Raw genomic sequence first — 49,270 nt, 5'->3', positions numbered from 1 at the left:
AATTGATTGAAGTACTGGGGTAAAAGACCTTTGTATTTTTATATTTGTAGTACAACAAGAGCAATTATTGGTAAATCAATTTTATAACTGTAAATTAAGGATGAGTTTTTACACGGTCTGTCCATGGCGCTAACAGCCGCGCTCCGCATCCATGCTCCGCTTGACGCTGGAACTTGTGGCACCCAGACCTAATATAGGGTATTCAGGCTTGAATGAAATTATTTGAGCAATGGGTTTAAGAATGTTGTACCGACTGTTTACTTCCCTCAGTAATTGTTATAGAATTTATTCGAATAAATAGGCATATTCATAGATTACCTGCCGAAAAAATGGAGGAAAAGATGTTCCAAGTAAAAGTACCAGCAACTTCAGCAAATCTCGGACCAGGTTTTGACTGTATGGGACTGGCTTTAAGGCTATATAACTATATCCAGGCTGAAGAAAGTGAAAAACTGGAGATTATCCTTAAAGGCACCTATACGAGTAACATTCCTGCAAATGAAAAAAACCTTTTATGGAAAACCGCCTGCAAGCTGTGGCAGAAAATTGATTTTCAGCCGAGACCCTTAAAAATCACCCTGGAAAGCCATGTTCCGCCTGCCCGTGGACTCGGAAGCAGCTCCACTGCCGTCGTCGGCGGACTAATTATCGCCAACGCGGTAGCCGGGAACCCTTTAAACCGGCTTCAATTGCTTGAAGTCGCTTCTGAAATCGAAGGCCATCCGGATAATGTCTCGCCTGCTCTTTGCGGCGGCATCACCCTGACAGTCATGGATGAAAACAAGCTTATTCCGAGGACGCTGGCGAAGTTTCCAAAATTCAAAGCTGTCGTCGTGATCCCGGATATTCTCGTTGAAACTGAAAAAGCGCGTGGGATACTGCCCGCTTCTGTTTCCAGAACTGATGTGATCTTTAACGCTTCCCGCGTTGGCCTTTTAGTTGATGCGTTTATTAAAGAGGAATACGATTTATTGGCGATTGCCACTCAGGACAGGATCCATCAAAATCAGCGGGCTTCTCTGATCCCCGGTATGCCCGAAGCCTTAAAATCTGCCGTGCTCGCCGGCGCGTACGGCGCAGCGCTAAGCGGTTCCGGACCGACCTTGATTGCTTTTTGCCCTCACGGCAAAGAAGATCAGATAGCCCTGACGATGAAGGGCGTACTCCAAGAAAATGGTTTACCTTCTGAAGCCCTGACCCTGGATATTGATTCTGAGGGAGCTGTGCTAACCGAATTTTGATTTTTTAGGGTAACCCCTAAGAAAAACCTTCTCCTACATCAGTACTATGAAATTGCGGCTCTCCCGGATCCTGTCCGTATGAAAAAAGGTGAACTGCGCATTGGTTTCTCTTCCTTCATCATCCAAGATCAGGAACTATATTATACACAGGGCCCTGCCTTTTGTTGTATTTGAAGTGAATGAAAGCAATATGACCTCGGCTTTTTGGGACTCTCTCCACAGTGTTGCAGTCAAACAAAAAAGCAAAAACGACAGACAGCTTACAATTACTAAATTAAAAGCATTTATTCTCGCCCTCCAGAATGCTGAGTAGCATAAAGGGCCAAATATTTTTCATAACTTCTGTAAACTTTCTCGACATATTCCCTGGTCTCTGTAATTGGAATTTCCTCAATACGGTACGCATTCGGGTCCTTCGGCCAATCATCCAGCCAGCTTTGTACCCTGCCGATCCCGGCGTTATAAGCTGCCAGGGTAAGAACCGTATTGCCGGAAAACTCCTTATTCAAAGAAGCAAGGTACCAGGTGCCGTAACGAATATTGGTTTCCGGATCAAGTAAGTCAACCTTTGCGTAATCTTCATTGAGCCAGACAGCTATCTCTTCCGCTGTCCCCGGCATCAGCTGCATCAATCCGACTGCCCCTTTGGATGATTTCGATTTGGTGATGAACCTGCTCTCTTCCCTGATTACGGCAATCACTAGCAAAGGATCTGTTCCATACTTGGCGGCATATTTTTCAACCGTCTGCTTGTATGGAAAAGGATACATCATTCTGCCGATAAAATTTGACTGGTATACAGCCAAAATTATAAACAATAAAAAAATAATTGCTATGGTCTTAACAATTTTCCTCTTTGCGATAAACAAAACGCACCCATCCTATTTCATATATTCTAATATCTTGTTAACCCTTAAATGATAACATCATTTTTTTATTATCTTTTGATTATCCGTATGTTCATCTAAGCGGAGATATGATTTAATTCTGAAACATTATATACGACAAAGCTACTTCAAGGCAAGCTGAGACCTTGCCTGAAAAATCTATGGAGTGGATATCTCAGGAAAACAGTTCTTTCCAAATCATCTCAAGTTGTTTTTCAGTCTCTCTCCAGTCCCCGGAATTATCAATGACCCGGTGGGCTTTCTTTTTTTTGTCCTCAAGCGGCACTTGCGCAGCAAGCCGCCGCTCGGCCTCTTCCCTAGTCAAGCCACTTCGTTCCATCAGCCTGGTGATTTGTATTTCAGCAGGGACATAAACGACCCAAACCTCGTCGACAAATTTTCCCCATCCCGTCTCCAGAAGCAGCGGAATATCCAGGATAATCAGCTTTTCACTTTGGATTTCTGCCTTCAGGCATTGATCCTGCATCTGCTGCCGGATCAAAGGATGAACAAGTTCCTCAAGCCTTTGCCTGGCCTCAGGATCGGCAAATATGATTTTTCCCAGCTCCGCCCGGTCAATCTTCCCATCTCGGACGCATTCAGATCCAAACTCTTTGCCGATCAAAGGGATCAACGGCCCGTCATACAACCTATGAACTGCGTCATCCGCGTCAAAAACCGGGATGCCCTTCTGCGCAAACCAACTGGCAACACGCGTCTTGCCGCTTGCTATTCCTCCTGTAAGTCCAATTTTGATCATGTTTAACCTCAAATTATTTTTAATGACCCGATGAGTATCAGGACGATCCCCGGCAGATACCTGACTCTCGCCAGCACGCTCGCCGGAAGTCTGCCTGTCAATACCTGACCGGTAAAGATCATCAGAATCTGCATCAATGTCACCATCCCGATGACATACCAGAGAATTCCTGTCAGCGCAGCGGCTACGCCCGAAGCAAACGCATCCAGAGACAATGCCACGCCGAGAAGCAGACTTTCATTCAGTGTAATGACGCCGGAGCCGTCAATGTCTGCCGCATCCGGTGTCTTTAAAACCTGAATGACCAGGCCGAAGAAATTTAAATTAATGCAGAACAAAGTACGATATGGATTGTCATCTATCTGTCCGGCTGCAGTTGTCATCACCGGTACAGCTTCGGGAAGTTCCGCTCTGCCTTTCAAAGTCTGAATCAATTGATACGAGCCGATTGCAATAAGAACGACTGCCCCCAAGATACCGGGATGGATCACCGTAAGTTGAGACGTGATCAGATGGCCGCAGTACATGGAAACCGTCATGGCGAGTGTCGTACAAAAACCAATGATCATCATGGAACTGAGCGGTATCCGAATCCTCTTCAGACCGTAGGCCATCCCTACCCCTAAACCGTCAAGACTCAAAGCCAAAGCAAGGATCATTGCCATTCCCATATTCTTTTACCCCTTAAGTATTTCCTTCGGGATAATATATGGCTGTAACCTCGTTTTGGTGTACCGCGCTGGCTCATCTGTATCGTCGGTCTGTCAGTTTTTTCGTACTAATCCTGGTAAGCCAGCCACTCCTCCATCAGATGATCGAGCTCTATCTGCACTTTCTCATACGACTGGTGAAGTGACAATGTCAGTTCATAATCACTGGCTGCGGCATCGAGCTTATCCTCAATTTCTTGAAGCAATAATTCTGTTTCCGCAATTTTTTCCTCGATTTGCTTGATCTTTTTTTCTATCCGTTTGGTATTCTTGGACTCTTCCCTGTAATCTCTGGCTTTTTGAACCTCTTCATTTTTACAGGTCTGATCTTGAGCGGCTTGAGCAGATTCTTTTTCTTCATCTTCACTCTTCTCGCTCATTTCACGATAGGCCGTGTAGTCTCCCTCAAATACCTTCAGACCATTCACTGTAAGCAAAGCAATCTTATTCACGATTCGGTTCAGAAAGTACCTGTCATGGGATACGGTCAAAATTGTCCCGTTGTAATCCTGCAACACTTCCTCCAGGACTTCTCTCGTCTCCATATCGAGATGGTTGGTCGGCTCATCAAGCAAAAGCAGGTTCCCCTGATTCAGAAAAAGCTTGCAAAGTGCCAGCCTGCTTTTCTCTCCCCCACTTAAACCAGCAACAGGTTTGAATACATCCTCTCCCCGGAAGCCAAAACGGGCTAAAACATTGCGTATTTCCGGATCGTCAAGCGTTGAAGAATAACGGATCTCGTCCATGACAATTTCCCTTAAGCCAATATTCTCATGCTCCTGGGAATAGTAGCTGACGGAGACATTCGCCCCGGTCCGGATCGTACCGTTATACGGGATTTGTCCTGTAACAGCTCTTAACAGCGTTGTCTTTCCAATCCCGTTTCTGCCGAGCAGGGCAATCTTATCACCCCGGCGCAATTCCAAACCTACATGTTCAAATATGGTTTTCTGCCCGTACTTAACGGCCAGATCGTCTATCTCGAGAACCCGGTCTCCTGAGCGGGTTTTGGCCTGGAGGCTTATGCTGAGTTTTTTCGAATCTTTCGGCGCATTCACCGGCGTAATTCTTTTCAGCATGGATTCCCTGCCCCGGGCTTGTTTAGCTTTGATTCCGGCACCATGACGCCGGATATACTCCTCCAGGTCCGCAATTTTTTTATTGATCCGTTCCGCTTCTCTGGTCAGCGATATTTTTTCAATATTCCGCTGCAGTTCAAACTCCGAATAATTGCCATTGTAAGCTTTCAGGAACCCATCCTCAATCAGGAAGGTGCTGTCCACGACCCTGTCCAGGAAATACCTGTCATGGGAAACGACAAGCATAGCTCCAGCATAATCGGCCAGGTAATTTTCAAGCCATTCCAGTGCCTCAATATCGAGATGGTTCGTAGGCTCGTCAAGAATCAGAACGTCCGGATCACGCAGCAGAAGTTTGCCAAGCGCCAGACGGGTTTTCTGACCACCGCTTAAATGATTCGCTTCAGTCGTCTGATGCCGGTCCATCCCGAGTCCGGTCAGGATCTTGCGGATCCTGGCTTCGAGCGCATAACCGCCCGCCCTTTCATACTGTTCCGTAAACAGACTGTACCTTTCGAGCGTTTTCTCGTCGGCCTGTTCCGCCATTTTATTTTCCAGGGATCTGAGATTGTCCCGCAGATCAAGAATATCCTGACGTTCCGCCAGCATTTGTTCAAATACTGTACCGTGTTCTGCTGAGGATGCAGTCGTCTGCGGCAGATAACCGACAGTACCCTGCCAGTTGATATCTCCGCTTTCATGAGCAATCTCTCCCATGACAGCCCTTATCAGTGTTGTCTTACCTGCCCCATTGGCTCCGACCAGGCCGGCTTTTTGACCCTTTTCCAAACGCAGCGTTATATGATCCAGCAGAGTGCTCCCTGCTACTTCAATTTCAAGTCCATTGCAATAAAGTATGCTCATCCTTCTGTGAAATACTCCTCCTGGATTCTTTCTTCCTGCATTAAAAGTTATTCCTTCTTCAAAACAAATTTCATCTATTTCTGGCAGTTCGGACAGTACACCGTTGTCCTTCCGGCTACTTTGATTTTAGCCAATTGACCTCCGCAATATTTACACTCCTGACCGCTGCGTCCGTAAACCATCAGATTTTCCTGAAATGCACCCTTCTTGCCGTCTGCATCACGATAATCACGAAATGATGTTCCGCCAGCCGTGATTCCTTCCTGCAGAACCTCACAGATCGCATCGTAAAGCAGAATAATCTCCGACACCTTTAACGAAGCCGTATTTCTATCCGGCAAAATGCCCGCGCGGAACAGAGCCTCGTCCGCATAAATATTTCCGATACCGGCTACGACGGTCTGATCCAGCAGCGCAGCCTTGATCGTACTCTTTTTCCTGGCGAGACGCATCCCGAGCTGGTCAAATGTAAATGACTCGTCCAGCGGTTCCGGACCAAGTTTAGCCAAGCAGGCAGCCTTAAAGGCCATTTGAAAAGACACCAGTTGTATTCTGCCGAATTTACGGATATCGGAGTAATGAAGCTCCCCCTGATCGAGCCTAAACACAACATGCGTATGTTTATTTGGCTCGTGCTGCTCAGGATAATAGATCAAACGTCCGGTCATCCTGAAATGAATGATCATCGTAAGGCCGTGACTCAGGTTCATGAGCAGATACTTGCCGCGTCTGTCAAGGCTTTCAATCGTCCGGTTCCTGGCCAAAGCGCTGAAATCCTCATCCGCCAGAGAAACTGCTGCCGGAGGCCATCGGACTTCGACATCTTCAATTGTCTTTCCCAGAATCCTTGCAGCCAGGGACAGCCGGATACTTTCTACTTCGGGCAGTTCAGGCATCGGATCGACCTCCTAAAACAACAGCGCATCCACCTGATAAGGGACCATATCATACCAGTTGCTTCCGACTTTGCAGTCTACCAGCAATGGAACAGAAATCGGGAAAGCCTGCTCCATCTCTTTCTTGACAATTGCTGCGACCTTGGGAAGCGCTGACGGTTCGACCTGGACTACCAGTTCGTCGTGAACCTGAAGCAAAATTTCTGCCTGCAGGCCCTCAATCGCTTCCGCTACTTTGATCATCGCAATTTTCATAATATCAGCCGCGGTTCCCTGAATCGGGGTATTCTTGGCAATCCGTTCGCCAAACTGCCGCGTCATTCTGTTTGGATGAGACAATTCGGGGATTTTCCGCAGCCGGTTCAGCAGCGTACGAACCTCTCCCTTTTCTTTAGCTTCAGTGACAGCCTCCTCGAGATACCGGTGAACACCGTTGTATCTTTCAAAATACTGGCTGATATAGTATTTTGCTTCTTTTCTCGAAATGGTCAGATCGCGGGCCAGTCCAAAGTCCGTCAGACCATACATTAAACCAAAGTTAACCGCTTTGGCCTTGCGCCGCATATCTGAATTGACTTCGTTCAGCGCTACGCCAAACACCTCGGCAGCTGTACGCCTGTGCACGTCTTCCCCGACCAGGAAGGACTCACAAAGTATTGGATCTTTCGAATAATGCGCCAGAATTCTTAATTCGATCTGAGAATAATCCGCGGATAACAAAAGCCAGTCTTCCTGAGTTGCCTGGAAAACCTTCCTAAGTCTCCGGCCTTCTTCCAGACGGATTGGAATGTTTTGCAGATTCGGTTCGGTACTGGAAAGTCTGCCGGTAGCTGTAACCGTCTGCTGAAACGTGGTATGAATTTTGCCGTCACAGCACTGGGCCAGCAGGCCCTTGACATAGGTGGAATTCAGTTTGACCAGCTGCCGGTATTCCAGTAGTTTTTCCACGACAGCGTGCTCTGTCCGCAATTCTTCCAGCGTTTCTGCATCTGTTGAATAACCCGTTTTGGTTTTTTTGAGTGGCGGGAGCCCTAAACTCTCAAATAGAATCCTGCCAAGCTGCTGCGGCGAATTGATATTAAAGTTTTCACCGGCCAGATTGTAAATCTCACTTTCCAATCGGCCGATCTTAACCTCAAGTTCCTGACCATATTCCTGGAGTTTCGCCTTGTCCAGGGCAATTCCGGTCTTTTCCATCCTAGCCAATATGAGGCTTAAAGGCTCTTCAACCTCATGCAAGAGCTTTTCAAGATCGTCTTCCGCCAGTTTTTCCATATAGGAAGCGGCAAGTTTCCGCAGCAACGCAGCCTCACGGGCCGGCGTATTTGAAAACAGATCCGTCACATAATCCCCCAGCAATTCGGAAGCGCTATAATTGGACCGGTTCGGGTTTAACAGATAAGCGGCCAGGCTTAAATCCAAATCAACGCCGGCGAATGTCTTATTCTCATTCAGAAGCAGTGAATATACCCCCTTGCTGTCTGCCACCACTTTGCGGACACCGTCGTCAGCCAGGATTTCTTCCCAGAGACGCAGTACACTTGGAGCAGCAGCATACCGGTTTAGCGAATACGTATAATGTTCATCGCAGATCCCCATTTCAGTCCAGAGCCCCTGATGAATATTCCTGCCCTCAAAACGATAACTGAGTGCGAGGACCGGTTTCTGCTCAAGCCAGGTATTCAGCAGCTCCAGCCAGCCTTCTCCGTCCATGTTCTTTTCTTGCTGGATAGTATCAATGATCTCTGCCCCTGATGCTTTTTGCTTCTTGCCTTTTTCGATGATTTGCTCAGGACCCGTTACCGCAGCGAGGCTCTGTTCAAACAGCGACGCGACTTTATATAAGCTGTAGCCATGAAGGATCTTTTTGCAGGCATCTTTGTCCGGCTCCGCCCATCTTAAGTCGTCAAGAGAAAACGCAACCGGCACATCGTGAATCATTGCTGCGAGCTTTTTGCTTAAGAGTGCCTGATCAGCGTATTGATTCAGCAGTTCCTTTAATTTATTGCCTTTGACTTCATCCTTATTCTGCAGCACATTTTCGACGGACCCATATTCGTGAAGCAGTTTCAGTGCTGTCTTTTCCCCCACACCGGGAATCCCGGGGATGTTGTCCGAAACGTCCCCCATCAGGCCTTTCAGATCGATAATCTGAGCAGGCTTCAGCAGATATCTTTCTTCCAGCCGTTGTTCGTTGTAACATTCAACTTCCGAAATCCCTTTCATTGTCAGCAGCACAGAGCTATGCGGTGAAATCAGCTGAAGAGCGTCCCTGTCTCCGGTAAAGATTAAAACTTCTATTTGCTGGGCAATCGCCAGATCATTTACTGTCGCTATGATATCATCCGCTTCGTAACCTTCCAGTTCCAGGATCGGAACGGCCATCACCCGCAAAATTTCTTTAAGATAATTAAACTGCGGCCGCAAAGTCTCCGGTGTCTCTTTCCGGTGAGCTTTGTAGCCTGCAAACTGCTCGATGCGGACCGTTGCTTTCGTCTTGTCAAAAGCTACGACCCAATAATCTGGCTTCTGCTCTTTCTGTAGCCTGAACAGCATGGTTAAAAAACCGTGTACAGCATTCGTCGGAAGCCCTTCGTTGGAAGTAAGCGGCGGAAGCGCATAGAAAGCTCTATTTATAAGACTGTTACCGTCTAAGATCAGCATCCGGGGCATTGTAATACTCCTTTCAAGAACCGTTTCTTCAGAATCTCCCTCGGAATCATTCGTCAAAACAATTCCTTTGAATATACCTTTCTATATCATAACCTTTTCTAGAATCAAGTACAACAAGTACACAGCACAGAAAAATAAACGGCTGCATTACTGCAAGCCGTTTAATATCCGCTGATTTCAGTCATTCATACTTCTTTGTCCGCTGCATCATTGATTTCGATCCTTCATCTGCTTTTCTCTGAAAAGTATCGGAGATCTCCCGGATATTGGCATTGACCTCCGAGGGCAGACAGTTCCCGCCTCTCTAAGGCATCCTGTTATAGACAATAGGCTTAAAGGAAAGTTTTGACTTTTTCTTTTTTTCTTCTATGGATTTAAGATCGTCAGAAGGCTCGCTCACATATTCAGTCTCAGGGTTGGATTCCAGTACAGTTATGCCATCTGCTTGGTCATGGTTCTGACTCTTCCCTATGAACCTTGCACCCTGTTCAATCTGAAGCCCTTTTGTTTTTATATCGCCATAGACTACGGCAGTTGAAGCTATTACCAATAAGTTCTCAGCTGTAATATTCCCATGTACTTCTCCCTGTATCCGGGCGTTTACAGCAAAAATTTCCGCTTCTACTTTTCCATGCGGACCCACAAGCAGATCTGCTTTTGTTTCAATTGTTCCTTCAAGCTCCCCATCAATTATCACATTGGTTCTGGAGTTTATTTTTCCTGTTATTTTGCATTCTTTGGCAACGTACACGTCATTATCTGTTTTTTTACCAAATTCGACAGCTTCCATCTTCTTTTCCTTTCACTCTTCCATTATTAAACATTATATTTAAATTTAGGATATGACAACGGACCCAAATATTATATAGGCCATTAGTCCTATTTTTATACAATAACTGCAAACAGTGATATATAAGTCCACAATAACTTAGAGTAATCAGCCGAAATATATAGGATCAGGCACATAGTGGAAATAGAAAGAGGACACAGCAAAAACTGCATCCTCTTTCTTATGTCAATTATCCTGTACGTTTATTCGGACCGCGAATCCTTTTCCCTGATTTCAACCCTGCGGATTTTGCCGCTGATGGTTTTGGGAAGCTCGGTCACAAACTCAATTACCCTCGGATATTTATAGGGTGCGGTTACCTTTTTGACATGATCCTGCAATTCCTTAATCATGTCTTCCGAAGGTTCGTAACCTTTGTTCAGTACGATCGTCGCCTTGACATTAAATCCTCTGATAGGATCCGGAACACCCGTTACCGCTGATTCCAGAACAGCAGGATGCTCTGCGAGCGCCGACTCGACTTCAAAAGGCCCGATGCGGTAACCGGATGATTTAATAATGTCGTCATTCCTGCCGATATACCACAAGAAACCAAGCTCATCACGGTAGGCCAGATCACCGGTATGATACAGGCCGTCATGCCAGGAACGCTGCGTATTCACTTCGTCCCGGTAATAGCCCATGAAAAGACCTTTCGTCTTGGTCGCGTAATCCGGAGCTTTGATGCAGATTTCCCCGGTCACACCAGGGTCAACCTCTTTGCCGTCTTCATCCGCAACAACCATCTGATAACCGGGTGTAGGCATCCCCATCGAACCGGGTCGCGGCTGCACCCATGGGTACAGGATTGAGCAGCAGACGGTTGTCTCCGACTGCCCAAAGCCTTCAAAGATACGCAATCCGGTAGCCTGCCGCCATTGATTGAACACTTCCGGATTTAAGGCCTCTCCTGCGGTGCAGCAGTGTTTCAGCGCCAACAAATTGTAGCTCTTGACATCTTCCCGCAGCATAAAGCGGTACATGGTCGGCGGTGCACAGAAAGTGGTTATCTGGTATTTCTCCAGTTTCTGCAAAATATCCGCACCGTTGAATGTATCAAAGTCATAAGTAAAAACCGCTGATTCACCTAACCACTGGCCATACATTTTGCCCCAGAGGGATTTCAGCCAGCCAGTGTCGGAAATTGTGAAATGAAGGCCGCCAGGCTCTACTCTGTGCCAAAAAATGCCCGTCATAATATGTCCTAAGGGATAAGCATGATCATGCGAGACCATCTTGGGATAGCCGGTCGTTCCGGAGGAAAAGGCCATAATCAGCATATCCGTGACTTTGGTCGCTTCTTCGCCGGTAGGGCGTTCCCATTTGTCAGACGCAGCTTCAATCCCGGCTTCAAAATCGAGCCAGCCCTCTCCTGCATCCTTATGTTTGGTCACCGCTTTCATCTGAACCGTTTTACATTCTGGAGCAGCCTCGTCAAAATGCCGGGTACAATCACCGTCTGCGGTAATCACGGCCATCTTGATACCTGCCGCCTGGCAGCGATAGATATAATCTTTAGCCGTCAGCAGGTTCGTTGCTTGAACGGCCACTGCGCCAATTTTATGCAGGGCCATCATCGCATACCAGAACAAATAGCTTCTTTTTAAAACCAGTAGGACAAGATCTCCTTTTTTAATGCCAAGTGACTTAAAATAATTCGCCGTCTTATCAGACCAGCGTTTCATTTCAGCAAACGTAATTCTTTTTTCTTCACCATTATTGCTTACCCAGAGCATCGCCAGCTGATCGGGTTTCTCCTCAGCCAGTTTATCAAGGACATCGTAGGCAAAGTTAAAATCATCCGGACAGGTCACCTTAAAATTCTTATATAAATCTTCCAGCGTGACATAGTCGTCCCGGTGTCTGCCAATATACTTCTCATACATGATCATGTGCGCGTCCTCCTTTATTTCATGACGATGGCCAGGAATTTTGCCGGAGCATCGCCATGGGCCTTCATCGCGTGGGGAACGGACGAATCGAAGTAAACGCTGTCACCCTCACCGAGTTCGTAAACCATCTCACCGATAAAAAAGTCCATGGATCCTGAAACCAGGTAATTGAATTCTTGCCCGTCATGGGAATGACGTTCCGGTATTGCATTGTTCGGTTCTACTGTCACCATAAACGGTTCAGCTTTCTTATTGCGGAAGGTGAAGGCCAGGTGCTTGTAATCGTAAGCTTTTCGGCGGTTGATCTCATACCCGCCGCCGGCTCTGACCACGCAACAGGTGGATAGCTTCGGTGACTCACCGCTGATGATATCCAGTACGTCAACCCCTAAAATACCTGCAACATTGTACAGAAAACTAAACGAAAAATCTTTTTCCCCTGTTTCATATTGAAGATAATCCGCAACCGGAACATCGAGTATCTCAGCAATCCTTTCCGGCGTGAAGCCCGTTGACTCGCGCAGCATCAATAAACGTGCGCCCATATCCTTTAGTTGATCAGTCAAGTTAATGGCACCTCCTTATAATTTTCCTGTTTTAAGTAAACTTGGCTGAAGCCAAGCCTTGGCTAAGGCTACAGCCTTAGCTGCACTTATGTATAGCAGAAAGCGTTTAGAACCTTCCTGCTATACTAAAATAATTGCCGAATCATACTACTATACTATAACACTATGTTTCAATAGTATTATAATACTATGCTGTAATACAATACGGCAATACTTTTACAAGACTTTTTTAAAATACTTAAGTCAAAACGCTACTACTTAAGTTAAGACGCTACGACTTTAGTTAAATTTATACCCGATTTCTATCGCTTTGATATTGGATGCCAGAAGATCTTTCTTCCTCTCCGGAATCGACTTGGATACTGCTTTATTCAGCATCTCCAAATCAAAAATGCCGGCTTCTTTGGCAATTTTCCCAACCATGACCATATTCGCGAGTCCTTTCAGACCAGCGTCTTCAGCCAGCTTCGTGGCCGGTATATAAAAGGTCTGAACATCGGGACGCTGTACCTGAATCGGGATCAGGGAGGAATCAATGATGATTGTCCCGTTTTTCTGGACATCACTTTCAAATTTTTCGAGGGACGGCTGGTTCATCGCAACCAACATCCCGGGATAGGTAATAATCGGTGATCCGATCGGTGTATCGCTAACAATCACGTTGATATTAGCTGTGCCGCCGCGCATTTCCGGCCCATAGGACGGAAGCCAGCTGACTTCCTTGCCCGTGAGCAGCCCGGCATAGACGAGAATTTTGCCGGCAAACAGCACACCCTGTCCGCCAAACCCTGCAATCATAAGTTCAAGTGTCGTGCTCATTAGAAAACCTCCTTATCCTTATAGACACCCAGCGGGTAGTAAGGAATCAGGTTCTCGCGCAGCCAGGTGAGCGCTTCAACAGGCTCTAGCCCCCAGTTGGTCGAGCAGGTCGACAGAACCTCGACAATCGTAAAGCCTTTCCCGGCGATTTGATATTCGAAAGCTTTTTTGATCGCCTTCTTGGCGTTGATCACATTTTTTACACTGTCTACGGACACCCGCTCCGCATAGGCCGTCCCGTCAATCGTGGAAAGCGTTTCGCAGACTTTCAGGGGGAAGCCTGCATACTTCGGATCCCTCCCGTAAGGAGAGGTCTGCGTGATTTGGCCCGGGATGGTCGTAGGAGCCATCTGTCCGCCGGTCATGCCATAAATGGCATTGTTGACAAAGATAATGGTAATGTTTTCACCTCGGGCTGCTGCATGAACGGTCTCAGCCGTCCCAATAGCTGCCAGGTCTCCGTCCCCCTGGTACGTAAATACGATATTGGACGGATTGGCGCGCTTAAGGCCTGTCGCAACTGCCGGAGCCCGGCCGTGCGCTGCCTGCGCCATATCACATTCAAAATAGTTATAAGCAAGTACAGCGCAGCCAACAGGGGCGACACCGACTGTTTTTCCGGTAAGATCAAGTTCGTCCAGAACTTCTGCCACCAGCCTGTGAATAATCCCATGGGTACAGCCGGGACAATAGTGACTGGATACATCTGAAAGTGCTTTCGGTCTTTGAAAAACGATTTCCATAATTAACTCCTTTCCGCCTGCGCAGCGTTTTCTATTGCTTCCAAGACGGCTTCTGGAGTCGGAACCATCCCGCCGGTACGGCTGCAGAGATGCACCGGGCGGCTGCAGCGGATGCTCAGCTCCACATCCTGGATCATTTGTCCCATACTCATTTCAACCACCACAAAAGCCTTTGCTTTTTCCGCTGCGGCTTTCAGCTGGTTTTTCGGGAACGGCCATAAAGTAACCGGACGAATCAACCCTGCTTTTATGCCTTTTTTACGGGCTTCGTTAATCGCATTTCGGGCTATTCTGGCGCAGATACCATAAGCGACGATAATTACTTCCGCATCCTCGGTCAGGTAATTGTCCGTTCTGGCAATTTTCTCAACTTCCGCGTATTTTTCAAAACGTTTCAAGTTAAGCATCTCGAGCTCTTCGGCTTCGAGATAAAGCGAATTAATGACATTTCTTTTTCTCTGACCTTTTGTTCCAGTCAGCGCCCAATCCTTGGTAACGTTCGACGCCGCTTCGCCGCGGCTGATGTCCACAGGCTCCATCACCTGTCCGAGCATCCCGTCGCCTAAAATCATCGCGGTCATCCGGTACTGGTCAGCCAGTTCAAAAGCTTCTATCGTCAGGTCGAACATTTCCTGAACGTTATTCGGTGCGAGCACAATCATATGAAAGTCTCCGTGACCGGAAGAACGTGTTGCCTGGAAATAGTCGGACTGGGACGGACGGATTCCGCCAAGTCCAGGACCGCCGCGCTGAATGTTGACCAGCACTGCAGGCAGATCGCTTCCTGCCATATAGGATAAGCCTTCGCTTTTCAGGGAAATTCCCGGGCTCGATGAAGATGTCATCGCTCGGACTCCCGCTGAGGACGCTCCGTAAACCATGTTGATGGCTGCTATTTCACTTTCCGCCTGCAAATAGGTTCCCCCCATTTTCGGCATACGTTTGGCCATATAAGCTGCAACCTCGGTCTGAGGCGTTATCGGATAACCAAAGAAATGACGGCAGCCGGCCATAATTGCGGCTTCGGCAATTGCTTCATTTCCCTTCATTAATACTTTCTCCGCCATTTTCTTTAATTCACCTCTTTTTCAATCTGAATACAAACATCCGGACACATGATCGCGCAGAATCCACAGGCCGTGCACGCTTGCTGATCTGTCATTTCCGCAGGATGAAATCCTTTGCTGTTAAGGGTTTCGGGCGAAAGTCTGAGCAACTTCTTAGGACAAGCGTTTACACAAAGAGAGCAGCCTTTGCATCTGTCTGCCTCGATTGTTAGTTTCGTCACTTTTGCCATTCATACTCCTCCAAATCTATTGGAAATATATTTTGAATATTACTTGCCAGTTCCGCTGCCAGACTTCTCTGCACGGTTGTCATCACAATCGGCAGTCCCGTCCTTTCAGAGATTTGCTCTGCGTAAGGAAGCGAATTCATGACATCGGAGGCGGTAGTAGCATTACCCAGGTTAGAATTATTAATAATTCCGGAAAATTTGATTCGCGCTGCCGCTTCAATTTCGTATTTAATTTTAATCGTTGCTTCGGCATCGCGGCTTAAAGGCCGGTACATATTTACAACAATGTAGGCAGCAGCATCTGTACGGTGGAGCTGTTCGTAATAGCGGCCGAGAGCATAGGCGCCTCTGTCGTCTCCGCCAACGTCAATCACCGCATAGGAATCACCTTCGTCAAATATCGCATTGATCTCTCCCGGAATAGCAGGAATATCAACATTTGAGTTTGCATAATCCGAGGAAATCAGCTTAATCCCTGACCGTTTCAACATCTGCGCGCTATCTTTCGTTCTGAAATAAGGGTTAACAATATCCAGATCGGCAATGGTGACTTTCTGATGACTTTTTTTCAGCCACAAGGCGTAGTTTACAGCAACACTCGTCTTGCCGCTGCCATAGTGACCGGCAAAAATGGTAACCCTTGCACTCTGCACACGAGACCTCCTAAAGAAAGAATAATAAGACAATTAAAATTAATAATACCACAAATTCACGTTTGATATCAACTTCAATACATATTTAATACTCAATTTCCAGCTTATTTAATGCTTGCATCGTTGTTTTTTTATAATCCGAATAACTCCTTTAATTTCAAAGCGATATCGGTGTCCATATAGGTCAGCATCGCAAGCTTTAGATCACTTTTTTTTCTTCCGCGGTAAGCTTGTTGTATTCTGCGATGACCCTGCCGGCTTGATCGCGATAAGGCGAGGAAGGATTTTGGATCAGATTATTGACAACCGTCATCATGGATCCGACAATTTGCTTTTCCTGCACTGTTTTTACATTTGCATAGACGGTCCCTAATTGGCTGTAAACAGTACGCAGCAGCACTTTTGTCGCTTCAGAATTAATTTGAGAACTGCTTCCGCTTTGACCGGCTGAATTCCCACCTCCGGCAGTACTTTCGCTGCTCGAAACCTTTTCGTCTTTCTTCACTACCTTATACCGACATCTATGTTAAGAATACCATAAGAACCATTTGATTACATCCATCGTCCCTCAATCCATCATTGTCCGATGAACAGCAAATACGGGTGTTTAGACTCAGATCCGAATCATAAACACCCGTATTCGTAAATTGTCGATTGCAAATTTGTTCTACCTTTTAGTATGTAACCGTTTTACACTGAAACAATGTAAAACCTGCCAATTTACTTGCAGTTTTCTAAATTCTTTATGGCAATAGAACTCAAAAAACTTAAAGTAATTGTGAGGGTTACGGAAAGGCACGTAATTACTTCTTTGGACCAAATAAATAAATGGAAAAGTATTCTTCTCCATCTTTTTCAATCCTATACATTACTTTTTTTTGTTTGGAAGGCATTTTCACAATATTAAAATTATTGGTGATAAAATACCCGAAACCGAGTTCGTTCATTGGGAAGTATAATATCCCGTTATCATCTTTAATCGGTTTAAACGTATCATAAGAGATTTGCTGGATTTTTACGCCATCCGGAGCCTGTTCTGAAAAGATAAGCTGGCAGTGTTGATACATCTCAAAGTCATGATACAGTTCAGCAAATTGATTTTCCATTTCAATCCCCCCTTTCCGGTTTTATTACTTCGCTATGAAGATTTCATTTCCTGCCCCAAAACTCAAAATTTGGCTAAAATCCTTGATTTTATACAGGTATATACAATTCATTATATATACGACTTGCAAAAAATAATAAGCTTCTTTCGACAATCCCCCTCATGGGATGCAGCCAAAACAAAACAACAGACCGAGAACAATCCTTGAACACTCCCTGGTCTAAATGTTAAAAATTTACTGAATTAAAATAAACTACCTGTGTATTTTATTCCTATATGCAGATACTACAGATAAATAAACAAAAAGGAGGAATATCTAATGGCTAAGTATAAATTGCCGGTTAACAAACAAAGCGTTGCCAGCGAGCTTAATGTTAACTTAGGTCCAGACACCTCCGCAAGACAAAATGGCTCTGTTGGAGGTAGCATGGTTAAGAAAACCTTTGAATACATTAACGGTCGTATCTAAATCATCCAGTCTTGGCAGCGAAAGCCCCGAAGGATCTTACTCCCTCGGGGCTTTGATGTTATATCTTTCGCCGTTCATAGGCCTTCTATATTTTAAGCGTTTACTTGGTGCCGAAGGCCGGGGTCGAACCGGCACATCCTCACAGATATCGGTTTTTGAGTGTGTTCAAGGCATTTTTACCAAGTTGTACAATGTTGTTTTGCCCTTGATAACGCTGTATTTCTTTAAAAGTCATTTGGCTGTTTATGGCTCTCTTTTTTTGCTTTTCTATAGAAATCTGTCCAAGAAATTTATTATTTTATCCATATCATTAACTATTTTTTAGCAATTTTCTTTCGTTTTGCTTTTTCATATACCTGTTCTCGCTTGCCAATAAAAAGCACTAATACTCTTACTTTTTCTTCCTGAATATCATAAATCGCCCGATACTGAACCCCATTATAAAAAAGTTTCATCCGGTATAATCCATGAAATTCACCAACCAGCATGTCACCATGAGTTCTTGGAGATTCCTCTAAAGTAGAAAGTTGCCTCAAAAAACGCTCTCGCATTTTACTGGGGCAACTTTTCAGGTACTTTTCTACATCCTTAACAAGTACGACTTCGTACATTTATTTTATCAAACTACGCAGAGAAACCATATTCCCCTCTTTTTGCGCATCTTTCTTTGCCTTGTGTATAGCTCTTGCAGTTTTTCTATCAAGGGACAAAGATAGTGATTCGCGTAGAATATCAAATCTTCCAGATTTTTTTGTCGTATTAAGAACTGCTGTTTTTGCACTCGCCACCTCTCTTCCCCTCCGTTCTAATCGATATTTCTTGTACATTTATTTTAACCTACTTTCCATATATATACAAGCAAATTAATTAAACTTTTCTTTAATACATTATTCTATTATGTATGATATATGTTAATTTATACAAATAGTAAAGGCTCATGAAATAAAATCTGAGCCTTTTAAATGTGTTTACTTTATTCTGACAAGAATATTCTTTCGTATGCTTAAATAAAACAAAAACGAACCCCATTAATTTTTAATCATGGGGTTCGTCAGTAATCTGAGCATGATTGATCATGCTCTTCCTATATATACTCTTACGATAGGTATCTTTTTACTGATTCTATCAGCTGTGTTTGATAGTTATAGATATCATCAACGTCCGATATTTGAATTCGAATCGGGTGTTTATTCTCATCAGGAATGTATAAATATTTCTGCTGTGCATTTAAGCCTAATCTACATATCCACTTTAGTTTATTATCATCCAATAGAATACCAAAATATGATTCGGTATCTCTAAAGAATATCCTTGATGAATTAACTGCCGGATTCAAAACACTTTTTACTGCATAATAATATTCTAACTCTTCTTGTGTTGTCTCTATTTTATTTTTTAATTCCTGATCCTTCTGTACAGTAGTTGCTGCCTCCTGTGGTTCTTGTTCAACCTTTTCTGAATCACCCATCGCAGCTTTTAGCCGATCATTAACTATCTCATTTAGAAATTGGTTGTATGATTTTTTTACTATTTCCTTAAATTTATCAACAGTTGCCTTTGTTCGTTTCCCCTCATATCAATTCATCAATAAAATCCATGATTTTCCTCCTATATACCTTGTTTTATACATTAACAAGAATCTTTTGCTAATTTAGCATATATTTTACAGTCATATACTAAAATCCTTCTTTTACACTGATTTTCCATCTAAATAGGGATGATCAAAAGTCCAAATAATAATGCAAAGAAGAGGATGAAATAATATCGCCCTCTTCTTGTGTTATCTGCCTAAAAAAATCTGTACAAATATAAATTTCAATACATTTGGGCAAAAAATAAAAAGGCCCAAAAGCCTTTAAATTTCATGGTGCCGAAGGCCGGGGTCGAACCGGCACATCCTCACAGATATCGGTTTTTGAGACCGACGCGTCTGCCAATTCCGCCACTTCGGCACGCCTTACTTTTGCTATTTTATAATATCAGCGTCAAAAACGCAAGTACATTGCCACTTTTTTTACGGCCATTTTCATATTATTTTTTACTCCGATAAAGACAACTTGGATTATGAACGCATAATACCGGTCAGGATCTCGTTGGCTTCCTCAGCCTCCGACTCCGGCACGAGTATTTCGACGCTTACGTCGACGGATTCTTGGGAACCTACTGCTTTTAGCTGGACTAAAATACCTTCGTCTGCAAATGCTTTTTGATATTTTTCAGCGACTGCTTTATTTGGTGCTATATAAATGACTGTCCACATATTCTATCCTCCAATAAGCATTTAGACCATCTTATTATACTTTTGAATCATTGCTTTCTCCACATTTGGCGGAACTAATCCTGAAACATCTCCTTTCAGACTTGCCGCCGATTTGATCGAGCTGGAACTGATGAACGAATACTCGCTTTTTGTCATTAAAAAGACGGTCTCGATGTCGGGAGCCAGCTTTTTATTCATCAAAGCCAGCTGAAATTCGTATTCGAAATCCGTCATGGCCCGCAAGCCTCTGATCAGCGCAACAGCTCCGCATTCACGCGCAAAATCCACAGTCAGACCGCCAAAAGACTTGACTTCAACATTTTTCATATCGCTGGTTTCGCATCTCAACAGTTCCTGCCTTTCTTCCAATGAAAAAAGCGTCTGTTTGTTACTTTCGGAAGCTACCGCCACAATGACACGGTCAAAAAGGTAAATAGCTCTATGCAGGATATCAAGGTGCCCATTGGTTACTGGATCGAATGTCCCCGGGTATATCGCAGTTCGCACAAAAAATCTCCTTCAGTTCAGAAAATATCTCAGCGTCATAAAATCTATTTATGGGATTCGCCCCAAAGTAACAATATCCTGCCTCTTCCAACAAATTTTTATTGCCATCTTACCTGATCATTTCCCAAAAGCGCAATAAGCGCCCTGTCAAGCTCTTCAGATGGCCTGACAAAATAATTTGGACTTATCTCAAAGGTCTTCTTATTATCCTGGCAAAAGAAATAGACAGGATGCGTTCCGCGAAATGCCCCAAGGATTGCCAGGATCTTATCGGTCAGTTCCGTATCCTGATTGCTTGGAATCTTCAGAAACAATTTATCCGGTTTGACGCTGCATTCCTCGATCGGCAGAACTTTTTCAGCAAATATTTTCTTTTCATCTTCATTCACATAATAACGACCGTGAACAACCACAATATGGTCGTTGTCCATCCTGACAACTTCCGGAAACAATCTGGGGAATACCAGAACCTCAATCGTTCCGGTCAGATCCTCCAGTAAGAAGGTAGCCATCATTTCCCCTTTTTTCGTTATTGTTTGCCGATAAGAATTTATTATCCCACCCAGAATGACCTTTTTTTCTTCCGCACTTTCGAGACAGGCCGCAATTTCTGAACTCGTGATTTTCCTTAATAGGTCATTCACGGAATAAAGCGGATGGGCTGTGAGATAAATACCGATATACTCCCTCTCCATCTTTAGGATCTCGCTCTCGCTGAATTCCGGTATTTCAGGCATACGCAACCCTTCATCGAGGTCCTGGTCGAGATCAAACAAAGACATCTGGCCGGATTCGTTGTCCTTTTGCCGGTTCTGGGCCAGCTCCAGGGCCTGATCCAGGACTTTCATAGCCTGAGCGCGGCTGCACAGTGACTGAAACGCGCCGGCCTTAATCAGACTTTCAAGGGTTCGTTTGTTTAGAACTTTAGCATCCATGCGTACAATAAAGTCATAAAACGACGCAAACGGGCCGTTAGCTCTTTCGGCGATGATCCTGTCAACCACCTGTGTCCCGACATTGCGGATCGCCTCGAGCCCGAAACGTATCGCTCCGTGTTCTATGGTAAAATCCCGGTAACTGTACTGGACATCGGGCGGCAGAATCTCAATGCCGCTGCTCCTGGCTTCCTGAATGTAAAAAGTGACTTTATCTGATGCGCCGATTACGGAACTCAGCAGCGCTGCAGTGTATTCGAGCGGATAATTCGCCTTCAGATACGCTGTCTGATATGAGATCATCGCATAAGCCGTGGCATGCCCCTTATTGAATCCGTACTCGGCAAATTTGGCCATCAGATCAAAAATCTCTTCAGCTTCCTTTTCACCTATACCCAGACGGAGCGCTCCCGGCACAATCCATTCACCGCCGCTGTCCTGCAGGCCGTAGATAAAATTCTGCTTTTCTTCGGCCATGATCTTCTTGTCTTTTTTTCCCATGGCCCTGCGCAGAAGATCTGCTCGTCCAAGAGAGTATCCGCCAAGATTCTGAGCTATCTGCATGACCTGTTCCTGGTAGACGATAATCCCGTAGGTCGGTCTTAAAATCTCTTCTATTTTTGAATGCAGGACTTTGATCAGCCCGCCATGCTTCCGGCGCACGAACTCCGGAATCTGTTCCATCGGACCGGGCCGGTACAGCGCGTTTACCGCAATAATATCTTCAAAACAATTGGGCTTCAAATCTTTTAAGATGGCCCGCATGCCACCGCTTTCCAGCTGAAATACACCTGTACTGTTCCCTTCGGAAAGCAGCTGATACGTCGCTTGGTCGTCGAGCGGCAAATGGTTCAGGTCAAGCCGGATATCGCGGGCCTGTTCAATATTTGCAAGCGCTTTGGTCAGGATCGTCAGGTTCCGCAGACCCAGGAAATCCATCTTCAGCAGTCCGATCTCCTCAACCGTTTTCATCGGAAACTGCGTCATCAAGAGCCCGTCGGAGGTTTTCTGAAGTGGAAGGTAACTGGTCAATTCGTCCCTGGCAATCACGACGCCGGCAGCATGCGTGGAAGCATGCCGCGGCATCCCCTCCAGGGACTTGGAAATCTCATACAACTTTTTGATTTCCTCTTCTTCCCTAACCATTTTCTGCAATTCAGGAGAAACGGCCAGCGCTCTTTCCAGCGTCATGCCCAATTCATACGGTACCGCTTTGGCGACTTTATCGACTTTGCTGAGCGGTATATTCAGGACTCTTCCGACATCCCTCAGCACGCCCTTGGCACCCATGGTACCAAACGTAATGATCTGGCAAACCTTCTCTTCCCCATACTTTTCTGTTACATATTTGATGACTTTTTCCCGGCCTTCCGGGTCAAAGTCGATATCAATATCCGGCATGGATATCCTTTCCGGATTTAAAAAACGTTCAAAAAGAAGATCATGGCGCAGTGGCTCCACGGAGGTGATGCCAAGCAAGTACGCAACCATACTCGCAGCTGCTGAACCACGCCCCGGACCGACTGCAACATCATGCTCCCGGGCATACCGGCAGAAATCGGACACAATCAAAAAATACCCGGAAAAACCAGTCTGGGTAATAATCCCAAGCTCATATTCCAGCCGCTCGCGCTGTTCCGGCGTTTCCTCCGGGTAGAATACCGGGAACGCCTTCCAGCATAATTCCCGCAGGTACTCGTCCAGGGTGCAGCCTTCCGGAACCTCGTAGACCGGCAGATAATGCTGGCCAAACGAAAAGCTGACGTTGCAGCGCTCCGCAATCTCATTCGTCTGGCGTAAAACCTCGGGCGTCTCCCCAAAAAGCAAATTCATCTCCTGCTTGCTTTTCAGATAATACTCCCTGCCCTCAAAGCTCATCCTGGAGCTGTCAGCCAGCGTCTTTCCGGTCTGGATGCACAGCAGGATATCCTGAACCGACGCATCTTCTTTCCGAATATAATGGACATCGTTGGTCGCAAGCAGCGGAATCCGCGTCTCCCGGTGCAGGTCCCAGAGGCCGGCGTTGACCTTTCTCTGATCGGTGATGCCATGATCCTGCAACTCCAGATAAAAGTGTTCCGGACCGAAAATATCAAGATACTCCATCGCGGCCGCTCTGGCTCTGGCCGGATTGTCCTGCATCAGGTACTCCGGGATCTCCCCGCCCAGACAGGCGCTCAATGCAATCAAACCTTTACTGTGCTGCTGTAAAAGCTCCTTGTCGGCCCTAGGTTTGTAATAAAAACCGTCCACGTTGGCCTGCGAAACAATTTTCACCAGGTTCTGATAGCCCTCGTTCGTTTCGGCAAGAAGAACCAGATGATAGTTCTTGTCATCTTTGCCGAGGACCCGTTCCGTTCTTTTTCCGGGAGCCATATAGATCTCACAGCCGATGATAGGCTTGATTCCCTGTTTGCCACAGGCTTTATAAAAATCCAGCACGCCGTACATCACGCCGTGATCAGTGATCGCAAGCGCCGGCATTTCCAGCTCAGCAGCAGAATGTACAAGGTCATTGATTCTGGCCGCGCCGTCCAGAAGACTGTATTCGGTATGAACATGAAGATGTGTGAACATAGCCTATCTTTTATCCCCCATCCGGGCTGTCATCATCCCTTTAGCCAGGACTCCGTTATCATTGAAAACTTCAATCTCAATATTGCAGTTCTTTTTTGTTACTAGCAACAGTCTGGCCGAAATGCTGACGACTGTTCCGGCCGGAACCGGATGGAATTGATAAAAGCTGAAATTTTCCGTGATCGCATCCAAGCGGTATTTTTTTCGGAGCGCAATGTAACCCGCCGTATTCATCAGGGTTACCAGAACACCGCAGCTGGCTGAACCAAATTCATTTACCATAAACTGCGTGATTTCGCCCCGAATGGTCAGGTATTCAGACTCTTCCACATAACCAAAGCCGCTTAAAACCAGATTATCCACGGTCTCGCCGAACTGAGGCTGCTTTTGGATCTGCTGAAAAGCCTCGAGTACATCCTGCAAGCTTATGATTCCGATCAACTTGCCGTTTTCAAGTACGGGCGCAATCTCCCAGCCCTCCCAGACCATTTTGCGGGAGATATGGGTAACCGGATCGTCTCTTCCGACGGTCAGCGGATTCCTGTTCATGACTTTGGTGATCTTGACCTCGACGCCTTCGCCGGCGACATCGACCGCGGTCACAGTGCCGAGCAGGTTGTGCTGGTTATCGATGACCGGGAAGCGGCTGTGTCCGGTCTTTTGCGAAAGCTTATACCAGTCTCCGATCGTAGCACTGTCTTCCAGAACCTTCGCATCCTTGACCATGATATCTTCAATGAGCAATAGTTCCTTGCCGATGAGCCTGTCAAAAAGCGCCCGGTTGATCATCGTCGTAACTACGAAGGTGTCATACGGGGAAATGATAATCACCGAATTCAGGCTCTTGGCCAGCGCCACGACCTCTTCCGTAGGTCCCGGGCCTCCGGAAATAAGCAAAGGAACATTATTTTTCAAGGCAAGGAGCTGGGCATCTGTCCTGTTGCCGACGATACAAAGCGCGCCTTCTTCCAGATAACGCGCTAAATCTTTCAGTTCCATCGCCGCAATAATAAACTTATTCGGACATTCCGTCAGCCTGTTCTCTCCGCAGATAACAAGCCCTTCCACGATTTGGGCTACTTCCTGAAGCGTAAGATCTTCAATCTGTTTTTCTTTGACCCCTTCAATCCGCAGCGTCCCAACCTTCGGGATCGAACGGACAAACCCTTTGTTCTCCGCTTCTTTAATTGCGCGGTAAGCAGTCCCTTCGCTGACATCAAGCTCTTTGGCAATAAACCGGACTGATACCTTGCTCCCTATGTCGAGATCCTCAATAAAATTAAGAATCTGCTGATGCTTTGTCTTTGTCAAATAAAAACGCCTCACCTGTTTTTTTCATTAATTATATCACATGGTGAGGCTTTGAACTAATTGTTGTTATATAGTAGTTTTTATTTATTAATCCGTTTTAATCTCTGAGACAACTTTCCGCCTATTTTCCCGGAAATTCTCGGAGACAGGGAATCCCAGCCCTCGTTTTGGACCTGCTGGATGATGCCAAGTTCCGAAGCAATCTCCATTTTCATTTCCTCAATGAAGTCTGGTCTCTTCTTCCTGTTATCCTTTTTTTTCGTATTGCCTGTGTTTTTCTTGGTGATGTTTTCTCTCATGCTTTAACACTCCTGTTCAGAGTATGGAGACTGCGGCCAGTGAACCGTCCCGGTTAGGGCATTCGGGGGTTTTCAGCCCATGGTTGTTTTCCAGACGGCAGACGCCGTCCACAGCATAAATGCATTCTTTCGCGCAATCTTTGGTTCTCATTCTGTTTTCATCTCCTTACAGTCTATTTTTGCCCTGAAAAGCAAAAAATATCCTGTAAGGGTTACAGGATTTTCTATAAAACACATCTATTTGTCTAATCTTATGATCAATATCGGTTTTTATATCATAAATTTTCTTTGTCTTCCAGCTTTCTTGATATGATTTAGCACTGCATTAATGTCCTTTTGATTCTATAACTTCATATACTGTCCCGGCTCAAGAATCATTCCCTTGCTCTCCGGTGCTTTTCTGCTTAGCAGCGCGAGAAAGGCCTTGGCATCCTGCTGTTCTTCCTCAAATGTATTGTAATGCATCGGAACCACGACTTTGGCCTGGAGCATCTGAGCTGCTTCGGCCGCATCTTCCGGCCCCATCACAAAATTATCCCCGATTGGCAGCATAGCCAGATCGATTTCTGTCAGGCTGCCAATAAGCTTCATATCCCCGAACAAACCGGTATCCCCGGCATGGTAAAGCCGCTTGCCTTCGAGCTGAAGCAGAAAACCGCAGGCCAAACCACCATACAGACAGGTTCCGTCAGCCTGCTCGATCCCGGAACCATGAATGGCCTGAGTCAGCTTTACAGTTCCAAATGGAAAGACGTGCTTGCCTCCGATATGCATCGGATGAATCCTCACCCCAAAGGTCTCCGCATACCGGCATAGTTCAAAATTAGAGATCAGGACTGCCCCGGTCAGCCTGGCCAGTTCGACTGCGTCTCCCAAATGATCGCTATGACCATGCGTGACCAGAATTGCATCGAGCGCTTTAAAATCAGCCGGTTTGACCTTTGCTTTCGGATTCTTCCGCAAATATGGATCTATCATCAGCCGACCTGCGTCAGACTGGATTTCAAAACAGGCATGTCCGTGAAAGATAATATTCATACTTTATTCCTCATTTTGATCTTTTCTTCTTGATTCTGCTCTTCTGGATTCTGCGTTTCTGCCTGACTCTGCTCTTCCGTTTTTTGCTGCATTCCCGCGTCATCCTTCTCCACGTCCTTCTTATCTTCCATGTCTGCAGAAACCGGTCTTGTCACCGTGTACCAGTTATGCAGGCGGAACTTTCTGAACATAATCCGCAAAATAATGCCGAGGTCAATGACCACCAGAATCGCCGCGATGTACCAGTGTCCATAGGCGGAGAAAATTGCCGCCAGCCCGAAACAAAGGCTGATTCCATATAGAACAAACACTGCCTGGCGCTGGTTCAGGCCAGTATCGAGCAACCGGTGATGAAGGTGTCCCCTATCTGCCCGGACGATCGAATGTCCTTTCCACTTCCTCCGGATGATCGCAAACAGCATGTCCATCAAAGGCATGCCGAGCACCAGCAACGGGAAAACCAAACCGAGTACTGTAGCGGTTTTCAGCAAACCCCAAATGGAGACTGATCCGATCATATAGCCGAGAAACATGCTCCCGGAATCACCCATAATGATTTTAGCAGGATTAAAGTTATAGAACAAAAAGCCCAGCGTTACGCCGCTCAGGGCCAGCATCAGAAGATCGGCCCCCGGATAGGCTGAACGGATGGTTGCGGACCAGAATAATGTGATCGCCGCAATAAAGCAAATACCCGAAGCGAGGCCATCCATACCGTCGGATATATTCACAGCATTGACCAAACCGACAATCCATAGCACGGCAAAGATATTGCCGATCAAGCCTAGTTGGACGACTCCATATAGAGGCAGTGTAATATGCGGGACTGCCATACCAAAAAAGATCAGAATCACCGCGGCTAGGATCTGCCAGAGCAGTTTGACCAGAGGCCTCATTCCTTTTACATCATCATAGATGCCGACCACAAAAATAATTGTGCTGCCGAGGAAAAGTCCGATCAGCATTTTATTCACGGCTACCATCAGAAAAACAGCCAGCCAAAAAGCCAGATAAATCGCAGCACCGCCGAGACGCGGAATCGGGGTCTTATGTATTCTCCGCTCGCCCGGATAATCCATCACACCCCATTCTCTGGCCAGGATAATGGAGATGGGTGTTAAAATCAAAGCAAATAGGACTGCCAGTAAAAATGTTGATAAATAAGAAAGCATACTACCTCCGGATATGGTGAGTTAAATGGCATCGCGACATTAGGCCATCCGTAACCTTGTCGCTCCTTGCCATCCATGGCAACGCGACATTAGGCCATCCGTGGCCGTCACACCTGGCCTGGGAAGCCCCATTGACGCAGAACCTCATACGCAATCACCGCGACTGAATTGGACAGATTTAAGGACCTCGCATCCTTTCTCATCGGCAGGCGGATCTGCCGGTCCGGATAGCGCTGTAGAATTTCCGGTGCCAGCCCCTTCGTTTCCCGTCCAAAAAGCAGATAGCAGCGGTCTGGAAACTCCACATCTGTATAAAACTTAGACGCTTTGGTCGTGGCCAGAAAAAACTGACCTTCAGCGTTCTGGGTTTCGAAATCGTTAAAATTTTCATAAACATGTACCTTTAAGAGATGCCAGTAATCGAGTCCTGCCCTTTTTAAATGCTTATCGTCAATACTGAAGCCGAGCGGCTTCACTAAATGCAAGTCAGCCTGAACCGCTGCGCACAATCTGGCAATATTTCCAGTATTGGGAGGTATCTCGGGTTCAACTAGTACAATGTTTAACCTGCTGTCCGTCATCATCATTTTCTCCAAAAACTGCTCTTAAATCCAATTAAATAAACACAACAGCTATATTATAACCCGAAAACAACGAAAAATGAACGTTGAAATATTCACACCGCAAAAAATCTACCCATATCCTTAAAAAAATCTGCTATATTATGTATACTTTTTTGTTATACTGGATGAATCAGGCTCATTCTGTTATATTATAAAGTTGGATCATAAATTAAATAAAGGGGTAAGAAATATGAAACAAAATTTAACACAAAAAATATTATCCGCCCATCTCATCTCCGGTGAACTTGGGGCCGGAGGAGAAATCGGCATCAAGATAGATCAGACTTTAACTCAGGATGCCACAGGAACCATGGCTTATCTTCAGTTTGAAGCCGTTGGCATTCCAAGAGTCAAAACAGAATTATCCGTCAGCTACATCGATCACAACACCCTGCAGACCGGTTTTGAAAATGCTGACGACCACGCCTTTCTCCAAAGCTGCGCTTCCCGCTTTGGTGTTTATTTTTCGCGTCCCGGCAACGGGATCTGCCACCAGGTCCATCTGGAGCGTTTCGGAAAACCTGGTAAAACCCTGTTAGGTTCGGACAGTCACACCCCTACCGGCGGCGGAATCGGCATGCTGGCCATGGGTGCCGGCGGCCTCGATGTTGCTGTAGCCATGGGCGGCGGCGAATTCTATCTGCCTGACCCGAAAGTCGTCAAAATCAATCTAACCGGGAAATTAGCTCCTTGGGTGTCCGCCAAAGATGTCATTCTGGAAGTCCTGCGCCGCCTGTCCGTCAAAGGCGGTGTCGGCAAGATCTTTGAATATGCCGGTTCTGGCGTCTCTACGTTAAGTGTCCCCGAAAGAGCTACCATCACCAACATGGGTGCCGAGCTCGGTGCAACGACCTCCGTCTTCCCGAGCGATGAACAGACCCGGATCTTTCTGAAAGCCCAGGGCCGCGAAAACGACTGGATTCCGCTTGAAGCTGACGCCGATGCGGTATACGATGAGGAAATCTGCATCGACCTTTCTGCCTTGGAACCGCTTGCAGCTCAGCCGCATATGCCTGACAACGTCGTCGCTGTAAGCTCGTTAAAGAATATCAAAGTCAACCAGGTAGCGATCGGCAGCTGTACGAATTCTTCCTACCGCGATCTGATGACCGCCGCCGCCATCTTAAAAGGCAAAGTGGTCGATCCGAGCGTCAGCCTGGTGATCGCTCCGGGCTCCCGTCAAGTTCTGACTATGCTGGCCAATAACGGCGCGCTGACCGCTCTTCTTGATTCCGGAGCCAGAATATTGGAATCCGCCTGCGGGCCCTGCATCGGCATGGGACAGTCCCCTTCTTCCGGCGCCGTCTCCTTAAGGACCTTTAACCGCAACTTTGAAGGACGCAGCGGAACTGCGGACGCTGGCGTGTATCTGGTCAGCCCGGAAGTCGCTGCTGCCAGTGCGCTGACAGGTTACTTTACCGATCCCCGCACGCTGGGCCCCACTGTTGAAATCCCGATGCCGGAAAATTTCCGGGTCGATGATTCACTGATTATTCCTCCCGGTTCTCCGGACACCGCCATCGTGCGCGGCCCAAATATTAAAGCACTGCCGATTGCTCCGAAGCTTACGCCGGATCTGGAACTTCCCGTCGTAATCAAGCTGAATGACAATATTACCACAGACGATATCATGCCTGCAGGCGCCAAAATACTGCCGCTCAGATCCAATATTCCTGCTCTTTCCGAATATGTTTATAGCAAGATTGATGCCGGATTCTCTGCTAGAGCCAGACAGCTTGGTCAAAGCATTATTGTGGCCGGACAGAACTACGGTCAGGGCTCCAGCCGCGAACATGCCGCATTGGTTCCGATGTACCTCGGCGTCAGAGTTGTCCTGGCCAAGAGCTTTGCCCGGATTCATAAAGCTAATTTAATTAATTTTGGCATCCTGCCGCTTACTTTTGTCAATGAGAGTGACTATGACCTGATTAAGGACGACAGCAAGCTTATCTTTACAAATCTGACTGAAGCCCTATCAAACTCCGTAGAATTTGATATCTTGTTAAGCGGAAGAAATGCTTCCATCAGGGTCAGCCATAACCTGACTGAACGCCAGATTGGAATCATCCTAGCCGGAGGCTTACTGAACTATACCAAAGAAGCCGGCAAATAAGTTTTTGAAAAGCTGTCCTGCTTGTGGAGCTCTGAATCCTTGAATGGCCAAAAGATGCTGCTCAGGAAGAGAAAGCAGGGGGAAAATTAGCCATGACACTGTGATCTTATTACTTATTACATGCGATAGAAAGCCCGAAGGCCAAGGAATCATAACTCCTTGAACTTCGGGTTTTTATCTGGATCCAATACTCTTTCTTGATACTCTTCTTGTTTAAATACTAATCTTGTTCAAATAAAAGATATATTGTCCGGTTTGGGATCGAAAAGATCGCTGACGGCTTTAGCAAATGTAAGATAAAGCTTCTTAAAATCATCATCCACCGGAGGATGCATAAAGCTTTGCACGAGATTACGGTAATACCATTCCTGCTTCTCTCTGCCCCGGTTAAACCGCGTCCAAAGCTTCTCGCCTTCTTTTTGATAGTCTTCCAGCATCGTCAGAACATTATGCAGCTTGTCGGCGCAGGCTACGGCCTTGATCACCGGTATCGCCGTTTTCAGGTATTCAATGGTATGTTCTTTGCGTTCTTCCCACGGCAGCGATTTATCCGGTTCTGAACACCCTTCTACGATCAGGGCAACCTTGTTGCCAAATTTATTGCGGAGATATTCCAGATTAATGATGGTATCCTCAACGGTATCATGCAGGATGCCAGCAACAACAATGTCTTCCGCACATCCTTCTTTCTGCAGGATCATCCCAACTGCATACGGGTGTGTAATATAGGGCGTATTGGTCCCTTTCCTGAACTGACTCTTATGGGCATTTGCTGCGATGTCTATTGCGGCGAATACTTTGTTCATTCTTCCTCCTAAAGGTTAACCCCAAAATAATCAACTATCAATTTAACGCTTTTTCGAAATCCTGTCCAGTCAAGAATGTAGGATTTCCTGTTTTTTTACCATTATCCCAACAACGATTAGACAACGATCAGACAACTACTCAAACACATCACGGGCCAGTATATCAATTTCCGCTTTCAGTCTGGCTGTTTGATTCTGATCAAGCTGCCATTTACCATCATTAAATACGACGACATCGCCTTCCTTAATCTCCGCAGGAAGATCAGTGAGGTTAATATTCTTTCTGTTGTTGCCGTCAAACTCCACCACGGCGACGCTGCCTTCGAAACGATCAATAACACCGTTCATTTTGATGCCACCTTTTTGGATAATCAAACCCATTAGTCTCATTATTTTGATGTAATCGCCAGCGTATGAAATGTCACTTCTGATCCGTCGGATACCGCAACAATCGTCCCATCCAGGTCTGTCCTGAATACCTTGACGCCCCTATTCTTCAGCTTATCCAGTGTTTCCTGTGCAGGATGATCATAATCATTTTCTTTCCCGACGCAAATCATTGCATATTCGGGGTCTACCAGATCCAGAAAGGGCTCGGATGTCGCATCGCCGCTGCCATGATGCCCAACTTTTAGGACTGTCGACTTCAGAGCATACATGCTCACATTCCGCAGCATTTCTGACTCTGACACTTCTCCGGCATCACCGGTGAATAAAAAAGAAGTGCTGCCGAATGCTATCCTGATCACAGCGCTGTAATTGTTCAGATCTTCATAATCTGAACCGTTCGGAGCGAGTACAACGGCAGTCATACCGTCCCCTAAGTCCAGATTAGCACCTGTTTTCGCCGATGTTATTTTGAGGCCTTTATTTTTCACCGCGCTAAGTACATCCTTGAACGTTTTAGTCGTATGGGTTTTGCCCGGCATGATAACTTGCCCGATTTTAAAGGTATCGATTACGGCATCAAGACCCCCGATATGGTCCTCATGAGGATGGGTGCCAACGACAATATCCAGTTTACTTATTTTTTGTTTTTCTATGTACGAGGTAACCGTTTCTGCATCTTCATTATTCCCTGCATCGATCAGCATGGTTTTTCCCGAAGGGGTTTTGATTAGAATACAATCCGCCTGCCCGACATCAATGAAATGGACTTGAAGGGTGCCTGAGACTGAAGCAATATCCGCACCTGAGCCGGTATTGGAGGAATCCGGATTTGACGGCAGCGTACCTTTTTGATCTTCGACCACAGTCGCTGTCTGCCGCAACTGATCCGTAAAAGCCGGTGAGCTGCCGTTCAGTGAGCTGTAACCAAGTAAAACTAGCACGGTTAGACAAAGAATCGTTAGAAGTAATCTTTTTTGCTTTTTCATTGAGCTCCCTTTTCATACAATGATGATCGTTTCACATTTCTTTTTCATATTTTGATCTGTAATAGATACCTGAGAATATTACAAATAAATATGAAATAACCAATATGATAATCGCCATCAAATCAATCTGCATTAAACCAAATGCCAGGATTATCGCGCCATATACATAGATCATTTTATCATAAGCCTTAGCTTTGGCCTTATTGGTAATTGTTAGATTTCTTTCATCATTTTGCTCAATTTCTATTTTCCTAACCTCATCCGGATAATTTTTCAGCGCCATACTGCTAATGATTTTTCCTAAATGGTGACCAAATAGTCCGCATCCAATACCAACACAGACGTATGGCAAGACTTGCATACTTCTTTGTGGTTCATGAATGGCCTTTATCAAAACGAACCCTATTACAATTAATAATATTCCTAAAATGGAAAAGCCAATTGCTTTCATATTCTTTGTCATATTTATTCTTCCCCCTCATAAATAAATATTTCTTCAACATTCATCCCAAAGAAGCGTGCAATTTTGAATGCTAAGATGATGGATGGATTATACCGTCCATTTTCAAGTGAACCTATGGTTTGTCGAGATACTTCCAAAGCCGCGGCAAGCTCTTCCTGCTTTATTCCTCGCTGCCTGCGTATTTCTTCTAATCTGTTATTCATAGACTCACTCCTAACGCTTATGGAAAGTTTACTTTCCATATATATAACATATTCTAGATAGAATGTAAAGTTAACTTTCCATAAAAATAACAGGTGCTCTAAACCTGTTAAAAATTAATACATGGGATAATATAGTCAATTTGACCCCGGGTAATGACCTAATGCCCTTCCGCTAACACCTTTTGGGCTTTACCCTTATGGCAATTAGGCTCTTTACATCATCAAGGACTAACTTGTCATCTACTTTGATCATTAACCAACGTCCGCCACAGGAAAAAGCTGTTTTGAGATACAGGCCTTGCACGAATGGCGTAAATGTACCCAACGCCATTTCTGTCTCTTCTTCCTCTTTGGCTCCAACTACGACTAGCGTAATAAAATACCCCTCCATCGGATAAAGCGTACATAACGATTTACTGCCCTTTTGATATTTAACATTCCAGCCTGGCTGGGCGGAACATTTGCTATAAGTCGTTTTTGGCTTCACCTGGTAGGCTTTTTCAATATAGGAAAGCAGCTCCGACCAAAGCGGTTCACCTTTACCAATAAATTGCTTAATATCTTCAAAAGATGGTTCGTGATTTACATTAAACAGATCACACCACTGCATTGGCAGTCCCTCCTGTAACTCTGACAGAAATCAGATATGGACAAATTTCCCCTCTTGGTCTGCTTCCATAACTTCGTGTATTGTCCGAAGTGCAACTTCTATGATTTGTCTCGTGGAATACAGCTATATTTTAACATATCTTACAAAAAAGAGGTAAGAAAATTAGAAAAATCATTAGGATGAGGTTGTTATCTGCTGTCTTCTTATGCTATTATAATCTAATAATATCAATTCAGAAGCGCAGAAAGGAGTTTTCGAGAATGTTGTCCGAAGATGATCGGCGCCTCCTTCATATCCTGTCCCAGGACTGTCGTCTGACTGCGGAAGACTTAGCGGTTCAGACTGGCCTGACAGCGGATTATATTAAAAAGAAGATCAAGCAGTGGGAAGATGATAAGGTCATTGCCAAATACGGTGTACTGATCAATTACGACCAGCTGGAAGAAGACAGGGTTACTGCATTAATCGATGTCAAAGTCCTGCCCCAGCGCGGCAATGGCTACGATAAAATTGCCCAGCGGTTCCAAAAATTCAGTGAGATCAAATCAGTCTATCTGATGTCGGGAGATTTTGACCTGTGTTTAATTATCGAAGGCCATAATATGCATGAAATCGCCCAGTTTGTTTCCGATAAACTATCCCCGCTGGATGTGATTCAGTCAACTTCGACTCGCTTTATTCTGCGCAGGTATAAGCAGGATGGCATAGAATTTCACGGAGAGGAAGAGAGACCGCAGCGTCTCATGATAACGCCATGAAGCAATACTTATCACCACTGGCTTTAAATCTGAAGCCATCAGGAATACGAAAGTTTTTTGACCTGGCCGCCACCGTGGAAGGCGTAATCTCCCTCGGTGTCGGAGAGCCGGATTTTGCGACTCCCTGGGTCATGACAGAAGCCGCTATTTTTTCTCTTGAACAGGGTCAGACTATGTATACCAGCAACGCGGGTCTGGTCGAGCTTCGCAGAGAATTATCCAAATATATGGCCAAACATCAAGGCTTAAATTATAATGCTGATCAGGAAATCCTTATCACCGTCGGCGCCAGCGAGGCGATTGATCTGGCGATGCGCGCTTTGATCGTGCCGGGCGACGGTGTGCTGATTCCGGATCCTTCCTTTGTGGCTTATGCCGCCTGTGCGGAAATCAGCGGCGCAGAGGTTCATTATGTTACAACAAGCGCAGAACACGATTTTCGTCTGCAGGTTGAAGACCTTCAGATGGCTTATACACCAAACTGCAAGATTTTGGTTCTGTCTTATCCAAATAACCCCACCGGCGCAGTCATGACCAGAGAAGAGCTGCTGCCGATTGCCCGGTTTGCGTCTGAAAACGATCTGATCATCATTTCCGATGAGATTTATTCGGACCTTAACTACGGCGGAGAACATACACCCTTTGCAACTTTACCGTACATGTGGAACCGCACGCTTCATGTCAGCGGCTTCTCGAAGGCCTATGCGATGACAGGCTGGCGGATCGGCTATGTTGCCGGCCATCCTGACCTGATCCAGGCCATGCTGAAAATCCATCAGTACACAATTATGTGCGCCCCGATTATGGCGCAGATTGCTGCTCTGGAAGGACTGAAATCCGGAGAAACGGCCAAACAGGAAATGGTGATGGAATATGACCGCCGCCGCCGAATTATGGTCCACGGTCTCAGAGAAATGGGCCTTACCTGCTTTGAACCCTTAGGCGCTTTCTATGTCTTCCCCGACATCACAGCTACCGGATTAAACTCCGAAGAATTTGCTGAACAGCTGCTGAAGGAAGAAAAAGTCGCCGTCGTTCCGGGTACGGCTTTCGGCCCGGCCGGCGAAGGACATGTCCGCTGTTCCTATGCGTATTCAACGCAGCAGCTGCAGGAAGCCTTAACAAGAATGGCCCGGTTTGTTAAGAAAAGAATAAGTTGAACCAGAGTGACATTACCTATTTGATTCGCTGATCGAAGAAACCTTACACGTGTAAGGTTTCTTTTCAATCTCAGCCTCTGTTTAAAAATTCGGCTGTTTTAAGATTAATTACACTAGTGTAGTCAAATCCCAAAAACGGCAATTTTTAATCGTATCCTCAGACACGGCCTTAATGATATCCTTTTGGTGACACTCAGACTATTCTGCCAATTCTCTGACAATCCGCCTCCATGGTTTACGTTAACCTCCCCTTGTTGTGCACTGGTACCCCATTTGTTAGACAGCATGGTATACTGAAAACAAATGGGGTGCAGTCCACTTACACCATTACGGAGGCTTACAAAATCTGATATAGTCTTGTCTCACTGTATATCATTTAAAGTAATTATTTGATATTTATTTTATTTACAAAAACAGCCACCCCTAAAGGAGTATTATTTCCCTGCAAAAAGAAACCTTACACGTGTAAGGTTTCTTAGAATCCGGGAATTATCTCATACCGAAGAATCACAGCGGAAGGCTTGACGGCACCCTTACTTCGTCTTTCTGAAATAAGCATATGTCATCGGCTCACCGCTGCCACGGACTTCGGCTGCTGTGACTCTGCCCAAAAACAAGGTATGCGTGCCGGTATCCATCGAATTCGCGACTTCTGCCTCCACGGTGGTCAGCACTTCATCAAGCAGCAAAATGCCGGACGATCCGCGGTGCGCTTTGATTCCGTCAAATTTATCGAACTCCCTGCCTGACCTGTAGCCAAATCTTCTAACGAGGTCATGTCCGTTCTGGTCCAGAACGGATATGCCGAACTTGCCGCTTTGCATGATCAGTTCATGCGTGAAGTTTTTCTTATTAATACCAATCGCAATCTGCACGGGATCGGAAGTAATCTGGAAACAGGTATTGGCTGCCTGCCCGTTGTCTTTGCCGTTAGCGGCCGCCGTAATAATAAACAAACCGTAGGAAATGGACTGTACCGCTTTAACAATCTTCTCCTCGGGACTTAATCCGGTCTGAGCAGGACTCGTCATGGCAGCTTCGGCATTCTTGACGGAATCGTCCTTGCTGTTTTCGTCCTGCTTCGGTTCCTCCTCCACCCTGACAAAGTTGCTGGAATCGACACCGCAGACCGGACAGGCTTCCGGAGGATTATCTCCTTCATGTATGTAGCCGCAAACAACACAGCGCCATTTCATATCTCCACGCTCCCTTTTGTAACAATAATTTATTTATAATCATTATAACTTGCTTTTACAGATTTTTAAACTCCCAATATACTTTTTTTAGAAAAGCATGATTTAATTCCGGCTTCATCTCTTCCATGGCTCTTTTGCGGACAAGATCCTTAAAGGTTCCGAGACTCGAGCCGCTTAATCCCTGCTGCATCGCATACTGCCGGAATAGTTTCCAGTCAAGCTGCATCAGGTTTTCTTTCTGCCACAAAGCCACCGCAATCAATTCGGCAAAAATTCTTTCAAAAATATTGTTCTGAGTAGTGGTATGAAGTTTTCCGGCCTGATAATCTGCTTTCCATAAAATCAAGAAATCATGGATGTTCTTTAATTCAAAGTTTCTGCCGTCCCAACAGACTTTCCAAACGAGCTCCGCCACTCTGTTCTTGAAAGGCCGCTTGGCAATTTCTCCTCTGAACTCCGGCATGAATACGAGTGTTGCCTGCATATGATTCTCAACAAGTTTTATAAGGTTCTGTTCCTGTTTTTTGCCGATCCCGTCAAAAAACATTGAAAATGTATAGCGTTTAAGGACATCGGCCAGAAGCCTGGCGCTTGCCGCTTCATGTGTCAGGAAATGTCGTTTGCCGTTTTCGACGTAGATAAGACCAAAATTAGCCGGTTCACCGTCTATGACCTTTTTAAACTGCACAATTTCCGGGTATTGGTCCAGTCTTGCTCCAAGGATCCGAATCTTTTTTCCAATTAAAGACTTCAGCTTATATTCCAGTTCCCGGGGTCCTCTTGTCCCAACGATTTTAAATCCCTCAAGCAAGTAGTTCTGGTCGGCAAACTTTAGCGTCCCGGATACATGGCATTCCCGGCTAGCTACTTCCCACTTGCCGGAATCATGAAACAGGCCTGCCAGACGCAGATAAAGATCTTCAGGGGTATTCCGAAATACGGCCATGGTATGTTCCCAGACATCCAGGGAATGGTACTGATTCTGTTCAAGACCCTTCAGCCTGGCCAACTCAGGTAAATACATATCCCAGTAGCCGATTCTGTCCAACATCCGCACGGCCTTTTCAGCCTCGGCCAAAACAAGAATCCCGGCAAGTTCCGCCGTAATTCTTTCCCGGGATGTGCTGCTCAGAAAAGAAAGATGGTCCGTTGCCTGCTCCCAGGTATCGGGATCGATTTCCAACGAGAACTTCACCGCGAATTTGACCATCCTTAAAATACGGACAGGATCTTCCCGGAACCGTTCATCAGGCTTACCGCAGGCTCTAAGAATTTTGGCTTCCAGATCCTTTCTGCCTTCCATCGGGTCATAAAGTTCCCCCGACACCGGATCCTGATAAATCGCATTAATGGTAAAGTCCCGGCGCTGGGCATCTTTCTCTAGTTCTTCGGCCTGCACGACATCCACTTTGGAACCTTCCGTAAAAATGCTGGCTGTCGAGAAATGCCTGCCAATGATCTGAACGGAGAAGCCTTGCTCACGGAGGATATCTTGGACTTCTTCAGGGCTCAGCCCGCACACCAAATCCATGTCCGGAGACTCCAGTCCCAGGACTTGGTTACGTACCGCTCCTCCTACGATCCAGATGCGGGTATGGCGGGACAATCGTTCGATAACATTTTTCTGGAAGTCATTCATAGGACTCCTCCGGATCTCTTTTATGCCCGTTTCTCGCGCTTCAATATTCTAAGCTCCTACTTAGTTAAGCGTTCTATATTCAAGCACGTGTTTTTTTAATACCCTGCCCTATAGTCTACAATATTGATCATTTGACCGGAGTCAGGATATTTGGCCAGATTTGTCTGAAACACTTCCCACATGCGTTCAGAGGTTTGAACCGTCCTACCGCCGATATGCGGCGTAAGGAAGACATTATCCAGTTCCCAGAATGGGCTGTCTTCCGGCAGCGGCTCTTTCCTGAATACGTCAAGCGCCGCCGCGGCTATCTTTTTACTTTTAAGTGCTTCGATCAGGGCATCCTCGTCAACGACTTGTCCTCTGGCCACATTGATGAATAATGCTCTGTCCTTCATCTGATGGATAAAGTCTGCATTGACAAGTTCCTTCGTTTCCGGTGTCAGCGGCAGGACGACAACGACAACATCACTGACCGCCAGAATCCCGGGCATTTCCTCCAGAGGCACGATCTTTTCAAAAGCCTGGTCCTGACCGCCATGAAGTGATACGCCATAAACCGTCATCCCAAAAGCCCCGCACCGCTTGGCAATCTCTTTGCCAATGGTACCTGCCCCCACGATGCAGACCGATTTGCCGTACATTTCGGAAATCTTCGGTTTTGCGCTGAATATCTTCTGTTCCTGCTGTGATACAAATGTATTGCCCTGTCTTAAGAGCATCAGGATACTCCAGATGACGTGCTCGGCCATCTGGATCTTATGGGCGCCTTTGACATTCGTCAGCATGACGCCCCTCGAAACAAGCCTGTTCAGAGGCAGCATATCGACCCCTGCGCTTAAGGTTTGAATCCATTTGAGATTCGGATACAGATTAATGGTATCCTCTTTGATATCCCAGCCATACGTAAGCAGTACATCCGCTTCCGGGTCTGGCTCTGTAAAGTCCCTCACCTGAACGATCTGAGCACCCGGTCGAATTGCCAGCAATCTTTCCAAAAGATCATCCGATATTTTTATACTGCTCAGGATCTTCATTACTTTTCTCTCCTCTTGCTCCTGTTGTATGGTTGGTTCGTATTTTGTAATGGGAGTCTGGGGGCCACAATTCCGCTTTCGGCAAATAGCACCCTCCATGGCGAGTCGCTCTTTGCCATCCATGGCATCGCGACATTAGGCCATCCGTGGCCGTCAAACTGCCGCGCTCCGCATCCATGCTCCGCTTGACGCCGGAACTTGTGGCACCCAGACTTAATATGGGGTCAGGATTGTATGAAATTACTTGAGTAAAGAATTTAAGAATGTTGTACTCGATACGTTATCTGAGGTTTTCAGGATTCAGGACCTGCAGCTCCGCTGGCATAAACCTGCCGTCTTTCCTGATCAGTTCCCCGTCAAAATAGACCTCTCCGCCGCCGTATTCCGGTCTCTGGATGCATACCAGATCCCAATGGACTGCGGACTGGTTGCCATTGTCGCATTCGTCATAGGCCGAACCTGGGGTGAAATGAAAACTTCCGTCGATCTTCTCATCAAACAATGTATCTTTCATCGCCTTCTGAATGTACGGGTTAAAGCCGAACGAAAACTCACCGATATACCTCGCACCTTCATCGGTATCGAGAATTTTATTAATTCTTTCGGTATCGTTGGCTGAAGCCTTGATAATTTTGCCGTCTTTGAATTCCAGTACGATGGATTCATACGTAAATCCCTGATAAACAGCCGGGGTGTTATAGGTGATGATGCCGTTGACCGAATCTCGGACCGGCGCTGTGAAAAGCTCACCGTCAGGAATATTCATCTTGCCGTCGCACTTGATCGCTGGCAGCCCCTTGATTGAAAAAGAAAGATCCGTTCCAGGCCCTGCGATCCTTACCATGTTGGTCTTTTCCATCCGTTCTTTCAGCGGATCCATCGCTCTGGACATTTTGGAATAATCCAGATTGCAGACTTTAAAGTAAAAATCTTCAAAAGCTTCCGTGCTCATCTCAGCAAGCTGCGCCATCGACGGATTCGGATAGCGAAGTACACACCAGCGGGTATGCTTGACTCTTTGCTCGGAATGGAGTGGTTTCGAGTAATGGCTCATGTAGATTTGCATTTTATCCGCAGGGACATCGGCCAGCTCGTTAATATTTTCTCCCGAGCGTATTCCGATATAAGCCTGCATGTCCTTCATTCTGGCGACTTCCCACTTTGCTTGGCTTTGAGCCTGTTCGACTGAAAGCCCTTTTAATATTTCACGCTGCAGGGTATGATGCGTAATATTAAGAAAAGGCTGCGCGCCGGCTTCATAAGCCTCTCTGACCAGCGCCCGGGCTAAAGGAATTTCCAGCCCCGATAGCTCAATCAGGATATGTTCGCCTTCCTTTAACTCAATGGAATAATGGATTAAATTTTTGGCCAATACGTCTATTCTCTGATCATTCATGCTGTAGTTACCTCTTTTCTGCTTGTTCGTTTTGCCTGACCCATATTGGTTAATTTTTACTATAGTTATTATAATATATTTTTTATTTCTTTACGCAACATCTTGCTAAACTATTCTATTAAATCATAATATATGTCTATCAGATAATGCTTATTCTATTAGGAGAAGAACATGAATGCAAATAAATTATTCACATACACTTTAACGCCCGAAGATGACGGCAGGAAATACCAGGACATACTTCTAAGGCGCTTCCATTTTTCCCGTAAGGTGCTGCAAAAGCTGAAAGTCGGCGAAAATGTCTGGATTGACGGCAAATTCACCTATCTGACTGCCCGCGGCAAAACAGGACAGACCCTTGTCGTGAATATCCTGGAAGAAGAGCCGGCAACGGTCTCCGGAGAAACGCTGCCTATTGAGATTCTCTTTGAAGACGAAATCTTCCTCGCGGTCAACAAGCCGCCCGGCCAGGTCATCCACCCCAACTCGAGGTATCGGACCGGAACGCTCGCCAATGCGGTGGTCGGTTACTGGGAAAGCAAAGGTGAAACCAGGCCTTTCCGGCCAGTCTCGCGGATCGATCGCAATACGTCCGGCGTTGTGCTGATCGCCAAATCCCGCTATGCCCACCAGCAGTTGGCCGCCCTTTCTATCAGAAACAAAGTTGAAAAGAAATATCTCGGTATTGTGGAAGGGAATTTCCCTTTGGAACAGGGTGAATGGCCCCTCCCGATACGGCTTAAGTCGGGCAGCAAGATTGTCCGGGAAGTTCATCCGGACGGACAGTCGGCGCTGACGCTGTTTCGAACGCTGCAGCATTACCCGGGCTATACCCTGATGGAATTCACCCTGGTCACCGGTCGGACGCACCAGATCAGAGTGCATGCCCAGGCCGCCGGCCATCCCCTTTTGGGAGATGATTTGTATAGCGGCAGTATGAAATATATGCAAAGGCAAGCCCTGCACTGTTATAGCTATGGTTTCACGCATCCCTTAAATATGCAGCCTCTTCAAATCCAGGCTCCGGTGCCAGCGGATATCGCTATGCTTATCCAAAGTAAAAAATAATACCGCTCCTTGCCATTTGGCAGCGCGGTATTCGTTCCCGAATCAAAAGAACAGCTAAATCTGATGATTTATTTCGTACAATTTTCAGAATTTTTTTGTGTGATTTCCGACTTCCGCTGTAACGTCTGAAGTATGTCTTCCTGTCTTTTTTCAATTACATCTAAACGTTTCAGTACTTCCTCAATCAGGATCTCCGATTTCAGGTTAACCTCATAATCATGCTCTGCTCTTAGTCGGTCCCTATTCTCCTGCCTGTTTTGACTCATCATAATAACCGGCGCTTGCATTGCAGCGATACAGGATAGCACAAGATTTAACAGAATAAAAGGGTACTGGTCAAATGCATGACCGAATAGAAGTATGGTATTTAGCACGATCCAGGATAAAAGGACGGAAATAAAGATAATGATAAAGGTCCAGCTGCCTGCGAAGTCTGCAAGCTTATCCGCCAGCCTTTCACCAAAAGAAAGACCTCCCTCATGTACTTCAAAGGTATTTTTTGAATGACGGGCTTCGGCAAGTTCCTCAATGGTTTTATTTTCAATGTTTTCCACGAATTCACCCTCTTCAAGTTCACTGTAAATCTTCTTTTCCTATCATAATCAATTTCTAAAGCCAAAACAAGTTTTTATGATCGAAGCCATTGCTAAAAAAGTCATTGCTAAAATTCACACTCAAATTATAATGATAATATTAAGTGAGAAAGGAACTGGATACCATGAATGCAGATGAAATCAAGCAAGGATTACGCCAACACGGCTACATAGCCGATGACAGTACCGCCATGATCCTGCAATATTCCTTGCTGCTAAATAAACCCTTGTTAATTGAAGGTCCGGCCGGAGCCGGAAAAACTGAGCTTGCCAAGGCCTGGTGCCAGTACCTCAATCGAGAATTGATCCGCCTCCAGTGCTATGAAGGCATCGATGAAGGCAAAGCTCTTTATGAATGGGACTACCAGAAACAGCTTCTCTATATTCAGACCAAAGGACCGGGAACCAACGCGTGGTCTGATACGAGTGAGAATATTTATACAAATGAGTTTTTGCTGAAAAGGCCTCTGTTGAAGGCCATAACAGGCGAAACCCCTTCCGTTTTGTTGATCGATGAAATCGATAAAAGCGACGAGGAATTTGAAAGCTTTCTGCTGGAGATTCTGTCGGACTGGCAAATTTCAATACCGGAGATTGGAACGATTTCCGCTGTGAGCATCCCTTCCGTCCTGCTGACCAGCAACAGCACGCGAAACTTAAGCCAGGCGCTAAGAAGAAGATGTCTGTACCTTCATCTTGATTACCCGAACGAGCAGAGAGAACTTGAGATTCTTCAGATCCACTTCCCGAATCTAAAGGAGAGCCTTGGCAAACAGGCGGTTACTTTCATCCGCAAATTGCGGCTCGAGAAGCTCAAAAAACACCCCAGCATCAGCGAAGTGATCGATTGGGTCAACATCCTGGAACAGCTGCAGGTCGAAGAACTAACGGCGGAAGTCGCTTCCAGCGCGCTGAACATCCTTTTCAAATACCAGGATGACTGCCAGCATGTCCTGGAAAAAGTGAACCAAAAGGATTGGTTTGATGGAATACTTCATTCTTAAAATTGCCGGACTGCTCAGAAAATCCGGCATTAACGTAAATTCACGCGAAATATCTGACTGCATCCGGCTGCTGAAAATGCTCGATCTTGATAAAATGGATAAATATACTTTTTATCACCTCATTAATACGACGCTGATCAAATCTCCTTGGGGCCCTGATTATGCTTTATGGCTGATCGAGTTATATTTTGGCCCTGATTTGGAAATGTCGTCGGACCATCTGGGCATTCTAAAAAGCCGGGGCCGCTTTTCCCAGGAAGAAGGCCACGGAGGAAGTGCCGGCAAAACTGTCCCGCTAGAGCTCTTGATTGAGGCCGTGCTGAACAATGAAATCGATCTGATTTATGCTGTCCTGCAGGGCTTGAACCTGAATCTTGAACTCAGCATCGAGGATCGCGAAAAAGGCCTGGCTGCTTTCCGGACCCAGAGCGGTTGGAATGAAGCAGCCAGCCATATTGAAAAGGCTTACCAACAGAATGAACTATCTGAAGCGGAATACCTGGCGGCACGGGCAGCCCTTGAAGAATGGAACCATTTACTCAAAGATGAAATTGAACGCCAGCTGGCTAGAAATATGAGTTCGGAGCATTTGATCCAGGAAATGAAAAAACGAAATCCACGAACGGTTTCGTTTCTGGACTGCGACGACGCGCAGATCACTCAAATGTCGCAGGAAATCCAGAAGATAGGCCGAAAACTGGCCGTCCGCAAAGGAAGGCGCCGCAAAGTAGGTCCAAGCGGCACTATCAATCTGAACCGTAGCATCAAACATTCCCTGAAAACCTGCGGAATCCCGCTGAACCTGATAAAAATGCAGCGAAAACAATCGAAACCCGACCTCTGGCTGCTCTGTGACATGTCCAATTCCGTTAGCAAATTTATTTACTTCATGCTGATGTTTGTCTTCGCGACGCAGCAGCGCTATGCCAACGTCCGTTCATTTCTGTTCGTTGATCAGCTCGTGGAAGCGACAGATTATTTCCAGGAGCAGGACTGGACAGGCTCACTTAGCAATTTGCGCAAAGTTAGCGGCTATAACCGCACAGGCTACTCCCATTATGGTAATGTGCTGCTGCAGTTTGCCGACCGCTATCTGCCTTTCCTGCCGAAGAAAACCACGGTGCTGATTTTAGGAGATGGCAAAAACAACCGGAACAGGCTGGACGGCAGCGACGTCCTGGCCCAGATCAAAGAAAAAGCCGCAGCCTTGTACTGGCTGAATCCCCTAAGCAAGGACCAGTGGGACAAGGGCGACTGTCTGATGGGGAAATACCAGGAGTATTGTACCGGTGCATTTTCTGTAGCGAATATTGAAGAGCTGGAACAATTTCTGAACTCTCTTTAGGTTAAGACAACCGCGAAATGAAAGGGACGAATCTTTATCCCCATTATTTAATTGAGGGAATAAAAAATTCGTCCCTTTGTATTAGCTTATCCTCTCGCTATACCGCAAAGTCTACGTGCTGGACCGCCCCTGCTTCTCCGTTCTCTTTTAGAAATATGCCAGTTTCCTTGATCTGAGCGTCTAAATGATTATCCGTATCTTTCAGTGAAAATAGCGAATCGACATTGCCTAAATAGATTGCGCCAATTCCAACCTGACTTAAGGCCAGTAGCTGGTCGTTGCCGGTGGCATCCTTAATCCAAAGGCTAAGTTCTTTGTAGATGGAATCGTTTTCATCGATCCAGCCGTTTTGATCGTTATCATATTCGGCTAACTCCCCGAAACCATCTCCGCTTGTCGGTCCAAAGAGCTCGCTGCCGTCATTGATGACTCCATCGCTGTTCTCATCCAAAGCAAGGAACCCACTGCCTTCAGCCAGGAAAGACATTGTATCCTGCGTTCCGTCGGCATTAAGGTCAAAATCCGTTTTAAATCCTGACAGGCTTGCGCCGCCTGCACCGTAATTAATCACTAACGGATCGATCAAAGCATCTCCAGCTTTGATATCGATACGCTGATAGGCTGTATACTCGCGGCTTGTAGCGATATTCAGCTTAAATTTTATTTCACTGCCATCTTCGGTAAGAATTGTGCCCTGGGCTGAAAAGTTCATGGATTCTTTTTCTGTATAGGACTCTTCATAGTGATAATTAACGCCCCAGCCAACCTTCTGACTGCCGTTCCCATTATTGTTGCCGTCATTCTTTGCTGCCATTAGGTGACCAAAATCACTGTTACCCGGACCTGAAAGAGTTAGTTTGTCCGGTACGTCAATCGTTACCTTTTTCCCGGACAGTTTGGAAAGGAATTTTTCTAACAGGGAGATAATTTCTTTCTCCCTAGGGCTGAGTTCAAAAAATTCATCTTCCGACTCAGCAGTTGTTTCTGAGCTGCTCACTGCGGGATTCTCCTGTAATTTAGCCAAAGCGTCACCCGAAAGTGTCAGCGAATCCGCAGTTGGCTCTGTTTCATCGTTTGCATCCGTGCCCTGTCCGTCAACCCAGGCTTTCAGCCTTTCATTGACGGTCTTTTGCTGTTCCAGCTTGTAGTCCGAATAAAGATCAACAGCTGAACTTAAAACCTTCATCTTCATCCCTCCATGGATATTAGACTTCCTTATTATTATCGTAAAGATTTTTAGTTTTCTTAAGACCCATGAAGACATTTCTTTGCTTGGAATCAAAAAAAGATGCAATCATACATCTTTTTAAAATCACGTAGCATTCGACTGGGAAGTCCGGCATTCAGACTTTCCTAAAATATTAATTATCTCCTGCCGCAATCTCCCGAAGCCCGGTCTCGAGGATCTCCATCTCACCGATCTCATTATCTCCGGCAACCCCGAGCTCTTTGAATTTCCTGGCGGTCACGAGTACCCGGTTTTCATAGGAGCCAACGGCCCGATTGTAAGCCTGAGTGGCCTGAGCGAGTCCTTTGCGGATGTCCAACAAATGCTCGGTCAAAACGCTGATCCTGTCATAGAGCTGTTTACCGAGCTCGCTGATATGGCGGGCATTTTCGTTGATCTGTTCCTGGCTCCAGCCGTAAGCCACGGCTTTAAGCAGCGCAATCAGCGTTGTCGGGGTCGCCAGGATGACCCTTTGCCCGGCGCCGTATTCGATGAGTTCCGGATCTGACTGCAGCGCGGCACTGAAAAAGGTTTCACCCGGCAGAAACATGACAACAAATTCCGGCGTAAAATCGAACTGGTTCCAGTAAGACTTCGCGGCAAGTTTGGTAATATGATTTTTGACCTGCCGGGCATGGCCCGACAACTTTGTTCTCTTCTGGTCTTCATCGAGTGCTTCCACAGCTTCGAGATAATCCGCGAGCGGAGCCTTGGAATCGACGACGATCGTTTTATTCCCCGGAAGCCTAATAATCATATCCGGGCGCTGCCTACCGGACTCCCCGCTGACTTCCTCCTGCTGGTAAAAATCACAGTACTCCACCATGCCGGCCAGTTCTACAACCCGCTGCAGCTGGATTTCTCCCCAGCGTCCTCTGACAGTCGGCGATTTCAAAGCAGAAGTCAGCTTCAAGGTCTCCCGCTGTAGCTTTTCCTGCCCGAACGCCATATTTTCGACTTGCTTAAGCAGCCCTTCATAAGCCCCTGCTCTTTTTTGTTCCAGTTCGTTAATCTTCAGATCAACTTTGTCGAGCGACTCCCGCAAAGGCTTTACGAGTTCATCGATAGAAGTCTGCCTTTTTTCCAGATCAGCCGAAGCCTGGACCTGGGTCTTCTCAAGCACAACTTTTGCCAATTCGAGAAAGGACTGATTGTTATTCTTAAGCGCTTCAGCGGATAAGGCCTTGAAGCCGTTACTGAGCTCCTCCCTTGCATGACTGAGAAGCGTTAATTTCTCTTCATACGCTGTCTGCTCCATCTCAAGCCGGGTACGCAGTTCAGAAATGACAGCGGAATTTTGCATTCTTCTTTCATATTCCTGATTCAGTTCCGCATGCAGCCTTTCATTCTCCTGTTCAAGCGTCCGGGCTTTTTCCAGTAGTCCTCTGGCTTGGCCTCCACGGATACTGAATCCTGTCCCAAATCCGAGAATGATCCCGACCATGACTGCGCTGATGACATAAAGGAAGACTGGATCCATCGGGCATCCCTCGCATATCCATATTATTGGCGTTATCGTTTTTGCGGTTTGATCCTACTTCAAATAATCTTCAGGCAATTTGGTCAGGGGTCCCATACTGTCTAAAGGCCAGTACCTGATCCAGACCCTTCCCAATATCTTCTCCTTGGGCAAGGCGCCCCAACGATGGCTATCGTAACTGGCAGGACGGTTATCCCCCATCATGAAATAGGAATCCTCCGGCACGTTTTCAGGCCCATATTCATAATCAGCGGGATATTCGACATAAGGCTCATCTAGAACCTTGTCATTAATATAGACTTTTCCATTTTTGACTTCAAGCTTTTCTCCGGGCAAGCCGATGACTCTTTTGACGAGGTCCTCATCCTTCATCATAGACTCGGGAGCTTCAAAAACAATAACATCTCCGCGCTTGATATCACCGCATTTATAAAAGAACCGATCCACGATTAAACGATCCTGAAGCTGAATCGTAGGCAGCATCGAGCCGGTCGGGACGATTCGGGTATCAATCAAATAATTTCGGATCACCAAAGAGAGAACAAAAGCAATTGCAACGATGACGACCCATTCAAACAACGATTTCATAAAACCCTTCAACACAAATCACCTTCCACATTTCTTCAATATCTCCAATTTCAAAGGTTAGCCCAAACCTAAGTTACTTTCTCTATTAATCTATATATTCCTGCCTATTACTAACTGAAAAAAACAAAATGCCCCCAATGGAAAAGGATAACAAAAACCATAATGAAAAGCAAGACTCGAACAAAAGCTTTATCCCATCACGCTATACACATGTTTTCTAGGATCAAAAATTCATTTTTTTATTGATAAAGAAACTAATACCAGTTACTCAGCCTATTTAAGTTCCTTAATAAAATCCTAGTAAAACTCCAAACGTATATGCCCCTAACATTTTAGCAGTTATTATCCTTTTTTCCATATAGTACCATTTCTCAGTCGTGTCTCATATAGTGTAAGGACACTAGAGAATAACTTATTTAACTTACACGTTAATGGCTCTAAATAAAATTAGATCAGTTGGCCTATAAAGTTCTTATGATATTCTTATGAGCTATATTCTCTAGCTGTTTATTCTTTATGAGGAAAGGGGGCATTCAAAAAATGGCTTATGATGGAGTAGTTGGGGGCGCAGCAGGAGGTCTCGGTGGTTGTGGTTGTGGTATTGCAATCGTTGTTGTAATTATTCTTCTGTTAATCGCTTTGGGTATTGTTTTCTAATTTAAATCAATTTTGAAAGGAGGAGAATATTATGTTTAGATACGGCGGTGGATGTTGTTGCAGACCTATGGCACCTGTAGCTCCGGTTGCTCCCGTAGCTCCTATTTATGGTGGAGCTGGAGTCGGGATCATTGCCATTGCAATATTAATTTTAATTGCTTTAGGAGTTATCTTCTAAATTCTAAAAAATTTTAATAAAATAAGAAAAGTGGGGTTTGAATGAGGCCACTGAAAAACACTTTGTTTTTCGCTTAAACCACACAACCAAAAAACCAGAAGATGAGATATATTGACTCATTCTCCTGGTTTTTCAATTCTTATATGTAATGGCTTAGTTTATCACTCTCT

At 45.9% G+C, this 49,270-nt stretch carries 51 protein-coding genes and 1 tRNA gene; 9 read left to right on the top strand and 43 right to left on the bottom strand.

Features of this window, described 5'->3' with window-relative positions; genetic code table 11:
* The first annotated feature begins 341 nt into the window (after positions 1-341).
* Entirely contained in the window at positions 342-1,241 is a 900-nt protein-coding gene (gene thrB / locus A7D23_RS09285; RefSeq protein ID WP_019226455.1) for a homoserine kinase, read from the top strand.
* A 284-nt stretch (positions 1,242-1,525) separates the two neighbouring features.
* On the opposite strand, the gene A7D23_RS09275 is transcribed toward thrB, so the two are convergent.
* The 16 genes from A7D23_RS09275 to A7D23_RS09200 form a co-directional block, all read right to left on the bottom strand.
* Positions 1,526-2,110 (bottom strand): lytic transglycosylase domain-containing protein, encoded by a 585-nt coding sequence (locus A7D23_RS09275; RefSeq protein ID WP_019226457.1) that lies wholly within the window; start codon positions 2,108-2,110, stop codon positions 1,526-1,528.
* A gap of 193 nt (positions 2,111-2,303) precedes the next feature.
* On the bottom strand, positions 2,304-2,888 hold the full coding sequence (gene coaE, locus A7D23_RS09270; protein WP_019226458.1) for a dephospho-CoA kinase: 585 nt from the start codon (positions 2,886-2,888) through the stop codon (positions 2,304-2,306).
* An 8-nt stretch (positions 2,889-2,896) separates the two neighbouring features.
* Positions 2,897-3,559 (bottom strand): sporulation membrane protein YtaF, encoded by a 663-nt coding sequence (gene ytaF / locus A7D23_RS09265; RefSeq protein ID WP_019226459.1) that lies wholly within the window; start codon positions 3,557-3,559, stop codon positions 2,897-2,899.
* Between the two features lie 107 nt (positions 3,560-3,666).
* On the bottom strand, positions 3,667-5,541 hold the full coding sequence (locus A7D23_RS09260; RefSeq protein ID WP_019226460.1) for an ABC-F family ATP-binding cassette domain-containing protein: 1,875 nt from the start codon (positions 5,539-5,541) through the stop codon (positions 3,667-3,669).
* Positions 5,542-5,615: 74 nt separating this feature from the next.
* Positions 5,616-6,437: a DNA-formamidopyrimidine glycosylase gene (gene mutM / locus A7D23_RS09255; protein ID WP_019226461.1), complete on the bottom strand. Its 822-nt coding sequence runs from the start codon at positions 6,435-6,437 to the stop codon at positions 5,616-5,618.
* Between the two features lie 12 nt (positions 6,438-6,449).
* Positions 6,450-9,110, bottom strand: coding sequence for a DNA polymerase I (gene polA / locus A7D23_RS09250; RefSeq protein WP_025205817.1), 2,661 nt, complete (start codon positions 9,108-9,110; stop codon positions 6,450-6,452).
* 304 nt (positions 9,111-9,414) lie between these two features.
* On the bottom strand, positions 9,415-9,900 hold the full coding sequence (locus A7D23_RS09245) for a polymer-forming cytoskeletal protein (protein WP_019226463.1): 486 nt from the start codon (positions 9,898-9,900) through the stop codon (positions 9,415-9,417).
* Positions 9,901-10,142: 242 nt separating this feature from the next.
* Positions 10,143-11,831: an AMP-binding protein gene (locus A7D23_RS09240; protein ID WP_019226464.1), complete on the bottom strand. Its 1,689-nt coding sequence runs from the start codon at positions 11,829-11,831 to the stop codon at positions 10,143-10,145.
* Between the two features lie 14 nt (positions 11,832-11,845).
* Positions 11,846-12,397 (bottom strand): cupin domain-containing protein, encoded by a 552-nt coding sequence (locus A7D23_RS09235; protein ID WP_019226465.1) that lies wholly within the window; start codon positions 12,395-12,397, stop codon positions 11,846-11,848.
* 279 nt (positions 12,398-12,676) lie between these two features.
* On the bottom strand, positions 12,677-13,216 hold the full coding sequence (locus tag A7D23_RS09230; protein ID WP_019226466.1) for a 2-oxoacid:acceptor oxidoreductase family protein: 540 nt from the start codon (positions 13,214-13,216) through the stop codon (positions 12,677-12,679).
* Positions 13,216-13,959, bottom strand: coding sequence for a thiamine pyrophosphate-dependent enzyme (locus A7D23_RS09225; protein ID WP_015042988.1), 744 nt, complete (start codon positions 13,957-13,959; stop codon positions 13,216-13,218). The genes A7D23_RS09230 and A7D23_RS09225 overlap by 1 nt, the downstream gene beginning before the upstream one ends.
* A gap of 2 nt (positions 13,960-13,961) precedes the next feature.
* Positions 13,962-15,026, bottom strand: coding sequence for a 3-methyl-2-oxobutanoate dehydrogenase subunit VorB (gene vorB, locus A7D23_RS09220; RefSeq protein WP_068883575.1), 1,065 nt, complete (start codon positions 15,024-15,026; stop codon positions 13,962-13,964).
* Positions 15,027-15,031: 5 nt separating this feature from the next.
* The gene (locus A7D23_RS09215; RefSeq protein WP_068883572.1) at positions 15,032-15,256 is read right to left on the bottom strand and encodes a 4Fe-4S binding protein; all 225 of its coding nucleotides are present in this window, start codon (positions 15,254-15,256) and stop codon (positions 15,032-15,034) included.
* A complete protein-coding gene (locus tag A7D23_RS09210; protein WP_068883571.1) occupies positions 15,244-15,909 on the bottom strand; it encodes a hypothetical protein in 666 nt (221 codons plus the stop codon). The genes A7D23_RS09215 and A7D23_RS09210 overlap by 13 nt, the downstream gene beginning before the upstream one ends.
* Positions 15,910-16,108: 199 nt before the next feature.
* Complete coding sequence (locus A7D23_RS09205) at positions 16,109-16,414, bottom strand: hypothetical protein (protein WP_019226471.1); 306 nt, start codon at positions 16,412-16,414, stop codon at positions 16,109-16,111.
* Positions 16,415-16,712: 298 nt separating this feature from the next.
* Positions 16,713-17,015 carry a hypothetical protein gene (locus tag A7D23_RS09200; protein WP_019226472.1) on the bottom strand — a complete coding sequence of 101 codons (303 nt, stop codon included), beginning with the start codon at positions 17,013-17,015 and terminating at the stop codon, positions 16,713-16,715.
* Positions 17,016-17,333: 318 nt separating this feature from the next.
* Here A7D23_RS09200 and A7D23_RS09195 point away from each other — a divergent pair, with 318 nt between their 5' ends.
* Positions 17,334-17,483: a small, acid-soluble spore protein, alpha/beta type gene (locus tag A7D23_RS09195; protein ID WP_019226473.1), complete on the top strand. Its 150-nt coding sequence runs from the start codon at positions 17,334-17,336 to the stop codon at positions 17,481-17,483.
* A gap of 314 nt (positions 17,484-17,797) precedes the next feature.
* Here the strand turns inward: A7D23_RS09195 and A7D23_RS09190 are convergent, their stop codons facing one another.
* The 13 genes from A7D23_RS09190 to A7D23_RS09140 form a co-directional block, all read right to left on the bottom strand.
* Positions 17,798-18,094, bottom strand: coding sequence for a type II toxin-antitoxin system RelE/ParE family toxin (locus A7D23_RS09190; RefSeq protein WP_019226474.1), 297 nt, complete (start codon positions 18,092-18,094; stop codon positions 17,798-17,800).
* A complete protein-coding gene (locus A7D23_RS16055; protein WP_019226475.1) occupies positions 18,095-18,271 on the bottom strand; it encodes a hypothetical protein in 177 nt (58 codons plus the stop codon).
* A gap of 308 nt (positions 18,272-18,579) precedes the next feature.
* Positions 18,580-18,951, bottom strand: a complete 372-nt coding sequence (locus tag A7D23_RS09185) for a hypothetical protein (protein WP_019226476.1) — start codon at positions 18,949-18,951, stop codon at positions 18,580-18,582.
* 397 nt (positions 18,952-19,348) lie between these two features.
* A tRNA-Leu gene (locus A7D23_RS09180) sits at positions 19,349-19,435 on the bottom strand.
* A gap of 110 nt (positions 19,436-19,545) precedes the next feature.
* The gene (locus A7D23_RS09175) at positions 19,546-19,743 is read right to left on the bottom strand and encodes a DUF2007 domain-containing protein (protein WP_019226477.1); all 198 of its coding nucleotides are present in this window, start codon (positions 19,741-19,743) and stop codon (positions 19,546-19,548) included.
* 21 nt (positions 19,744-19,764) lie between these two features.
* Complete coding sequence (gene coaD / locus A7D23_RS09170) at positions 19,765-20,250, bottom strand: pantetheine-phosphate adenylyltransferase (protein WP_019226478.1); 486 nt, start codon at positions 20,248-20,250, stop codon at positions 19,765-19,767.
* A 98-nt stretch (positions 20,251-20,348) separates the two neighbouring features.
* Positions 20,349-23,762: a DNA polymerase III subunit alpha gene (locus A7D23_RS09165; protein ID WP_019226479.1), complete on the bottom strand. Its 3,414-nt coding sequence runs from the start codon at positions 23,760-23,762 to the stop codon at positions 20,349-20,351.
* Positions 23,763-23,765: 3 nt separating this feature from the next.
* Positions 23,766-25,073 (bottom strand): DRTGG domain-containing protein, encoded by a 1,308-nt coding sequence (locus A7D23_RS09160; protein WP_019226480.1) that lies wholly within the window; start codon positions 25,071-25,073, stop codon positions 23,766-23,768.
* Between the two features lie 80 nt (positions 25,074-25,153).
* Positions 25,154-25,372, bottom strand: coding sequence for a small, acid-soluble spore protein, alpha/beta type (locus A7D23_RS09155; RefSeq protein ID WP_019226481.1), 219 nt, complete (start codon positions 25,370-25,372; stop codon positions 25,154-25,156).
* Positions 25,373-25,388: 16 nt separating this feature from the next.
* Positions 25,389-25,523 carry a hypothetical protein gene (locus A7D23_RS16265; protein WP_015042999.1) on the bottom strand — a complete coding sequence of 45 codons (135 nt, stop codon included), beginning with the start codon at positions 25,521-25,523 and terminating at the stop codon, positions 25,389-25,391.
* 191 nt (positions 25,524-25,714) lie between these two features.
* Entirely contained in the window at positions 25,715-26,410 is a 696-nt protein-coding gene (locus A7D23_RS09150; protein WP_019226482.1) for a metal-dependent hydrolase, read from the bottom strand.
* The gene (locus A7D23_RS09145) at positions 26,407-27,582 is read right to left on the bottom strand and encodes an MraY family glycosyltransferase (protein WP_019226483.1); all 1,176 of its coding nucleotides are present in this window, start codon (positions 27,580-27,582) and stop codon (positions 26,407-26,409) included. The genes A7D23_RS09150 and A7D23_RS09145 overlap by 4 nt, the downstream gene beginning before the upstream one ends.
* 107 nt (positions 27,583-27,689) lie before the next feature.
* Positions 27,690-28,166: a tRNA (cytidine(34)-2'-O)-methyltransferase gene (locus tag A7D23_RS09140; RefSeq protein ID WP_019226484.1), complete on the bottom strand. Its 477-nt coding sequence runs from the start codon at positions 28,164-28,166 to the stop codon at positions 27,690-27,692.
* A 229-nt stretch (positions 28,167-28,395) separates the two neighbouring features.
* On the opposite strand from A7D23_RS09140, the gene A7D23_RS09135 reads away from it, so the two are divergent.
* Complete coding sequence (locus A7D23_RS09135) at positions 28,396-30,318, top strand: aconitate hydratase (protein WP_019226485.1); 1,923 nt, start codon at positions 28,396-28,398, stop codon at positions 30,316-30,318.
* Between the two features lie 230 nt (positions 30,319-30,548).
* Here A7D23_RS09135 and A7D23_RS09130 read toward each other — a convergent pair whose 3' ends face one another.
* The 6 genes from A7D23_RS09130 to A7D23_RS09105 all read right to left on the bottom strand — a co-directional run bounded on the left by A7D23_RS09130 (position 30,549) and on the right by A7D23_RS09105 (position 33,776).
* Complete coding sequence (locus A7D23_RS09130; RefSeq protein ID WP_019226486.1) at positions 30,549-31,124, bottom strand: HD domain-containing protein; 576 nt, start codon at positions 31,122-31,124, stop codon at positions 30,549-30,551.
* Positions 31,125-31,259: 135 nt separating this feature from the next.
* Positions 31,260-31,472: a DUF3006 domain-containing protein gene (locus A7D23_RS09125; RefSeq protein ID WP_019226487.1), complete on the bottom strand. Its 213-nt coding sequence runs from the start codon at positions 31,470-31,472 to the stop codon at positions 31,260-31,262.
* Between the two features lie 41 nt (positions 31,473-31,513).
* Entirely contained in the window at positions 31,514-32,500 is a 987-nt protein-coding gene (locus A7D23_RS09120; RefSeq protein WP_019226488.1) for an MBL fold metallo-hydrolase, read from the bottom strand.
* A gap of 31 nt (positions 32,501-32,531) precedes the next feature.
* Positions 32,532-32,963 carry a hypothetical protein gene (locus A7D23_RS09115; RefSeq protein ID WP_019226489.1) on the bottom strand — a complete coding sequence of 144 codons (432 nt, stop codon included), beginning with the start codon at positions 32,961-32,963 and terminating at the stop codon, positions 32,532-32,534.
* Between the two features lie 2 nt (positions 32,964-32,965).
* Entirely contained in the window at positions 32,966-33,166 is a 201-nt protein-coding gene (locus tag A7D23_RS09110; protein WP_019226490.1) for a helix-turn-helix transcriptional regulator, read from the bottom strand.
* Positions 33,167-33,338: 172 nt separating this feature from the next.
* Positions 33,339-33,776 (bottom strand): DUF3788 domain-containing protein, encoded by a 438-nt coding sequence (locus A7D23_RS09105; protein ID WP_019226491.1) that lies wholly within the window; start codon positions 33,774-33,776, stop codon positions 33,339-33,341.
* 260 nt (positions 33,777-34,036) lie between these two features.
* Between A7D23_RS09105 and A7D23_RS09100 the strand changes: the two genes are divergently transcribed.
* Entirely contained in the window at positions 34,037-34,534 is a 498-nt protein-coding gene (locus A7D23_RS09100) for an Lrp/AsnC family transcriptional regulator (protein WP_019226492.1), read from the top strand.
* The gene (locus tag A7D23_RS09095; protein ID WP_019226493.1) at positions 34,531-35,694 is read left to right on the top strand and encodes an aminotransferase class I/II-fold pyridoxal phosphate-dependent enzyme; all 1,164 of its coding nucleotides are present in this window, start codon (positions 34,531-34,533) and stop codon (positions 35,692-35,694) included. The genes A7D23_RS09100 and A7D23_RS09095 overlap by 4 nt, the downstream gene beginning before the upstream one ends.
* 533 nt (positions 35,695-36,227) lie before the next feature.
* Here A7D23_RS09095 and A7D23_RS09090 read toward each other — a convergent pair.
* The 4 genes from A7D23_RS09090 to A7D23_RS09075 all read right to left on the bottom strand — a co-directional run bounded on the left by A7D23_RS09090 (position 36,228) and on the right by A7D23_RS09075 (position 40,959).
* The gene (locus A7D23_RS09090) at positions 36,228-36,890 is read right to left on the bottom strand and encodes a flavin reductase (protein WP_019226494.1); all 663 of its coding nucleotides are present in this window, start codon (positions 36,888-36,890) and stop codon (positions 36,228-36,230) included.
* Between the two features lie 55 nt (positions 36,891-36,945).
* Positions 36,946-38,529: a CCA tRNA nucleotidyltransferase gene (locus tag A7D23_RS09085; protein ID WP_019226495.1), complete on the bottom strand. Its 1,584-nt coding sequence runs from the start codon at positions 38,527-38,529 to the stop codon at positions 36,946-36,948.
* Between the two features lie 95 nt (positions 38,530-38,624).
* On the bottom strand, positions 38,625-39,563 hold the full coding sequence (locus tag A7D23_RS09080; RefSeq protein ID WP_025205821.1) for a D-2-hydroxyacid dehydrogenase: 939 nt from the start codon (positions 39,561-39,563) through the stop codon (positions 38,625-38,627).
* Between the two features lie 280 nt (positions 39,564-39,843).
* A complete protein-coding gene (locus A7D23_RS09075; protein ID WP_019226497.1) occupies positions 39,844-40,959 on the bottom strand; it encodes an aminopeptidase in 1,116 nt (371 codons plus the stop codon).
* A gap of 171 nt (positions 40,960-41,130) precedes the next feature.
* Between A7D23_RS09075 and A7D23_RS09070 the strand changes: the two genes are divergently transcribed.
* The gene (locus tag A7D23_RS09070) at positions 41,131-42,027 is read left to right on the top strand and encodes an RluA family pseudouridine synthase (RefSeq protein WP_019226498.1); all 897 of its coding nucleotides are present in this window, start codon (positions 41,131-41,133) and stop codon (positions 42,025-42,027) included.
* 68 nt (positions 42,028-42,095) lie between these two features.
* Here A7D23_RS09070 and A7D23_RS09065 read toward each other — a convergent pair whose 3' ends face one another.
* A complete protein-coding gene (locus A7D23_RS09065; RefSeq protein ID WP_019226499.1) occupies positions 42,096-42,581 on the bottom strand; it encodes a DUF1003 domain-containing protein in 486 nt (161 codons plus the stop codon).
* Between the two features lie 164 nt (positions 42,582-42,745).
* Here A7D23_RS09065 and A7D23_RS09060 point away from each other — a divergent pair, with 164 nt between their 5' ends.
* Positions 42,746-43,624: a MoxR family ATPase gene (locus tag A7D23_RS09060; protein WP_019226500.1), complete on the top strand. Its 879-nt coding sequence runs from the start codon at positions 42,746-42,748 to the stop codon at positions 43,622-43,624.
* Entirely contained in the window at positions 43,605-44,969 is a 1,365-nt protein-coding gene (locus A7D23_RS09055) for a VWA domain-containing protein (RefSeq protein ID WP_019226501.1), read from the top strand. The genes A7D23_RS09060 and A7D23_RS09055 overlap by 20 nt, the downstream gene beginning before the upstream one ends.
* A gap of 97 nt (positions 44,970-45,066) precedes the next feature.
* Here A7D23_RS09055 and A7D23_RS09050 read toward each other — a convergent pair whose 3' ends face one another.
* The 3 genes from A7D23_RS09050 to lepB all read right to left on the bottom strand — a co-directional run bounded on the left by A7D23_RS09050 (position 45,067) and on the right by lepB (position 48,277).
* A complete protein-coding gene (locus tag A7D23_RS09050) occupies positions 45,067-46,155 on the bottom strand; it encodes a hypothetical protein (protein WP_019226502.1) in 1,089 nt (362 codons plus the stop codon).
* Between the two features lie 175 nt (positions 46,156-46,330).
* Positions 46,331-47,677, bottom strand: a complete 1,347-nt coding sequence (rmuC, locus tag A7D23_RS09045; protein ID WP_019226504.1) for a DNA recombination protein RmuC — start codon at positions 47,675-47,677, stop codon at positions 46,331-46,333.
* 54 nt (positions 47,678-47,731) lie between these two features.
* On the bottom strand, positions 47,732-48,277 hold the full coding sequence (gene lepB, locus A7D23_RS09040) for a signal peptidase I (RefSeq protein WP_025205822.1): 546 nt from the start codon (positions 48,275-48,277) through the stop codon (positions 47,732-47,734).
* Between the two features lie 676 nt (positions 48,278-48,953).
* Between lepB and A7D23_RS16050 the strand changes: the two genes are divergently transcribed.
* Positions 48,954-49,100, top strand: coding sequence for a hypothetical protein (locus A7D23_RS16050; protein WP_019226506.1), 147 nt, complete (start codon positions 48,954-48,956; stop codon positions 49,098-49,100).
* Positions 49,101-49,270: the final 170 nt, after the last annotated feature.

It is taken from the genome of Dehalobacter sp. TeCB1 (assembly GCF_001707455.1).
In the GTDB taxonomy this organism is placed as follows: Bacteria; Bacillota; Desulfitobacteriia; order Desulfitobacteriales; family Syntrophobotulaceae; genus Dehalobacter; species Dehalobacter restrictus.
The sequence above is the reverse complement of the archived record's forward strand: the minus strand, read 5'-3'. Positions and strand labels throughout refer to the sequence as shown.

Excerpts from the sequence above, each read along its gene's own strand:
- A7D23_RS09115 (WP_019226489.1), bottom strand. The coding sequence starts at position 32,963 with ATGACAAAGAATATGAAAGCAATTGGCTTTTCCATTTTAGGAATATTA.
- A7D23_RS09100 (WP_019226492.1), top strand. The coding sequence starts at position 34,037 with ATGTTGTCCGAAGATGATCGGCGCCTCCTTCATATCCTGTCCCAGGAC.
- A7D23_RS09155 (WP_019226481.1), bottom strand. The coding sequence starts at position 25,372 with ATGAGAGAAAACATCACCAAGAAAAACACAGGCAATACGAAAAAAAAG.
- A7D23_RS09130 (WP_019226486.1), bottom strand. The coding sequence starts at position 31,124 with ATGAACAAAGTATTCGCCGCAATAGACATCGCAGCAAATGCCCATAAG.
- ytaF (WP_019226459.1), bottom strand. The coding sequence starts at position 3,559 with ATGGGAATGGCAATGATCCTTGCTTTGGCTTTGAGTCTTGACGGTTTA.
- A7D23_RS09055 (WP_019226501.1), top strand. The coding sequence starts at position 43,605 with ATGGAATACTTCATTCTTAAAATTGCCGGACTGCTCAGAAAATCCGGC.
- A7D23_RS16050 (WP_019226506.1), top strand. The coding sequence starts at position 48,954 with ATGTTTAGATACGGCGGTGGATGTTGTTGCAGACCTATGGCACCTGTA.
- A7D23_RS09095 (WP_019226493.1), top strand. The coding sequence starts at position 34,531 with ATGAAGCAATACTTATCACCACTGGCTTTAAATCTGAAGCCATCAGGA.
- rmuC (WP_019226504.1), bottom strand. The coding sequence starts at position 47,677 with ATGGATCCAGTCTTCCTTTATGTCATCAGCGCAGTCATGGTCGGGATC.
- A7D23_RS09140 (WP_019226484.1), bottom strand. The coding sequence starts at position 28,166 with ATGATGACGGACAGCAGGTTAAACATTGTACTAGTTGAACCCGAGATA.
- A7D23_RS09120 (WP_019226488.1), bottom strand. The coding sequence starts at position 32,500 with ATGAAAAAGCAAAAAAGATTACTTCTAACGATTCTTTGTCTAACCGTG.
- A7D23_RS09105 (WP_019226491.1), bottom strand. The coding sequence starts at position 33,776 with ATGCAGTGGTGTGATCTGTTTAATGTAAATCACGAACCATCTTTTGAA.
- mutM (WP_019226461.1), bottom strand. The coding sequence starts at position 6,437 with ATGCCTGAACTGCCCGAAGTAGAAAGTATCCGGCTGTCCCTGGCTGCA.
- A7D23_RS09260 (WP_019226460.1), bottom strand. The coding sequence starts at position 5,541 with ATGAGCATACTTTATTGCAATGGACTTGAAATTGAAGTAGCAGGGAGC.
- A7D23_RS09090 (WP_019226494.1), bottom strand. The coding sequence starts at position 36,890 with ATGAAATGGCGCTGTGTTGTTTGCGGCTACATACATGAAGGAGATAAT.
- A7D23_RS09135 (WP_019226485.1), top strand. The coding sequence starts at position 28,396 with ATGAAACAAAATTTAACACAAAAAATATTATCCGCCCATCTCATCTCC.
- A7D23_RS09185 (WP_019226476.1), bottom strand. The coding sequence starts at position 18,951 with ATGGGTGATTCAGAAAAGGTTGAACAAGAACCACAGGAGGCAGCAACT.
- A7D23_RS09070 (WP_019226498.1), top strand. The coding sequence starts at position 41,131 with ATGAATGCAAATAAATTATTCACATACACTTTAACGCCCGAAGATGAC.
- A7D23_RS09080 (WP_025205821.1), bottom strand. The coding sequence starts at position 39,563 with ATGAAGATCCTGAGCAGTATAAAAATATCGGATGATCTTTTGGAAAGA.
- thrB (WP_019226455.1), top strand. The coding sequence starts at position 342 with ATGTTCCAAGTAAAAGTACCAGCAACTTCAGCAAATCTCGGACCAGGT.
- A7D23_RS09225 (WP_015042988.1), bottom strand. The coding sequence starts at position 13,959 with ATGGAAATCGTTTTTCAAAGACCGAAAGCACTTTCAGATGTATCCAGT.
- A7D23_RS09200 (WP_019226472.1), bottom strand. The coding sequence starts at position 17,015 with ATGGAAAATCAATTTGCTGAACTGTATCATGACTTTGAGATGTATCAA.
- A7D23_RS16265 (WP_015042999.1), bottom strand. The coding sequence starts at position 25,523 with ATGAGAACCAAAGATTGCGCGAAAGAATGCATTTATGCTGTGGACGGC.
- A7D23_RS09110 (WP_019226490.1), bottom strand. The coding sequence starts at position 33,166 with ATGAATAACAGATTAGAAGAAATACGCAGGCAGCGAGGAATAAAGCAG.
- A7D23_RS09075 (WP_019226497.1), bottom strand. The coding sequence starts at position 40,959 with ATGAATGATCAGAGAATAGACGTATTGGCCAAAAATTTAATCCATTAT.
- A7D23_RS09175 (WP_019226477.1), bottom strand. The coding sequence starts at position 19,743 with ATGTGGACAGTCATTTATATAGCACCAAATAAAGCAGTCGCTGAAAAA.
- coaE (WP_019226458.1), bottom strand. The coding sequence starts at position 2,888 with ATGATCAAAATTGGACTTACAGGAGGAATAGCAAGCGGCAAGACGCGT.
- vorB (WP_068883575.1), bottom strand. The coding sequence starts at position 15,026 with ATGGCGGAGAAAGTATTAATGAAGGGAAATGAAGCAATTGCCGAAGCC.
- A7D23_RS09050 (WP_019226502.1), bottom strand. The coding sequence starts at position 46,155 with ATGAAGGTTTTAAGTTCAGCTGTTGATCTTTATTCGGACTACAAGCTG.
- A7D23_RS09215 (WP_068883572.1), bottom strand. The coding sequence starts at position 15,256 with ATGGCAAAAGTGACGAAACTAACAATCGAGGCAGACAGATGCAAAGGC.
- A7D23_RS09150 (WP_019226482.1), bottom strand. The coding sequence starts at position 26,410 with ATGAATATTATCTTTCACGGACATGCCTGTTTTGAAATCCAGTCTGAC.
- A7D23_RS09085 (WP_019226495.1), bottom strand. The coding sequence starts at position 38,529 with ATGAATGACTTCCAGAAAAATGTTATCGAACGATTGTCCCGCCATACC.
- A7D23_RS09165 (WP_019226479.1), bottom strand. The coding sequence starts at position 23,762 with ATGTTCACACATCTTCATGTTCATACCGAATACAGTCTTCTGGACGGC.
- A7D23_RS09190 (WP_019226474.1), bottom strand. The coding sequence starts at position 18,094 with ATGTACGAAGTCGTACTTGTTAAGGATGTAGAAAAGTACCTGAAAAGT.
- A7D23_RS09145 (WP_019226483.1), bottom strand. The coding sequence starts at position 27,582 with ATGCTTTCTTATTTATCAACATTTTTACTGGCAGTCCTATTTGCTTTG.
- A7D23_RS09240 (WP_019226464.1), bottom strand. The coding sequence starts at position 11,831 with ATGATCATGTATGAGAAGTATATTGGCAGACACCGGGACGACTATGTC.
- A7D23_RS09195 (WP_019226473.1), top strand. The coding sequence starts at position 17,334 with ATGGCTAAGTATAAATTGCCGGTTAACAAACAAAGCGTTGCCAGCGAG.
- A7D23_RS09230 (WP_019226466.1), bottom strand. The coding sequence starts at position 13,216 with ATGAGCACGACACTTGAACTTATGATTGCAGGGTTTGGCGGACAGGGT.
- A7D23_RS09060 (WP_019226500.1), top strand. The coding sequence starts at position 42,746 with ATGAATGCAGATGAAATCAAGCAAGGATTACGCCAACACGGCTACATA.
- polA (WP_025205817.1), bottom strand. The coding sequence starts at position 9,110 with ATGCCCCGGATGCTGATCTTAGACGGTAACAGTCTTATAAATAGAGCT.
- A7D23_RS09245 (WP_019226463.1), bottom strand. The coding sequence starts at position 9,900 with ATGGAAGCTGTCGAATTTGGTAAAAAAACAGATAATGACGTGTACGTT.
- A7D23_RS09125 (WP_019226487.1), bottom strand. The coding sequence starts at position 31,472 with ATGAACGGTGTTATTGATCGTTTCGAAGGCAGCGTCGCCGTGGTGGAG.